48 protein-coding genes, 1 tRNA gene and 1 pseudogene are annotated in these 56,877 nt (G+C 67.2%); 29 read left to right on the top strand and 21 right to left on the bottom strand.

Translation table 11 applies throughout. The annotated features are described in order from the left end of the window. Nucleotides 1–155: 155 nt before the first annotated feature. Nucleotides 156–590 (bottom strand): CHRD domain-containing protein, encoded by a 435-nt coding sequence (locus COGEMETH_RS05665; RefSeq protein ID WP_238181631.1) that lies wholly within the window; start codon nt 588–590, stop codon nt 156–158. 212 nt (nt 591–802) lie between these two features. Here COGEMETH_RS05665 and COGEMETH_RS05660 point away from each other — a divergent pair, with 212 nt between their 5' ends. From COGEMETH_RS05660 to COGEMETH_RS25715, 3 genes are all read left to right on the top strand, one after another. Next, entirely contained in the window at nt 803–2,782 is a 1,980-nt protein-coding gene (locus tag COGEMETH_RS05660) for an OPT family oligopeptide transporter (RefSeq protein ID WP_238181630.1), read from the top strand. Nucleotides 2,783–2,905: 123 nt separating this feature from the next. After that, a tRNA-Gln gene (locus tag COGEMETH_RS05655) sits at nt 2,906–2,979 on the top strand. Nucleotides 2,980–3,094: 115 nt separating this feature from the next. Next, nucleotides 3,095–3,652, top strand: coding sequence for a DUF6538 domain-containing protein (locus COGEMETH_RS25715; protein WP_306421725.1), 558 nt, complete (start codon nt 3,095–3,097; stop codon nt 3,650–3,652). Between the two features lie 348 nt (nt 3,653–4,000). On the opposite strand, the gene COGEMETH_RS05650 is transcribed toward COGEMETH_RS25715, so the two are convergent. Next, entirely contained in the window at nt 4,001–4,393 is a 393-nt protein-coding gene (locus COGEMETH_RS05650; RefSeq protein WP_238181629.1) for a nuclear transport factor 2 family protein, read from the bottom strand. Between the two features lie 183 nt (nt 4,394–4,576). Next, nucleotides 4,577–9,427: a beta strand repeat-containing protein gene (locus COGEMETH_RS05645; protein WP_238181628.1), complete on the bottom strand. Its 4,851-nt coding sequence runs from the start codon at nt 9,425–9,427 to the stop codon at nt 4,577–4,579. Nucleotides 9,428–9,861: 434 nt separating this feature from the next. On the opposite strand from COGEMETH_RS05645, the gene COGEMETH_RS05640 reads away from it, so the two are divergent. Continuing rightward, on the top strand, nt 9,862–10,950 hold the full coding sequence (locus COGEMETH_RS05640) for a helix-turn-helix domain-containing protein (RefSeq protein ID WP_238181627.1): 1,089 nt from the start codon (nt 9,862–9,864) through the stop codon (nt 10,948–10,950). 474 nt (nt 10,951–11,424) lie between these two features. On the opposite strand, the gene COGEMETH_RS05635 is transcribed toward COGEMETH_RS05640, so the two are convergent. From COGEMETH_RS05635 to COGEMETH_RS05620, 4 genes are all read right to left on the bottom strand, one after another. Then, entirely contained in the window at nt 11,425–11,874 is a 450-nt protein-coding gene (locus COGEMETH_RS05635; protein ID WP_238181626.1) for a nuclear transport factor 2 family protein, read from the bottom strand. A gap of 60 nt (nt 11,875–11,934) precedes the next feature. Then, entirely contained in the window at nt 11,935–12,531 is a 597-nt protein-coding gene (locus tag COGEMETH_RS05630) for an NADPH-dependent F420 reductase (protein WP_238181625.1), read from the bottom strand. 70 nt (nt 12,532–12,601) lie between these two features. Continuing rightward, nucleotides 12,602–13,336, bottom strand: a complete 735-nt coding sequence (locus COGEMETH_RS05625) for an SDR family NAD(P)-dependent oxidoreductase (RefSeq protein WP_238181653.1) — start codon at nt 13,334–13,336, stop codon at nt 12,602–12,604. A 145-nt stretch (nt 13,337–13,481) separates the two neighbouring features. Beyond that, nucleotides 13,482–14,207 (bottom strand): SDR family NAD(P)-dependent oxidoreductase, encoded by a 726-nt coding sequence (locus COGEMETH_RS05620; RefSeq protein ID WP_238181624.1) that lies wholly within the window; start codon nt 14,205–14,207, stop codon nt 13,482–13,484. Nucleotides 14,208–14,473: 266 nt separating this feature from the next. On the opposite strand from COGEMETH_RS05620, the gene COGEMETH_RS05615 reads away from it, so the two are divergent. Then, entirely contained in the window at nt 14,474–15,370 is an 897-nt protein-coding gene (locus COGEMETH_RS05615) for a LysR family transcriptional regulator (RefSeq protein ID WP_238181623.1), read from the top strand. Nucleotides 15,371–15,612: 242 nt separating this feature from the next. On the opposite strand, the gene COGEMETH_RS05610 is transcribed toward COGEMETH_RS05615, so the two are convergent. Beyond that, on the bottom strand, nt 15,613–16,776 hold the full coding sequence (locus COGEMETH_RS05610) for a mandelate racemase/muconate lactonizing enzyme family protein (RefSeq protein ID WP_238181622.1): 1,164 nt from the start codon (nt 16,774–16,776) through the stop codon (nt 15,613–15,615). A 63-nt stretch (nt 16,777–16,839) separates the two neighbouring features. Continuing rightward, entirely contained in the window at nt 16,840–18,171 is a 1,332-nt protein-coding gene (gene dctA / locus COGEMETH_RS05605) for a C4-dicarboxylate transporter DctA (protein WP_238181621.1), read from the bottom strand. Between the two features lie 142 nt (nt 18,172–18,313). Between dctA and COGEMETH_RS05600 the strand changes: the two genes are divergently transcribed. Continuing rightward, the gene (locus COGEMETH_RS05600; protein WP_238181620.1) at nt 18,314–19,228 is read left to right on the top strand and encodes a LysR family transcriptional regulator; all 915 of its coding nucleotides are present in this window, start codon (nt 18,314–18,316) and stop codon (nt 19,226–19,228) included. A 343-nt stretch (nt 19,229–19,571) separates the two neighbouring features. Here the strand turns inward: COGEMETH_RS05600 and COGEMETH_RS05595 are convergent, their stop codons facing one another. Continuing rightward, nucleotides 19,572–20,045 carry an SRPBCC family protein gene (locus tag COGEMETH_RS05595; protein ID WP_238181619.1) on the bottom strand — a complete coding sequence of 158 codons (474 nt, stop codon included), beginning with the start codon at nt 20,043–20,045 and terminating at the stop codon, nt 19,572–19,574. A 148-nt stretch (nt 20,046–20,193) separates the two neighbouring features. Continuing rightward, nucleotides 20,194–21,063, bottom strand: coding sequence for an NmrA/HSCARG family protein (locus COGEMETH_RS05590; RefSeq protein ID WP_238181618.1), 870 nt, complete (start codon nt 21,061–21,063; stop codon nt 20,194–20,196). A gap of 103 nt (nt 21,064–21,166) precedes the next feature. Between COGEMETH_RS05590 and COGEMETH_RS05585 the strand changes: the two genes are divergently transcribed. The 5 genes from COGEMETH_RS05585 (at nt 21,167) to COGEMETH_RS05565 (ending at nt 26,975) form a co-directional block, all read left to right on the top strand. Next, on the top strand, nt 21,167–22,057 hold the full coding sequence (locus COGEMETH_RS05585; protein ID WP_238181617.1) for a LysR family transcriptional regulator: 891 nt from the start codon (nt 21,167–21,169) through the stop codon (nt 22,055–22,057). Between the two features lie 248 nt (nt 22,058–22,305). After that, on the top strand, nt 22,306–23,085 hold the full coding sequence (locus tag COGEMETH_RS05580) for a DUF4394 domain-containing protein (RefSeq protein ID WP_238181616.1): 780 nt from the start codon (nt 22,306–22,308) through the stop codon (nt 23,083–23,085). A 60-nt stretch (nt 23,086–23,145) separates the two neighbouring features. Beyond that, nucleotides 23,146–23,685: a sigma-70 family RNA polymerase sigma factor gene (locus COGEMETH_RS05575; protein ID WP_238181615.1), complete on the top strand. Its 540-nt coding sequence runs from the start codon at nt 23,146–23,148 to the stop codon at nt 23,683–23,685. After that, a complete protein-coding gene (locus COGEMETH_RS05570) occupies nt 23,682–24,449 on the top strand; it encodes an anti-sigma factor (protein ID WP_238181614.1) in 768 nt (255 codons plus the stop codon). Before COGEMETH_RS05575 ends, COGEMETH_RS05570 begins: the two co-directional genes overlap by 4 nt. 384 nt (nt 24,450–24,833) lie before the next feature. Beyond that, entirely contained in the window at nt 24,834–26,975 is a 2,142-nt protein-coding gene (locus tag COGEMETH_RS05565) for a helicase-related protein (protein WP_238181613.1), read from the top strand. A 153-nt stretch (nt 26,976–27,128) separates the two neighbouring features. Here the strand turns inward: COGEMETH_RS05565 and COGEMETH_RS05560 are convergent, their stop codons facing one another. Further along, on the bottom strand, nt 27,129–27,548 hold the full coding sequence (locus COGEMETH_RS05560; RefSeq protein ID WP_238181612.1) for a winged helix-turn-helix transcriptional regulator: 420 nt from the start codon (nt 27,546–27,548) through the stop codon (nt 27,129–27,131). Between the two features lie 136 nt (nt 27,549–27,684). Here COGEMETH_RS05560 and gstA point away from each other — a divergent pair, with 136 nt between their 5' ends. From gstA to COGEMETH_RS05540, 4 genes are all read left to right on the top strand, one after another. Continuing rightward, complete coding sequence (gene gstA / locus COGEMETH_RS05555) at nt 27,685–28,302, top strand: glutathione transferase GstA (RefSeq protein WP_238181611.1); 618 nt, start codon at nt 27,685–27,687, stop codon at nt 28,300–28,302. A gap of 189 nt (nt 28,303–28,491) precedes the next feature. Beyond that, entirely contained in the window at nt 28,492–29,103 is a 612-nt protein-coding gene (locus tag COGEMETH_RS05550; protein WP_238181610.1) for a YceI family protein, read from the top strand. 60 nt (nt 29,104–29,163) lie between these two features. Then, nucleotides 29,164–29,775 carry a cytochrome b gene (locus COGEMETH_RS05545; RefSeq protein ID WP_306421724.1) on the top strand — a complete coding sequence of 204 codons (612 nt, stop codon included), beginning with the start codon at nt 29,164–29,166 and terminating at the stop codon, nt 29,773–29,775. Between the two features lie 145 nt (nt 29,776–29,920). Then, a complete protein-coding gene (locus COGEMETH_RS05540) occupies nt 29,921–30,976 on the top strand; it encodes a hypothetical protein (protein WP_238181608.1) in 1,056 nt (351 codons plus the stop codon). Between the two features lie 603 nt (nt 30,977–31,579). Here COGEMETH_RS05540 and COGEMETH_RS05535 read toward each other — a convergent pair. The 5 genes from COGEMETH_RS05535 to COGEMETH_RS05515 form a co-directional block, all read right to left on the bottom strand. Continuing rightward, nucleotides 31,580–32,617, bottom strand: coding sequence for an ABC transporter ATP-binding protein (locus COGEMETH_RS05535; protein ID WP_238181607.1), 1,038 nt, complete (start codon nt 32,615–32,617; stop codon nt 31,580–31,582). Next, nucleotides 32,614–33,669: an ABC transporter ATP-binding protein gene (locus COGEMETH_RS05530; RefSeq protein WP_238181606.1), complete on the bottom strand. Its 1,056-nt coding sequence runs from the start codon at nt 33,667–33,669 to the stop codon at nt 32,614–32,616. The genes COGEMETH_RS05535 and COGEMETH_RS05530 overlap by 4 nt, the downstream gene beginning before the upstream one ends. Beyond that, the gene (locus COGEMETH_RS05525) at nt 33,666–34,598 is read right to left on the bottom strand and encodes an ABC transporter permease (protein WP_238181605.1); all 933 of its coding nucleotides are present in this window, start codon (nt 34,596–34,598) and stop codon (nt 33,666–33,668) included. Before COGEMETH_RS05525 ends, COGEMETH_RS05530 begins: the two co-directional genes overlap by 4 nt. Nucleotides 34,599–34,611: 13 nt before the next feature. Further along, nucleotides 34,612–35,565 (bottom strand): ABC transporter permease, encoded by a 954-nt coding sequence (locus COGEMETH_RS05520; protein WP_238181604.1) that lies wholly within the window; start codon nt 35,563–35,565, stop codon nt 34,612–34,614. Between the two features lie 79 nt (nt 35,566–35,644). After that, complete coding sequence (locus COGEMETH_RS05515; protein ID WP_238181652.1) at nt 35,645–37,267, bottom strand: ABC transporter substrate-binding protein; 1,623 nt, start codon at nt 37,265–37,267, stop codon at nt 35,645–35,647. A gap of 400 nt (nt 37,268–37,667) precedes the next feature. Between COGEMETH_RS05515 and COGEMETH_RS05510 the strand changes: the two genes are divergently transcribed. Both COGEMETH_RS05510 and COGEMETH_RS05505 read left to right on the top strand, forming a co-directional pair. Next, a complete protein-coding gene (locus COGEMETH_RS05510; protein ID WP_238181603.1) occupies nt 37,668–39,323 on the top strand; it encodes an ABC transporter substrate-binding protein in 1,656 nt (551 codons plus the stop codon). Between the two features lie 365 nt (nt 39,324–39,688). Continuing rightward, complete coding sequence (locus tag COGEMETH_RS05505; RefSeq protein ID WP_238181602.1) at nt 39,689–40,396, top strand: GntR family transcriptional regulator; 708 nt, start codon at nt 39,689–39,691, stop codon at nt 40,394–40,396. Between the two features lie 9 nt (nt 40,397–40,405). Here the strand turns inward: COGEMETH_RS05505 and COGEMETH_RS05500 are convergent, their stop codons facing one another. Then, a complete protein-coding gene (locus tag COGEMETH_RS05500) occupies nt 40,406–40,822 on the bottom strand; it encodes a nuclear transport factor 2-like protein (protein WP_238181601.1) in 417 nt (138 codons plus the stop codon). Nucleotides 40,823–41,019: 197 nt separating this feature from the next. Here COGEMETH_RS05500 and COGEMETH_RS05495 point away from each other — a divergent pair, with 197 nt between their 5' ends. The 3 genes from COGEMETH_RS05495 to COGEMETH_RS05485 are packed head-to-tail and all read left to right on the top strand — an operon-like array spanning nt 41,020 to nt 45,552. Next, nucleotides 41,020–42,201 (top strand): ABC transporter substrate-binding protein, encoded by a 1,182-nt coding sequence (locus tag COGEMETH_RS05495; protein WP_238181600.1) that lies wholly within the window; start codon nt 41,020–41,022, stop codon nt 42,199–42,201. Between the two features lie 8 nt (nt 42,202–42,209). After that, entirely contained in the window at nt 42,210–43,079 is an 870-nt protein-coding gene (locus COGEMETH_RS05490) for a branched-chain amino acid ABC transporter permease (protein WP_238181599.1), read from the top strand. 4 nt (nt 43,080–43,083) lie between these two features. After that, complete coding sequence (locus COGEMETH_RS05485) at nt 43,084–45,552, top strand: branched-chain amino acid ABC transporter ATP-binding protein/permease (protein WP_238181598.1); 2,469 nt, start codon at nt 43,084–43,086, stop codon at nt 45,550–45,552. A 241-nt stretch (nt 45,553–45,793) separates the two neighbouring features. On the opposite strand, the gene COGEMETH_RS25780 is transcribed toward COGEMETH_RS05485, so the two are convergent. Continuing rightward, entirely contained in the window at nt 45,794–45,916 is a 123-nt protein-coding gene (locus tag COGEMETH_RS25780) for a hypothetical protein (protein WP_373875319.1), read from the bottom strand. A 166-nt stretch (nt 45,917–46,082) separates the two neighbouring features. Then, nucleotides 46,083–46,935: pseudogene (locus COGEMETH_RS25775) on the bottom strand (ABC transporter ATP-binding protein); the annotation flags it as partial. Between the two features lie 320 nt (nt 46,936–47,255). Between COGEMETH_RS25775 and COGEMETH_RS05470 the strand changes: the two are divergent. The 6 genes from COGEMETH_RS05470 (at nt 47,256) to COGEMETH_RS05445 (ending at nt 53,374) form a co-directional block, all read left to right on the top strand. Further along, nucleotides 47,256–48,449 (top strand): alpha-hydroxy acid oxidase, encoded by a 1,194-nt coding sequence (locus COGEMETH_RS05470; RefSeq protein WP_238181597.1) that lies wholly within the window; start codon nt 47,256–47,258, stop codon nt 48,447–48,449. A 245-nt stretch (nt 48,450–48,694) separates the two neighbouring features. Beyond that, nucleotides 48,695–49,729: an ABC transporter substrate-binding protein gene (locus COGEMETH_RS05465; protein WP_238181596.1), complete on the top strand. Its 1,035-nt coding sequence runs from the start codon at nt 48,695–48,697 to the stop codon at nt 49,727–49,729. Nucleotides 49,730–49,912: 183 nt separating this feature from the next. Further along, nucleotides 49,913–50,776: an ABC transporter permease gene (locus tag COGEMETH_RS05460; protein WP_238181595.1), complete on the top strand. Its 864-nt coding sequence runs from the start codon at nt 49,913–49,915 to the stop codon at nt 50,774–50,776. Further along, on the top strand, nt 50,776–51,594 hold the full coding sequence (locus COGEMETH_RS05455; protein WP_238181594.1) for an ABC transporter permease: 819 nt from the start codon (nt 50,776–50,778) through the stop codon (nt 51,592–51,594). The genes COGEMETH_RS05460 and COGEMETH_RS05455 overlap by 1 nt, the downstream gene beginning before the upstream one ends. Further along, complete coding sequence (locus COGEMETH_RS05450; RefSeq protein ID WP_238181593.1) at nt 51,575–52,720, top strand: ABC transporter ATP-binding protein; 1,146 nt, start codon at nt 51,575–51,577, stop codon at nt 52,718–52,720. The genes COGEMETH_RS05455 and COGEMETH_RS05450 overlap by 20 nt, the downstream gene beginning before the upstream one ends. 45 nt (nt 52,721–52,765) lie before the next feature. Next, entirely contained in the window at nt 52,766–53,374 is a 609-nt protein-coding gene (locus tag COGEMETH_RS05445; protein WP_238181592.1) for a glutathione S-transferase, read from the top strand. Between the two features lie 9 nt (nt 53,375–53,383). On the opposite strand, the gene argE is transcribed toward COGEMETH_RS05445, so the two are convergent. Continuing rightward, complete coding sequence (gene argE, locus COGEMETH_RS05440) at nt 53,384–54,556, bottom strand: acetylornithine deacetylase (RefSeq protein WP_373875318.1); 1,173 nt, start codon at nt 54,554–54,556, stop codon at nt 53,384–53,386. Between the two features lie 376 nt (nt 54,557–54,932). Here argE and COGEMETH_RS05435 point away from each other — a divergent pair, with 376 nt between their 5' ends. The 3 genes from COGEMETH_RS05435 to COGEMETH_RS05425 all read left to right on the top strand — a co-directional run. Beyond that, a complete protein-coding gene (locus COGEMETH_RS05435; protein ID WP_238181591.1) occupies nt 54,933–55,355 on the top strand; it encodes a RidA family protein in 423 nt (140 codons plus the stop codon). Further along, nucleotides 55,352–56,026: a DUF1028 domain-containing protein gene (locus tag COGEMETH_RS05430; protein ID WP_238181590.1), complete on the top strand. Its 675-nt coding sequence runs from the start codon at nt 55,352–55,354 to the stop codon at nt 56,024–56,026. The genes COGEMETH_RS05435 and COGEMETH_RS05430 overlap by 4 nt, the downstream gene beginning before the upstream one ends. Nucleotides 56,027–56,085: 59 nt before the next feature. Next, a partial coding sequence (locus tag COGEMETH_RS05425) for a LysR family transcriptional regulator (protein ID WP_238181589.1) occupies nt 56,086–56,877 on the top strand: 792 nt, incomplete at its 3' end.

Here is a 56,877-nt window from a genome sequence, read left to right as displayed (position 1 = left end):
CCGGCAAGAGTGCGGATCTCGGGCAAGCCCGAGATCCGTGGGGGAGAAGAGGCCCGTGGTCGCGGCCGGAGCCTGTCCCGAAAGCGACGTGTGAACACGACAGCCTCTACGAAGGAGGGAAGCGCGCACCGACATTCGTTCGATGACGCGCTCCGTCACGGCGCCCGCATCACCTGCCCGCGGATCTCGCCCTTCGGGTTCGCGGCGGTGTGGATGTTGAAGTAGAGCTTGCCCGCAGCCAGATCGGCGGCCTTGGCCTCATCGAGGGCGGCCGTGCCGGTGAACGGGCTCGCCGGGGCGGGCGCCGGGATCAGCACGCCCGCATTGTCCCCGGCGGCCGCCGGTCCGTGGAAGTGGGCGGCGGTCGCCGGGCCGGTCAGGCCGCTGTAGCTGCCTGTCCAGGTCAGGGTCTTGCTCGCCGGGTCGTAGGTCGCCGTGACCTCGCCCGTGCCCTTGGTGTCGTTGGCGGGCACCTCGGAGGCGCCCTTGAGCTCGGCCTTGTAGGCCAGGCCCTCGGCCGCGGCAGACGCGCCGGACACGGTGGCGGCGAGGATGGCGGCGGCAAGGCCGTAGCGGACGGCGTGGATCATCGGGTCCTCCCGGGATACGCGGCCCCTCATGGGCCACTAAAGGTAGGTAGGCGCGCGGGGCGGCTCCGCCATCACGTCCGCGTGCGGCGGCGACGGGCGGCCATCGCTGTCACCCCTCGTCCCGGGGGCCGGGCGCATCGGCCGCCCTATCCAGCCCGCGCATTCGGCGCCATCAAGGGCGTCGGGGACCGTCCCGGTCCCGGGAGCACGCGATGGACGCCCGGAACCCGGTCTCGCGCCACGAAACCGAGATCACCCCGCGCGGCCTCGTGCTCGGGGCCGCCATCACCGTCGTGTTCATGGGCGCCAACGTCTACATGGGCCTGAAGACGGGGATGACCTTCTCCTCCTCGATTCCCGCGGCCATGATCTCCATGGCCTGCCTGCGCCTGATGGGCGGGGGCGGCATCCTCGAGAACAACATCGTGCAGACCCAGGCCTCGGCCGCGGGCACGCTGTGCAACGTCATCCTGGTCCTGCCCGGCCTGGTGCTGATCGGGCACTGGCACGGCTTCCCGTTCTGGCAGACCGGGGCCGTGTGCCTGCTCGGGGGCTGGCTCGGCGTCGCCTTCTCGATCCCCCTGCGCCGCGCCCTCGTCTCGGGCGCCGGCCTGCCCTACCCCGAGGGTGCCGCCGCCGCCGAGGTGCTGCGCACCGGCCAGGCGGACGCGAACGGGCAGGGCCTGCGCAACCTCCTCGGGGCGGCCGGCGGGGCCGGGCTCGTGGCGCTGGCCACCAACGGCTTCAAGCTCCTGGCCGAGGGCGTGCTGACCACGGTGGCCGTGGGGCAGGCCGCCTTCAGTATCGGCAGCGGCTTCTCCCTGGCGCTCGTCGGCGTCGGCTACCTCGTCGGCATCGGCGCGTGCCTGGCGCTGCTCACCGGCGTCGTCATCGCCTGGGGGGTGGCGGTGCCGCTGCTCACCGCCCTCGGGCCGCCCCAGGGCGCGAGCCCGCACGCGGCGGCCCAGGCCGTCTGGTCGGGCCAGGTGCGCCTGATCGGGGCCGGCATCATCGCGGTGGGCGGCCTCTGGACGGTGGGCTCGCTCATCCGTCCGATCCTGGCCAGCATCCGCTCAGGCCTGGCCGCGGCCCGGCCGAGCTTGCGCGACCTGCCGCGCCAGGAGCGCGACCTGCCGATCACCTGGGTGGCCGTGGGCGCCCTCGCCCTGGTCCTGCCGCTCGCCGGCCTGTTCGCGTGGTTTTCGGACGGGGCGGCGCTGGGCGGCCTGCTCCCGGTGCTGGTCGCCGCCGCGACGCTGTTCGCGGTCCTGTTCGGCTTCCTGATGGCGGCGGCCTGCGGCTACCTCGCGGGGCTGCTGGGCTCCTCGACGAGCCCGATCTCGGGGATCGGCATCCTCACCACCATGGTCGCCGCCCTGCTGCTGCCGCTGATCCTCGGCCGGGCCGCCGGGCCGGAGGGCGACCGGTTCGTGATCGCCATGGCGCTGCTCGTGGCCTCGGTGATCGTCACCACGGCCTCGATCGCCAACGACAACCTGCAGGACCTCAAGACCGGCCAGCTCGTGGACGCGACGCCCTGGCGCCAGCAGGTGGTGCTGATCGTCGGCGTCGCGGTGGGCAGCGCGGTGATCGCCCCCCTGCTCTCCCTGGTCTACCAGGCCTACGGCTTCGTCGGCGCCCTGCCCCGCCCCGGCATGGACCCGGAGGCCGCGATGAGCGTGCCCCAATCCGCCCTGGTGACGCAGATCGCTGGCGGCATCGTGCACGGCACCCTGCCCTGGGGCATGGTGCTGACCGGCTGCGTGCTCGGCGCCGCGATGGTCGCTCTGGAGGTCCGGTTCAAGCGGGCCGGCCTGAGCTTCCCGGCGCTCACCGTCGGGATCGGCATGTACCTGCCCCTCAGCGTCGAGATGACGATCGGGATCGGCGGCGTGCTGGGCTGGCTCGGCACGCGCGCCCTCGGGCGGCGCGCGCGCGGCGACGGCGCGGCGGTGGAGGCCAGCCGCCGCCGCGGCGTCCTGATCGCCTCCGGGTTCCTGGTGGGCGAGAGCTTCGTCGGCGTGGGGCTCGCCGCGGTCGATGCCGCCACCGGGCGCAGCTCCACCCTTGCCCTGGTCGGGCCGGATTTCTCCGGCGCCGCCCGGTGGCTGGGCCTTGCGGTCTTCGCCGCGGCCCTCGCCGCGTTCTACCGCCTCGTCTCCCGCGCGCCGGCCGCCGACGCACCCGCCTGAGGCGACCCTGTTGACCTGTGCCGAGGTTCGTCCTATCTGCGGCCCGCAACCCGAAAGCCTGAACTCACGTCCCGCCGGATCGACGACCGGGGCAGGACGATCAGGCTGGCTCGACGGGTTCGGTGGGGGATAGTTTAACGGTAGAACGGTGGACTCTGACTCCTCTGGTCCTGGTTCGAATCCAGGTCCCCCAGCCACCGAGTGTCCTAAGTCATTCTGATCGCTGAGTTTTAGGTCACACCGCAGCGCGGTGTCGGCCTCCTGCTACACACCGCTGCTACACGAGCCGTCCCGCGACGGCGAAGGAGCGGAGTGGATGCGATCGCAAACACCGTCCTGCGGGGGCGGATCTTCTACTTCCGGCGCCGCGTCCCCGCCGACCTCCGGGAGCGGCTGGGTCTGCGCGAACTTGTGCGCAGCCTCGCGACCACGGATCTCAGGGCTGCGCGAGTCTGCACCTGTCGGCTATACCTCGCCTCGGAGAGCTTGTTCACGGGTTTGCGCGCGACTCCGATGCTGACCGACGCCGAACTTTCCCGACTCGTGCAGGATTTCTACGCGACCGTGCTGCAGGGCGACGACGTGGTCAGGCTCGCGCGGTGCCGATCCACTGCCCCCGGAGTGTGGCCGCGGGACGCCAATTTTGAGGCCGCAAACCCCGATCGGAACTACTGCCGGTGGCCGGCCAGCGATAGGCCGTCAGGTCTCTTGAATGTCGTCACCGACTCAAGGATTGCCGACGCCATCTCTGCGATTCCTTGTTTGCAGAGCGCCTCCCACGAGCACCGACATCGACGAAAGCGAGCCTCTTCTTCCCACTACAGATCCTCAGAAAGTCAGGCGCAGGGCAAACCAATCACACGGGCCTGAACGATCGATGCTGGCCGAAATCTGTCGGCCCGCTTTCCGGCAATCAATGGTGCAAACTAGACGCTGCCGATCAAAAGAGCGTTTTACCGACGGTAGAAAAATCGACGCGTTTTCCGGACAAAATGGGAAGCACTTTCGGAGGCTATCCATAGTGCACGACGTATTGTTGGGAAACCGATCGTTTTCACGACATGATGATTCGTAGGAGGAAGGTCTCACGTGGGTGGCTTCGAGACCTTCGGCCAAAACCGACGGAATAGGTGCACGTACCCGACGGCTGCCGTGGCTACGGAACGGTCGGTTCAGCGGCGACAATAAATGATCACGTGAGGGCCCCGCATCACCAGCTCAGGCAGGCGGGTTGAGGAGCACCCAGAGACGCGCAATCCTGCCGTCCACGACATCCGCCACGTCCGTACCGGTGATTACGACCGGTCCACCTTCCGGGCCCGCCTGCCACGGCAGCGAACCCAAGCCGTGATGCCCGACAGCCTGGCCGATGGGCACGAACCGGAAGGTCGGTCCAAACTGGTCCAGGAGTTTGCCGGCGACCTCGGCGATGGCGGCCCGTCCCCGCACGACATGGGTCGGCTCGTACATGACTGGATCGGCCACGAAGAGGTCGTCCAGGGCCGCCGCGCGCTTGTTGGCGTCTCGCTCGCTAAAGACGCGCTCTAGGTTGGCGCGCAGCAGCTGGTCGTAATCCGGCTCCGCCGCCGTCGGCGCATTGGTGTCGGCCATCGAGCTTCTCCTCTGCAACCTAACCGGCGTCCGTCTCATGCCTCGAAGCGGACCTTCAAAGAGCTCGGGCTGAAGGTCCGAAAGGTCAAAAACTGCTTGTTACTTCAATGGAAAAACGGTTGTTTGCCGATCAATCCCAAGGATATATCAAACCCAATAGACGATCACCCAATCGCCTAATCCTCAATTTATTGAAAGATTTTGTGAAGATAGCAGTTGTTGTATAAGATCTGTATTAGCGCTTTGACTGGCCGGGCTGACGCCAAACTGCGTGTATAGATTTGTATTCTGAAAACTGATAATTTGATTAATATTAGCACCACCCGCGGTACCGTTTTGATCAATATTCAAAATTGTGCTGGATCCAGAGACAGTGAACCGAAGGTAATTATTGAGATCGGCGGCCGTAGCGTTGGGCGAAAGCCCCGTCAGCAGTTGGGACAATGCCAGGGTGTCGGAGTTGGCCCCCGCCCCGATCGTAAAGTCGGTAATCGTATCGGTCGCTGGGGATAAAGGCGTCAGATCAACAGCTGCAAACAGGAAGGTATCGCGAGCCGTCCCCCCCGTGAGCGCGTCGTTCCCAACACCTCCACGAACTACATCGTTGCCAGCACCTCCGTTCAATCTGTCGTTGCCCTCTCCTCCGTTCAATGTATCGCTCTGATTTCCACCTAAGAGATAATCGTTACCCGCATTGGCATTGATTGTCGTCGCGCGGGTCGGGTCGGCCACCAAAACATCACCAAGGCCAGTCCCGACAAGCGTCGTAGCGCCCGCCTGCGCCCGATTAATCGTGACGACACCGTCGTCGTTCAGGCTCGACGGGTTCGTTACGCCATAGCGGAAGCTCCCGCCATTTAAATTGTCGTCGATGAAGGCAAACTGATCGTTGCTGCGTGTTACCGCCGTGGCACTTTGGATGTTCGTCGGTCCCGTTACGATCGTACCATTCTCAGCAATCGTATCGTTGTACAGTAGCGCCGCATCCGGGATAAGTATCGTTGCGCCTGAACCTATCGAGTTGGTCAAGATGGTGTCGTTCCGCGCGATCGGCGGGTAGTCAGCGCTCGTAATGTTGAAGGTCAGGTTGGCTGTCGAGCGATCTTCGTCGGCATCGGCAACGGTAACGCCGATCGTTTGCGACACCGGCTGTGTCAGGTTTGAGCGAGGCTGGTAGGTGTAATTGCCGTTGTCGAAATCGATCGTGAATACGGAACCGAGCCCATCGGTCCGGGTGAGAATATGCGTGGTGGCGTCCGTATCCACCAGGGTGAAGGTCGTCCCGTCAAGAAGCACGGAGGCAATGCCCGCCGGCTGGTCGGCGCCCGGTATGCTGAACGATGTGCCCCCACTATTGATTGCAGTTCCCGTGATCGGCGATGCGATCGTTTGCGTCAGCGTCGCGTCGAGTTGGCTCAGGTCGGTGACCAAGATCGCGGGGATCTGGGTCGAAGTTGTTCCGTCGTAGGCAATGGGGTTCAGATTTGTGGCAGAGACGTCGCGTCCGACACCCAATGCATAAGACTTGATATCATTGTTATTTAGGAAATTCTCATAGATTGCCTGTTCGGTCGCATCTATGCCCAGAGATGCCGGATTAGGTTGCCCATCACTGAGAAAATACAATACGTTGTCGGCACCTACGATCCGACCCGGTGTATCGAAAGCCGTTTGTGCAGTCGCCAACGCGGCGTCGTAGTTCGTGCTGCCGCCCGCCACCAGGTTGGCGATGAACGTCTGTGCCTGGTCGGCCGTCAGCCACCCTCCACCGTTAGCCGTGGCGGACGTGGAGAACGTCACGATCCGCACCGCTACGGTCCCGAGCTGATTGTAGCGCTCGATCAGCTCGTTGAGGGCAGCCTGGACGACTTGAAGCCGCGTTAGGTTCGTCAGGCCCGAGGCGTCGGCTTGTGAGCCTGAAACATCGATGACGAGTTCGAGGTTCGTATTGGAAGTCGCAGCGCTCGATCCCGACACCGTCGTATTGCGTGCTACGGGCGCATCGTCGGTCACCGTGAGGCTGAGCCCTCCTTGTACGGTGTCGCCGCTGCCGTCCCGAACCGTGTAGGCAAAATCAAGGGCGATGGGGTCGGCATTGCCGGACTGGTTGACGTCCGGATGGTCGATCGGTCCGAGGAGGGTGAAGCGATAGGCGCCCGTATTCGGGTCGGTGAGTTCGAGCCGGGCGACGGCGGTACCATTGTATGGGCCGTTACCGGCCGCGGTCCCGATCAGGGTCTGTCCGTTCGAGCCGCTCTGCACCGACCATTGGACCGGGTCGCCGCCTGAAGTCAGTGCAGAGAGTGCCGGATCGCCGACCTCGGGGTCGCGCGCGGTCACGCTCGTGGACCACGCGAACGGCGTCGTGCCGTTCGCACCATCCCCACCGAAGTTATAGCTGAGGTTTCCTGTCGTAGCGTCAGGCACGCTGGTAGGCTGAGTGCCGGTCACAAGCCCACCCTGCGCTGTGTTGAGGTTGGCCTCGAGCAAGGTTCCGCCAGTGACGCTGGCTGCCGTAGGCAGTCCGCTGACCGCGATCGAGATCTGTGTCGGGTTTGAATTCAGCCCGCCGTCATAGGCTCTATAGGTAAACCTGTCTGTTCCCGAATAACCGGTATTCGGTGTGTACAGAAGATTACCATCTTGATTGATCGTAACCGTGCCATTCTGAGGCTGTGTGATGCTTGTGACGGAAAGCGTATCGCCATCGACGTCCGTATCGTTTGCCAGTAGCCCTGCTGGTGTGATGGAAAGCGACTGATTTGTATTCGTACTGAAATTATCCGGGTTTGCGATCGGCGCATCGTTGACCGGCGTGACGGTGATCGTGAGGGCGCTGGTATCTCCCCCGCCCCTGCCATCGCTGACCGAGTACGTGAATGTCTCTACGCCGTTTCGGTTCGGGTCGGCGGTGTAGGTGTAGCTTCCGTCCTGGTTCAGTTGGAATGTTCCAAACTGCCCGCGCACCGGTGTATTCAGCGCGACGTTCACGCTATTGATCTGCAGCCCATCGACTGCGAGCAGTCCTCCATCGACGTCGCTGTCGTTGTCAAGAACGTCGCCCGTGATCGGTCCTGCGTCTTCATCGATGATTATGAAATCGGGTCTGGCCACAGGGTTGTCATTGACCGCCGCGATGCTGACCGTGGCAACGTCGGAGCCCGTCAGGGCGGCCCCGCCCGTATTGCCGTTGTCGTTGATCGTGAGCGTCAGCGTGGCGCTGCCTGGCGGCGTGTCGCTGTCGGCATTGTAGGTGACCGTCGAGGTCGCGTCGCCGCCCAGCAGCGCGTTGAGTTGGGCGATCGTCCCGCTGATCGTCACGGAGTCGGTGCCCGAACCGGAGACCACGGTCGCACCACTGGTGCCGGATGTCACGGTCAGGATACCGGCCGTGACTGCGAGGGTCACGGTCTCCGGGCCGTTCCCGCCATCCACGTCGCCGACCGAGAGCTGACCCTTGAGCGAGAGGTCGGTCTGCTCCGTAGCGCTGTAGCTGGTTGCCGTGATCGTCGCCGTGGGCGCGTCGTTGACTGCGGCGACGTTGACCGTGACGGTGGCGCTGTTGCTCACCGCCGTGCCGTCGCTGGTCACGTAGCTGAAGCTGGCCGCGCCGTTGAAGTTGGCAACTGGCGTGAAGGTCACCGTGCCGTCGGGGTTGAGCACCACGCTGCCGCCCGTGCCGCTGGTCACCGAGGCGATACGCAAGGCGCTATTGGGGCTGTCGATGTCGGTGTCGTTGCCGAGCAGCTGCGCGGCCGTGAAGGTCACCGCCGTGTCCTCGGTCGCCGGCAGCGTGTCGGCGACCGCCACGGGTGGATCGTTGACCGGCGTGACGTCGAAGGTGAGCGTGTTGGGGCTCGGGTCGGTGTCCTGGCCGCCGTTGGCGCTGCCGCCGTCGTCCACGACCTGGAACGTGAGGCTGGCGTAGCCCGTGCCGTTGGCGTTGGCCGCTGGTTGGTATGAGAGCTGGCTGAGTTGACCGCCCGCGATGCTGGTACCGGCCGTGACCGGGTTGCCGTTGAAGCTCAGCGTCCCGGCCGTGGGCACGGTGGTGATGACTACTGCCTGCAGGGCGTTGGCACCGCTGGCCGAGGCCGCATCGACCGGATCGGTAAAGCCGAAGTCCGCCGCCGTGAACGTGCGTGCGGTGTCCTCGTCGAGGGTGATCGTCGCGTCGGCTCCGGCCGGGGCATCGTTGACGGACGCCACGTTGACGGTGACGCTGGCCGGGTCGCTGATGCCGCCGCGTCCGTCGCTGGCCGTGTAGCTGAAGCCGGCGGCCCCATTGAAGTTGGCGCTGGGCGTGAAGGTGACGGTGCCGTTCGGGTTCAGCACCGCCGTGCCGCCGGCGCCGTTCGTCACCGCGGCGATCCTGAGCGTGTCCCCGTCCGGATCGCGGTCGTTCCCGAGGAGCTGAGCCGCGGTGTAGGTCACCGCCGTATCCTCGACGGCCGCGAGCGTGTCGGCCACCGCTACAGGCCGGTTGTTGACCGGGACGGTTGGGGGGCGACCAACCAGGTCGGCTGCCGCGACCGTGCCGTCGCTGAACTGGAAGAACTCGATCGTCGTGGCCCGCGTCGTGCCGGTGGGCCCGACCAGCGTGAAGCTGCCGTCCTCGTTCTGGGTTGCGTCGTACTCGGCGCGCGCGCCCGTGAACACGGCGGTGTCGATGCCGAGGTCGCCGGAGAGGACGTTGTCGCCGAGATCCCCGTACAGGAGATCGTCGCCCTGGCCGCCGTAGAGGGTGTCGTTGCCCTGACCGCCGAAGAGCGTGTCGCTGCCCTGGTTGCCGAGGAGCAGGTCGTCACCGAGGTTGCCGAACAGGAGGTCGTCGCCGAGATCGCCCGAGAGCGTGTCCTGGCCCTGGCCCCCGTACAGCGTGTCGCTGTCCTGCCCACCGTAGACGCGGTCGTTGCCCTGGTTGCCGAGGATGAGGTCGCGACCCCGGTAGCCGAAGAGCACGTCGTCACTTGGCGTGCCCGACAGCGTGTCGGCCGTCTGCGTTCCCGGAACCGTGGCCATCGTGCTCTTCATCCCTCAAACGTGCCCGCACAGCAGGCCTTCAGCCGTTCCGGATACGACCAGCTTTGCTCCGTCCTCGGATCGAGGGTGAAGCTCCCGACGTCTGACCGCGCCGCTCATGGTCCGGTTGAGCGGCAGGAAAAACGCGCCATACGTCCGCATATTCAATTCAGACCTAACATGGACGTATCGTTTTTCGCCAGGGCTGGTGAGGACTGCAGCAACACAGAAACGCGAGACCCGATACAGGCCTGTGTACAGTTCTAGACCAATTGAGATACATGGTCGGTGAAGTTGAGATGGTTTGTCAGCGGGCGCAGGCTCTTCCCCGAGCGCCGTGTCGAACCGCGGCCGGCATCCGGGAGCGGCGACAAACGCCACTCCTGCCGATCGGAGAGGCTCGGTCTCGTGAGGACAGGCTCGCAGGAGCGTCGAGGGGTAGGCCGATGACGACCGAGACCGAACCGCGCGATCCGCAGCAGGCCAAGCTGCGCCGGCACGAGACCAAGCCCGAGGGGATCTCCAGCATCACCCTCTGGCAGGTCTACCGGAGCCGGCTCGCCCCTCTCTACGACGTCAGCCTGCCCGAGAAGGGTGCGGAAGCCGGCTTCGGCGTGACCAGCCTCGCCTACCAGACCACCCGCGCCTCGCTGATGCAGACCACCTCCGTCGCCCAGATCCTGCGACGGGGCCCGAAGCAGATCGTCAACGGCACCGACCAGATCCTGCTCTACCTGCAGGTCGCCGGCAGCCTCTCCGCCGACTGCGATGGGCGCCGCATCCAGGTGGAACCGGGCGACCTGGTGCTGTTCGACTACGCCCGGCCCCTCGTGAGCCGCGTCGGCGCCTTCACCAACCTCGTGCTCGCGGTCGATCGCGATACGGTGCCCGCGCCCCTGCTCGGCCTCGGATCGGCCCTGCACGGCTATGTCCTGCCAGGCGATAGCGGAGCCGGCCGCCTTCTCGGGGCGACGCTCACAGCCCTGCTCGCGGCGGCCGAGCACCTCTCGCTCGGCGAGGCCGAGGCGGCGGTCGAGAGTGTGTTGCACCTGGCTGCCGGGCTGGTGCGAAGTGCGCGATTGGCCGAGGCCGAGACGCCGGAGGCCGTCGGCATGATCCGCTACACGGCGGCCCTCGCCTACATCGATCGGCACCATGGCGATCTTGATCTCGGCCCGGACGAGATCGCCGAGCATGTCGGGGTCTCTCGGCCGACCCTGTACCGGGCCTTCGAGCACGCCGGCGGCGTGCACGCGGTCCTGCTCCGCCGGCGCCTCGACCACGTCATGCGCGAGCTTCTCACCAACCCGGTCGCACGTGAGAGCCCGGCCGTCCTGGCGACCCGCTTCGGCTTTGGGGGCCCGACGCAGCTGAGCCGGACGTTTCGCGCTCGCTTCGGCCTACCGCCGGGGAAGTACTGTGCCCTGATCGAGAAACAGGACGCAGCCTGGCATGCGGCGCAGCTCGCGCGCATCGGCTTTGGGCCTGAACCCATGGTAGCGTCGATCGCGGCTCACGCATCGGCTCTGGTTTAAAAGGCATCGCCGCATCAGCGGGTTCTCGGATGTGTAAACTTGAGGCGGGCACTGCGTGATGCCTAAGCCGCCGCGCTCTCACAGCTACATGTCGTGCCAATGGCTCGGAGGATAGGCCGGGAGATCATGGCACCGAAATCAAGGTGCTGCTCGATACCACGGCCAGCTGAGGCTGACCCGCCGACCCAAACGAGGTGGCCGTCAGACATTCCATAATGCCTGGACGGCGAATGGCCTTCCAGGCGGTCTCGTAACCCGCTGTTATGCGAACGCGTGCCCACCCAACCGCCGAGAAAACGATCGCTTCTCCGACATATGAGCCAATAGGACCGATTTTCGGGTTGGTTGGGGAGCGGACCCCGACCTGTCGCCCTGAAGCAGACGTTACTCCTCCGACCCAACTTGTTATAGAAGTGAGTTCGCGTTATGCCTGAAAGCAGCCAGTCAACATGCCAACTTGTCTACATCATGGGATTATGCCGACCATGACGCTAGAGATGGCCTGCACTGAACTGATTGGGACCGCTCCTCTTGAGCAGCTCGCGCCAGTGCCTGCGTATTGATATACTCACGGATGTTCGTCAGCTTGCCGTCCCGGACCGTGATGGCGAAGACCCAGTCATCCTCGAACGCCTTGTTCGTGGCTTTGATCTTCCCCTTAGCAAAGCCGACGACCACGACCCGGTCTCCCTGCACCACGAACTCCCGGGGTTCCGTGAGGGCCATCTCGATGGTCTCCGATGCGGTCTCGACCACGTTCGTCAGCCCCGCGTGACCGCGGTGGGTCCCGGCCAGCGGCCAGTCCTCGCCCGGAATGATCCACTCGATGTCCTCCGCGACCAGCGCCAGCAGGCCCTCCCTGTCGCCGCGTCCGACCGCGGCGAAGAAGTCCGTCACGACCTGGGTGTTCCTCTCGATGCTCATGTGATTGTCTCCGTTTCGGACGCGCCCGGATCGAGTTCAGTCCGAGCGCACCGGTATCCATCAGCCGAACTTGACGAGGTCCTTGAAGATCAGCCGGCCCCAGGTGTCACCGCGCGCCTGGACGAGTAACCCGCCCTCGGAAAGGGCGCCGAGCTCGACCGGTGCGTAACCGAGCCTTTCCGCGAGCCGTCCGATTTCCATTGCGGCCTCCTCGTCGTCGCTCGCCAAGAAGACGACCCTCCTGCCGCCTTGCACGGCCGGATCCTGACCGAGGACCGTAGCGCCCAGATGGTTGAAGCCCTTGACCAGCCTCCCACCGGTGAACGCCTGTGCGACGACCCTGGACGAGGGCTGCCCTCCCAGTTGCTCGGGGGGGACGCGGGTGTTGGTCACGTCAACGATGGTCTTCCCCTGCCAGGTGGCGAGCGCCCTCGCGACATCCGGGTGCGCCTCGAAACGGACGGCCAGGAAGAGGATGTCCGCCTTGACGGCCTCCGTCAGGTTTACGGGAACGACCTGCGGTCCGATGGCAGCTGCATCGGATGCGAAGCTCGCCGGATCGCGCGTGGTCGCGACGGAGACCTCGATGCTGTTGCGGGCGAACGCCTTGGCCAGGGCCTGGCCGATCTTGCCGAAGCCGATGATCGCGTAACTCATGTTTTTCTCCGTCGGTGTACGGAGCCCTGCGGGCTCCGAATGTCTCGATGAGGCCCATGGGGCTCCGGCGTCAGAGCTGCGCCAGGCCGCCGTCGACGGCGAGCTCGCTAGCGGTCATGAAGCTGCTGTCCGAAGAGGCGAGGAAGGCGGCCGCGGCCCCGATCTCTGCCGGGTCGGCCATGCGCTGGAGTGGTGTCATCGAGGCGAACACCTTCTGGCCCGCCTCGCCGAGCGCCGCCTTCGCGAGTTCGGTCGCCGTCGCCCCGGGCGACAGCACGTTCACCCGGATGCCCGTGCCCTTCAGGTCTTCCGCCCAGGTCCGCGCGAGATTGCGCACCGCCGCCTTGCTCGCGCTGTAGGCGGTCATCCCCGGCGCGCCCGTGGTGCCGGCGCTCGATCCGGTCAAGATGATCGAACCGCCCGGGCCCATCAGTGGCAGCGCCTTCTGGACCGTGAAGATCGTTCCCTTCACGTTGGTGTCGAAGGCTTCGTCGATGTGCGCGGCGGTGATCTCGCCAAGCCGAAGCTGGCTTCCCGCTCCGGCATTGGCGAACACGATGTCGAGGGTCCCGCGCTCGGCCTTCACCGCGGCGTAGAGCCGGTCGAGGTCGGCCTCGTCGGAGACCGAGCCCTTCACCGCGCGGGCATTGGGCCCGAGGTCGCCTAAAGCCGCATCGAGTGCGTCCTGACGGCGGCCGAAGATGAAGACGATGGCGCCGTCCTCGATGAAGCGCTTCGCGGCGGCGCGGCCGATGCCAGTCGCGCCGCCCGTGATGACGGCAACCCTGCCCTCAAGCTTTCCCATGACTCTTCCTTTCAGACCCAAATCCTGGTCGCGCGGGGGGAGTCCCGAGCCGGCCAGTCTCGCCGTTCAAAGTGATGTTCCGAATGGGGGCGCCATTTCAGGCTGTCTGGACGGATATCCTCGTCACAGGCCCGGCAGCGCCCATTCAGATGGCCGAAAGACCGCCGTCGACGGACAGCTCGATCCCGTTCACGAAGCTCGACTCGTCCGAGGCGAGAAACAGTGCGGCCGCCGCGATTTCCTCGGGACGACCCAGCTTCCCGCGAGGGATGTGGGATTCGAACAACCGCCGCGTGTCTGCGTCGATCGGCACCGATGTGTCCGTTGGGCCCGGGTGCAGGACGTTCACCCGGATATTCCGACCCTTCAGCTCATTGAGCCATCCGCGCGCAAACGCCCGCAGGGCCGCCTTGCTCGCGGAGTAAACGGTGAAAGCGGGATAGCCTTTCAGCGAGGCGACGGACCCGGTCATGAAGATCGACCCGCCATCGTTGAACAGCGGCAACGCTTTCTGCACCGTGAAAAGCGTGCCGCGCGTGTTCAGGCCGAAGGTCGCATCGAAATGCTGCTCGGTGATCTGGCCCAGTGGCGCTGGTTCTCCCATGCCGGCGCTCGCGAACAGGACATCGATCCTGCCCTTCTCCCGCTTGACCGTGTCGAACAAACGGTCGAGGTCGTCGAGGTTGGCCGCGTCGCCGCGCACGCCGGTCGCGTTGCGTCCGATCGACGTGACGGCCTCGTCCAGCGCCTCCTGCCTCCGGCCCGTGATGAAGACATAGGCGCCTTCCTCGACGAACCGCTTGGCGCTCGCCAGCCCCAAGCCACTCGACCCTCCGGTGATGACCGCGACCTTACCCGCAAGCTTTCCCATGTTCAGGTTCCGTCCTTGGCTGCTTCGGGAAGCCCCCGAGGACCGGAACATGTGTCCGCCGGCGTCAGGCGTTGAGTACGAAAGTGCGCACAGCGGTGGTGCGAAATCGATCCGGCGGGAACGCTGACGCCAAACGTGAGAGTTGGCATCCGCCGTTCGACCAGGCCTGCTTCCTATGAGTACGGCTTTGGCGAGCTCCTGCGCCCCTGTCCGACATGCTAGATGTGCGGCTCGTAAGTCAGCACCTTGCGGTGCGGGATTGCACCATGATCGACTGGGATGATGTTCGTTACTTTCTCGCCGTCGCGCGCGGAGGATCCGTGCGAGGCGCTGCTGCGCGCATGGGAGTGAACCACGCGACCGTGCTACGGCGCGTCGCCCAGCTTGAGGAGCGGCTCGGGGTGCAGATGTTCGAAAAGCTGCCTGCAGGCTACCGCCTGACGGCAGCGGGCGAGGAGGTCCTCGAACTCGCGGAGCAGATGGAGGCGTCGTCGCACCAACTGGAGGCACGGGTCTTCGGGCGCGACCAGGGTGTGCGCGGACTCCTACGGGTGACGTTGACGCCGGTCATCGCCACTCATCTGCTCATGCCGGACTTCGCCGAGTTCGCACGTCTGCATCCGGACATCGAGATGGATATCCTGTCGTCCGGCGAGCTGGCGAACCTGACCAATCGGGAAGCCGATGTCGCGATCCGCGTCGTCTACGACCGCAAGACCCTGCCGCTTAACCTCCACGGCCTAAAGGGACCGGAGCTATTCGGCGGCGTCTACATGTCCCAGGACCGCCTCACCGCGTGGCGCGCGGGCGCGCCTGATCCCCTCCGATGGATCGTCATCAGCGCTCACGACGTCCCGAACTGGGCCAGCGAGGGCGAGGTTCGCACGGCCGAGGTCCCATTCAGGGTCTCGGATGCCGAGGCGCAGCTCGCGGTTGTCCGGCAAGGTCTCGGGATCACGCCGCTGCCCTGCTTCGTCGGAGACGCCGATCCCCTCTTGGTCAGGGTGCCGGGCACCGCCCTTCACCTGTACGGAACGCTCTGGCTCCTCACACAGGGCGAGGCTCGCAAGACGAAGCGCGTGCGGCTCTTCACGGAGTTCGTATCCCGCAGGCTTGCCACGTACGCGCCTCTCCTCGCGGGGTTGTCGACATCGCGCGACTGATGCGCGGCAGTTCGCCAGGGTTGCTGGCAATGTTCAGACACCTGCAAGCAGACGTTCCGAGCGTCCTAGAAGGGTTGAAAGTGGCTGGCTACGACGTCGGGTAAACGGTCGTTTTATTTATGAATGCAAGCTGGTCGATTGGAACACCTTGCTAGGAGTTAAGATCCAGATTGGGCACTCTGTCGTTGCTACACGGAGCAGGTTGGAGCGGCATCAATCGAGCCGCCCCAACCCAGCGCTGCTTACTCGGCCAGTTCGCGCATGACCTTGATCAGGTCTGACTTGCCCTCGAAGCCGATGCCCGGCAGCTCCGGCATGACGATGTGGCCGTTCTCGACCGTCACCCCGTCCGGGAAGCCGCCGTAGGGCTGGAACAGGTCCGGGTAGCTCTCGTTGCCGCCGAGCCCGAGGCCGGCCGCGATGTTGAGCGACATCTGATGACCGCCGTGCGGGATGCAGCGGGAGGGCGACCAGCCGAACTGGGCGAGCACGTCGAGGGTGCGAAGGTACTCGACCAAGCCGTAGGACAGGGCGCAGTCGAACTGCAGGTAGTCCCGGTCCGGACGCATGCCGCCGTAGCGCAGGAGGTTGCGAGCGTCCTGGTGCGAGAACAGGTTCTCGCCGGTCGCCATCGGGCCAGGGTAGAACTCGGAGATCGCCGCCTGCAGGGCGTAGTCGAGCGGATCGCCGATCTCCTCGTACCAGAACAGCGGGTACTGCCGCAGCATCTTGGCGTAGGCGATGCCCTGCTCCAGGTCGAAGCGACCGTTCACGTCCACCGCGAGTTGCGCCTGGGAGCCGATCTCCTTCAGCACGGCCTCGATGCGGCGCTGATCCTCCTCGATCGGCACGCCGCCGATCTTCATCTTCACGACGTTGTAGCCGCGGTCGAGATAGCCGCGCATCTCGGCGCGCAGCTGGGTGTCGTCCTTGCCGGGATAGTAGTAGCCGCCGGCCGCGTAGACGAACACGCGGGGGTTGGCCTCGACGCCCTTCTGCTCGGCGAGCAGCCGGAACAGCGGCTTGCCGGCGATCTTGGCCGTCGCATCCCAGATCGCCATGTCGAGGGTGCCGACCGCCACCGAGCGCTCGCCGTGGCCGCCGGGCTTCTCGTTGGTCATCATCGCCGCCCACAACTTGTGCGGGTCGAGGTTGTCGCCGGCCTCGTTGAGGACGCTCTTCGGATCGGCCTCCAGGATGCGGTTCTTGAAGCGCTCGCGGATGAGGCCACCCTGACCGTAGCGGCCGTTCGAATTGAAGCCGTAGCCGACCACACGACGGCCGTCGCGCTCCACGTCCGTTACCACGGCCACGAGGCTGGCGGTCATCTTCGAGAAGTCGATGTAGGCGTTGCGGATGGGCGAGGAGATCGGCTTGGTGACCTCGCAGACGTCGACGATACGCATGGGTTCTCTCCTTGATGTGAGTGGGTCGAGGCGGGTGGAAAGGGATGGAGGAGGCCGGCAGGCTCAGTGCGCGACGGCCACGGGACGCGGCAGGGCGTGCCCGGCTTCCGTCTCGGGGATGATGTCCCCGGCCGCGACCGCCGCCCGGTTGCGATAGGCGTCCTCGGCCTTGGCTCGGTCGAAGGCACCTTCCCATTTCGCGACGGCGATGGTGGCGACCGCGTTGCCGATCAGGTTGGTGACCGCGCGTGCCTCGTTCATGAAGCGATCGACGCCGAGGAGCAGCACCAGGCCGGCGACCGGGACGGTGTGAATGCTCGACAGCGTCGCAGCCAGGGTGACGAACCCGGCACCGGCCACACCGGCCGAGCCCTTCGAGGTCAGGAGCAGCACGCCGAGGACGACGAGTTGGTCACCGATCCCGAGCGGCGTGTTGGTAGCCTGGGCGACGAAGATCGCCGCCATGGTCAGGTAGATGCAGGTGCCGTCGGCGTTGAAGGTGTAGCCGGTGGGAAGCACCAGGCCGACCACGGACTTTTCGCAGCCGAGCCGCTCCAGCTTGGCCATCATGCGCGGCATGACGGCCTCGGTGGAGCAGGTGCCGAACGTGATCAGGATCTCGTCCTTGAAGTAGCCGAGCACCTTGAGGAGGGAGAAGCCGGTCCAGGCGCAGACTGACCCGAGCACGACGCCGACGAAGAGGATCGAGGTCGCGTAGACACCGAGCATCAGGTAGGCGAGCGACCAGACCGTGCCGAAGCCGTACTTGCTGATGGTGAAGGCGACGCCGGCACCGGCACCGATCGGAGCGAGCCGCATGACCATGGCGACGATGCGGAACAGCGCATCGAGCAGGCTGTCGATGACCACGACCACCGGCTTGCTGCGCTCGCCGGCCTGGACCAGGGCGAGGCCGAGCAGCACCGAGATCAGGATGATCTGCAGCATGGCGCCCTTGGCGAACGCATCCACCATCGTCGAGGGGATGATGTCCATCAGGAAGCCGACGAAGCCGGGCTGCGCCTCCGCCCGCTTGGCATAGCCGGCGATGGCGCTGCCATCGATGTGCGAGGCGTCGATGTTCATGCCGACGCCGGGCTGCATGACGTTGACGACGACGAGGCCGATGACGAGGGCCAGCGTCGAGAGAACCTCGAAGTAGATCAGCGCCCGTACGCCGATGCGGCCGACCTCCTTGAGGTTGCCCATCTTGGCGATGCCGACGACGATCGTGCCGAAGATGACCGGCGCGAGCAGCATCTTGATCAGCTTGATGAAGCCGTCCGCCAGGGGCTGCAGCGTGATGCCGACATCAGGGAGGAAGTACCCGATGAGGCCGCCCAGAATGATGGCGATGAAAACCTGCACGTACAGGCGGCTGAGCCATGGTTTCACAACGTATCTCCTCCCTTACTTGCTCTTCGAGCATCGAAATAAGGTGCCCCTCTTGTGAGGGCTTGGAAGGTGCCATACGCCTGGACATAAGCGCTCGACCAATGCCATGTTCGGAACGCGCTATGCGTAAACGGCATCGGGCATGGAACTGGATTGGCTGAAAGACTTCCTGGCCTTGGCGGAGCAGAAGACCTTTTCGCGCGCTGCCGACACGCGGCACGTGTCGCAGCCGGCCTTCAGCCGACGTATCCGCGCCCTTGAGGACTGGATCGGTACGTCCCTGTTCGTGCGTGGGGCACAAGGCGCCACGCTCACGCCGGCCGGCGCTCACTTCCGACCGGCCGCCCAGGAACTTATGCGCGACCTGGAACGGGCTCGGCGTGACACACAGGCGATCGGCACGCGCGATACGGCAACGCTGTCGATCGCCGCGACCCACGCCCTGTCATTCACGTTTTTCCCGCACTGGGTGCGCCAGCTGATGCAGCAGCAGGCCTTCGGAGGGCTCAATCTCGTCTCGGACAGCATGCAAGCCTGCGAGGCCATCATGCTCTCTGGCGATGTGCATTTCCTGCTGTGCCACTATCACCCGGATGCACGGGCGCGCTTCGAGGCCGAGCGCTTCCCGAGCGTTCGTATCGGCGGCGACGTGCTGGTCCCGCTTTGCGCGCCCGACCCGGACGGCCAAGCGAAATGGTCGCTTCCGGGAACTTCAAATATGCCGGTCCCATACCTGGCTTACAGCCAGGCTTCGGGGCTAGGCCGCATCCTCGCCGCCTGCCAGAGGCGGGAACATACCCATACGGTTACGGCGCTCACGTCGCACCTTGCGGCGACCCTGATGACAATGGCGCGGAACGGGCATGGTATCGCTTGGCTGCCGCAGACCATCGCGTCCGAAGATCTAGCGCGCAGGCACCTTGTCCGAGCCGGTCCGGAGCAGTTCGACATCCCGATCGAAATCCGGCTGTTTCGATCTCTGGAGTGTCGCAACCGTGCGGCAGACGAGCTTTGGGATCATCTCACCGATCAGTCGCGCCTGGCGCAAGTGTCGTAGGTCGGGATGTGTGGCCGCAGGTTCCATAACGTCCAACGCGTGAACGGCCCCTTTTCGGGACGATAAGGAGTGGCTGCTACGATTGAGTTGGGCCGAGATCAGCCATCGCGCATGAAAGGAAAACTCTCTTTTTTCAGACATTTATGATGATAGGATAACAATCATATTTGATTAGTTTGCAGCACTATTGGCATTGCGACGTTATATAGCAGTAGCTGCCGTCGATGGCTGGCGTCAGTTCCTCAAACGAGAATCTCAAACGCTTCGAGCGAGGCAAGAGCCTCGCCCTCTTGGGACGGCCGCTTCGACAGAGGTGGCCCCGGTGTTTCGACCTCTCGCACTGTCAGAGGCGGTTCTCGGTGAGCAGCTCGCGGGTGCGTCTCAGCGTCGACAGCAGGGCGGCCTTGTAGCCATTGCCGCTGTCGAACTGGGCCTGCTCGGCCTGCTCCTCCGGTCCGCCCGGCGCCTTCCCTCGCAGGCCGAGGTAGCAGTAGAAGCGAAGCTGAAGCGTGCCGGCATCATCCTCGAACAGTTCGTTCACGATGGCCCCCTCCCGAGGGCCGGTGGCCTGGAAGAAGGTCACCTTGTCCTCGGGCTCGAAGGCGATGATCTCGCGCAAATCGACGCCCCCGATGGTGGCCTCGCGTACGATGTGCGTCGCGCTTTCTTCAACCACATCGCAGCGCGTGCAAAGCCCGGGCGGCAGGAACCGGCGGGCGTCGCGGGCCTTACGGACCAAGCCCTGCCATGCCTGGGCACGGGTCAGCGTGGTCTCGCCGTCCGAGTTCACCGGGACAGTCGCGGTCGAGTAGATCATGACAATAATACCAAGTCTCATAGGTGAGGACCTATGAGGTCCGGCGGACGGCCGCCGCCCCGCAGTCGCGGGGGCCAAGCCTCGATGAGTCATCCTCACCGAGGCTTGGTATAAGCCTTCCGAATGAGGGTTGCGTGGCGCCCGGCCGTCAGGCGGCGGCCGCGATCTCGGCGGCCAGATCGCGGTAGGTCCGCAGGGGACGGCCCAATAGGGCGGTAAGGCGCTCGACGTCGCCGTCCTCCGGGACCATACCGTCGGTCAGGAAGCGCTCGGCCATCAAGCGCATGTCGTACGCCATCCAGCCCGGCATGAACTGCCGGAGGTTCTGCTCGAACCCGGCAGTGTCGTCGCCGCCGTAGGCGACGGGGCGGCCCAGCACCTCCGACCAGATTGCGGCCACGTTTTCGCCGGTCAGGGTCTCGGGACCGACCACGTTGATCCAGTCGAGGGGAAGCGGCCCAGCAGCCTTCTCGCGGCGGATCAACTCGATGGCCGCGATCTCGCCGAGATCGCGTCCGTCGACCATGGCAAGCCCCTTGGCTCCAATGGGCATGGGGTAGACGCCGTGCTGGACGACGATGTCCTTGATCGTCAGCTCGTTGCTCATGAAGTAGGCGGGGCGAAGGATGGTGGCGTTGAGGCCCATCCGCTCGATCATGCGCTCCACGCCGAACTTACCCGCGAAGTGCGGCACGTTCACGTAGACGTCGCTGTGGATGACCGACAGGTAGACGACCCCCTTGACCCCGGCCTCCCGGGCGACATTGAGCGCGATCAGTGCCTGGGTGAATTCGTCGGGCACCACGGCGTTGAGCACGAAGAGCGTCGAAACGCCCGAGACGGCAGCGCGCACGGCGTCGACGTCTAGCAGGTCGCCCTTCACCACGGATACGCCCGCCGGCAAGTCGGCCTTGGCGGGATCGCGGACGAGGGCACGCACGTTGGCGCCTCGTTTCACGAGATGGTCGATGACGTGGCGGCCGATGGTGCCCGTGGCGCCGGTGACGAGGATGGTCATGGGATGGCTCCGGTTCGTGCCTTGTTGGCTTCCCGAAAATGAGCGATCCACATTCGATCCGATAGATGGCATATCTGGACATGCCGTCTCGCTGGTGGAACGCATGGACCTCCTTGCCCTCGCCGATTTCAACCTTGTCGCCCGGCACGGGGGCTTCGGCCGGGCGGCCCGTGCCGCCGGGCGCCCGAAGGCGACGCTTTCGCGCCGGGTCGCGGAGCTGGAGGCCGCGCTCGATCTGCGCTTGTTCGAGCGCGGCCCACGCACGTTGAAACTGACCGAGGAAGGAAGGGCCCTCCACGAGCGGACGGGGATGCTACTGGCCGAACTGGACGAGACCGCGGCGGTCATCGCCTCGGGCAGCGCGAAGCCGCGAGGCAGGCTGCGCATCAGCGCTCCGCTGCTGTTCTCGCAGGTCGCGATGGGGAAGCTGGCAGCTGAGTTCGCGGCCAGGCACCCGGAAGTCCGTCTTGAGGTGACGACGGAGGACCGGGCCGTCGACATGGTCGAGGAGGGCTACGATCTCGTGATCAGGGTGAACCCGGAAACCAATGAGAGCTTGGTCGGGCGCATCTTTATGCGTGACCGGCTGATCGTCGTGGCGAGCCCGGCCCTGGGTCGTCCCGTGGGCGAACGACCTGTGCCTGCCGTGGTGCGCGGTCCGGACGGCGGCGACGCCTGGCACGTAGGAGCCCCCGGCGGGAGGTCCCGCATCGTCTTCGAGCCAGTGCTGCACCTGTCGTCGCTCATCATGGTTCGTGACGCGATCCGGGCTGGTATCGGGGCCGGATGCCTGCCGATCTCGCTGGTCTGTCACGACCTGACTGCGGGCAGGCTGGTCCAATGGGGCGACATCGACGGTCCCGCCATCGCGCTCTGGACGCTTTATCCCTCTCGCCGGCTACTCAGCGCGCGCGTCTCAGCCTTCCTCGATCACTTGAAGCAAGCGTTTCCCAATGGGACGCCGGACGAGCTGGCTTCCTATGTCGCGGGATGACGCAGCCTCCCAGGTTTGTCTCCGTCCAAGTGGAAACCGCCCAGCCCGCCAGTGATTCAAAAAAGCGGTGGTTTTTCCGACGAGGGAGCCGGCAGCTTTCGACCCAACCTCGCCTTGAAGGCGCTTCGCCCAGTTCTCGAAAGCGGACGGTAAGCCGCTACGTCAAACAATCGGAGGTCGGCTGCATCCGATCGCCTGGCTTGTGGCTAGCCCTCTCGATGCCGCCTCCACGGCAGATGGAGAACGCCATGCGACTGAGCATCATCGCCACAACCCTGGTGGCCGGCACCTGTCTTGTCACCGCCGCTCGTGCCGACACCGTCGCAGCGCTCGTCGGCGACGCCACCCTGGCGCATGTCGACACGACCGCGAAGAAGGTCACGAAGTCGGTGACGATCACCGGGATCGGCGGAACCGTTCTCGGCATCGACGTGCGGCCGGCCGACGGCATGCTCTACGCCGTCATCTCGGACGGCAGCGTCGTCACGATCGATCCGATGTCAGGCAAGGCCACTGCCAAGTCGAAGCTCGACACGATGCTGCCGGCCGACACTGCGGCGACGGTCGACTTCAATCCGGTCGCCGATCGCCTGCGCATCATCGGCTCGGACGGCACCAACCTCCGCGCCAATGTCGATGACGGCAAGGTGACGAAGGACGGCCAGCTCAAATTCGCCGAGACCGACACCATGAAGGGCAAGGCCCCGAAGGTGACGGCTGGCGCCTACACCAATGCCTTCAAGGGCACCAAGGAGACGGCCTTGTTCGACATCGAGGCTTCCGGTGCACTGTTGAAGCAGGCTCCGCCGAACGACGGCATCCTGAACACAGTCGGCATGCTCGGAATGTCCGGCGAGGCCGTGGCCTTCGACATCCTCTCTGACGGCCAGGGCGGCAACCAAGCCTGGGCCATGGCCGGCGACACGCTTTACAAGGTGGATCTCGCCACCGGAAAGGGCGAGATGGCGGCCAAGATCGCCGGCGTCACCGGCAAGGTGCGCGACATCGCGATACTGCCCAAGATGTAGTCTCGCTCCAAAGGTGCAGGGCTGGCCCGACGGCCTGCCCTGTCGATCGCTGGGAGGATCATGGAGCCGTTCGATCACGCCTCCGCGCTGGAGGGCTGCGCTCGCGGGGACGTGGCGGCGCTACGTCGTCTGTACGACCACGAGGCCGGCTTCCTGCTCGCCGTCGCGCTTAGGATCGTGCGGCGGCGCGAGCTCGCCGCTGACGTGCTGCATGATGCGGTCATCGATATCTGGGAGCGCGCCGGCACCTTCGATCGCAGCCGGGGGGTGGGCCGTGCCTGGATCACCAGCATCGTGCGTCACCGCGCGCTCAAGCACGTTCGCGCTGCCGGCCGTGAAACGGATCTTGATCCGGCAGCCGGCGCGGAGATCGCGGATGATGCGCCCGATCCGTTCGCGGCGTTGGCGGCCTCGCAGGACGGCGTACGTTTGCACGGGTGCCTCGCGCTACTCGACCCCGACAGGCGGCGAGTGATCCTGCTCGCCTACGTCGATGGACTGTCGCAATCTGAGATCGCCGATCGGCTTGGGACACCGCTCGGGACCGTGAAGGCGTGGGTCCGCCGCAGCCTCATCGCCTTGAAGGATTGCCTGTCATGATCCCGAGCGAGCCGGAAGACCGCGACGTCCTGGCGGGCGAGTATGTGCTCGGTCTGCTCGATAGCGATGCGGCAGCGGAGGTGGAGCGCGCCCTCGGCTCGGATGCCGATCTCGCCCGCCGCGTCGCCTTCTGGGAAGAGCGATTGCTGCCGGCCTCCGCCGCTCTTGGAACGACCGCGGTCGATTCGGAACAATGGGTGCGGATCGAACGGGACCTCGCGACGCGGCGGCAGGTGCTCGGCCGCACGACGGCCTTGCCGCCCGCACGGCCGCGACACGCGATGGTGAGCGCGGCGTGGCGAAACCCCGCTCTCTGGCGGGCCACCACGGCTCTTGCCACGGCTGCTGCGATCTTGCTGGCAATCCTGCCGAACCGCGTGTCGGCTCCTGCCGAAAGCCAGACGCGCTACTTCGCGATCCTGCAGAGCCGCGACGCCACTGGGCAGGAGGGCGGCCCGGGCTGGCTGATCCAGATCGCTCAGAACGGTACCGTGCGGTCCCTGCCGCTATCTGACGTGCAGCCGGGAAGCGGGCGGTCGCTGCAGCTCTGGACCCTGTGGGATCAGGCGCGCGGCCCGGTCTCCCTAGGCGTGTTGCCGCCGGGCGGAGCAATCCGCCTGCCGCCGGAGAGGCTCGAAGCCATCGGAGACGGCCAGCTGTTCGAGATCACGCTGGAACCCGCGGCGGGCTCGCCGATCGGTCGCCCGACGGGCCGGATCCTGTTTATCGGCCGTGCGCAGGGTGCCGCGACGCAGGCTCTATGATGAGGCGAGCAGGGTACACGGAAGCGGTCATTCTACTTCCCCGCTCGGTTTCGTCAGATGGCGAACGTCTGCTGCTTCAATCTCCAGATAGAAAGCAGACCGGCAAAAGCCCACCAAGTGAGACCTTCATTCTATCGCCTGTTATGTCGGGTATCCGACCGTTTTCTCGACATTGCGCCATGCACTGTGGAAAGTGTCCGAAAGCGCCCGCCATTTTGTCTGGAAAACGTGTCGCCAATTCATGTGTCGATAAATCGGTCTTCATTCAAAACCAGGAATGCAATGAGGCAACGTCCGCTCTCTCTGATCGGCGTTTGGGAAGTTCGCCAAGGCGCGCCGCCCCCGCGTGCTTGATCTGCAGCCGCGCGACCGAAAAGGTGGGACATGGCTCGCAAGCGCAACCACCTGACGACCGACATCCTGGCAGATGCCCTGCATCGGCTCGGCATCGGAGCCGCTGCGATAGACCGCGAGGCTTTGCGCCTTCGCATGGACCTGCCCGAGCACAACGGATTCGTCGAGGATGAAGCGGTCGCCGCCGCTCTCCGGGACGGTGGAGCACGGCGCGCCTTCCTCGCGACGGGCGTCGCCGCCCTTCGTTCAACGATCCCGGCGCTGCGGTCCGAACCTGGGCGCGACGACGACCTCGTCTGGCGGCTTCGGGTGAGCATTCCGCTCCTGGACGACGGCCGCCTCGACCTCCGCCTTGACGCCCCGCCCGGCGAGTCGGCCGCAGAGATCCTGGAGGAGATGGCGTTGGGCAACGACCCGACCCGACGACTGGACGACCTGCGCGCGGCTCTTGCCGAGACCGCCGCCGAACTCGAAGGCACGTTGCGCCGGGCGGTCGCCCGGCTGCGCGACCAGATTCGCGACGACCTTCACGCAATCGGCGCGGATGCGCCGACCTACATCGCACATCTCGACCGATCGCTCCGCGCGCGGGTTTTTACGACGTCGCCGAACCTCGCACACGCCATCGGCGAGACGCTCAAGACCGTCCGCACTCGGGCGAAGGTGGTGGCGCGCGAGGAATCCGGCCGGCGGCGCCTGCGCGACCGGGTCGGATTCGGCGGCTACATCGACAAGTTCGTGCCCGCCCGCCGGCTGAACCGGCAGATCGTCTTCCACATGGGCCCGACCAACTCCGGCAAGACATACGCGGCGCTCGAAGCGCTGGCGAAGGCGCAGACCGGCACCTATCTCGCGCCGCTGCGCCTGCTCGCGCTGGAGAACTACGAGGCGCTGCTGGAGCGCGGGCTTCGTGCCGGCATGGTCACCGGGGAGGAGGTTCTGGGCGAGCCCGACCCCAGCCACACCGCACGCACCATCGAGACCGCGGATCTACGCCGCCCGGTCGATGTCGCGGTGATCGACGAGATCCAGATGCTGTCCGACCCGGACCGCGGCTGGGCCTGGACCAACGCGCTGTTCGGGATCCCTGCGAAGACCCTGATCGTCTGCGGCTCGGACGACGCGCTCTCGCACGTCCGCCGCGCGGCGGAGGCGGCCGGCGAATCTCTCGACGTCGTGACCTTCGAGCGAAAAACCCCGCTGGTGGCGCTGGATGCGCCCGTCCCGTTCGAATCCGTGCAGGCTGGGGACGGCGTCGTCGCCTTCTCGCGCCGCGCCGTGCACGAGATTCGCGAGATCCTGGTGGCGGCCGGGCGAAGCGTCGCGACGATCTACGGCGCTCTGTCCCCGGAGGTGCGCCGCGCCGAGGCGCGGCGGTTCCGCGACGGCGAGGCCGAGGTGCTGGTCACCACCGACGCGATCGGCATGGGCCTGAACCTCGGGCCGCTCAAGCGCGTGATCTTCTCGGCAGTCATGAAGTGGGACGGCACCGCGACACGCGCGCTCACCAACCCGGAGATCCGGCAGATCGCCGGCAGGGCCGGACGTTTCGGCCATCAGGACGAGGGCCACGTCTCGGCCACGGACGATGCGAGCCTCGGACCGATCCGCGACGCACTCGCCGGCGCCCCGACGGCACCCGCCGCCGACACCCGGTTCTACGTTAGGCCGGATCTGATCGCGATAGAGGCGGCAGCCCTGGAGCTTGGAACCGCGTCGCTGGCCGAGGTGCTGGCCCACTTCTCGCGAGCCACCTTCTACGACGGCTCGCCGTTCCAGCCCTCCGAGATGGAGGAGGCGCTGGAAGCTGCGCGCGCGGTCGACAAGGCGCAGCTACCGATCCGCGAGGCCTTCGTCTTTGCGGTCGCCCCGATCGACCGGCGTGACGCGGCCTCGAAAGCCGTGCTCGACCGTTGGGTCCAGGCCCGAGCCGCGGTAGCGTCCGTCCCCGCGTTGCGGGCCAACGTAGACGGCGAACTCGACGACCTCGAGCGCACGGTCAAACTCGCCGCCGCCTATCTCTGGCTGAGCCGGCGCTTCCCCGACACGTTCGACGAGGTCGAGGCGACGAAGGTGCTGCGCAGCCGTGCCAACGCAGCAATCGAGGCGCAACTTCGGAAAACCGCGTCGCACAAGGTCTCCGCGCGGGTCAGACCTCGCGCAATTGCCTGATGCGGTGATCGCGCCCGGAACTTTACAGCATATCCACCCAGTATCCGTCTGCCGGACCGAAATAAACTCAGCAGAGTGGACATGATCACGTAGGCTGGTTTCGACCCAACGTAGTCGTAGGAGTCGGTCCAAACGCTGCCCGGGAGCGGCCGCTCATTCCAACGCCGTTCTGACGGGATCTGCGTCCGAAGCGGCTATTCGCCCGCGCGAAGCCGCTCCGCTCGCCTTCTCCGACGTCGTCCGAAGATGCAGCTTCGTACCGACCTCAACGATCGCACGGATGGCCGGGATGAGCTCCTCGCCGAGATTGGTCAGGGCATATTCCACGCTCGGAGGGCTCGTCGGCAAGACGGTGCGGGAAAGTACGCCGCGTTCTTCAAGATCCTTCAGCCGCCCGCTGAGCACCTTGGCCGAGATCACCGGCATCGCGCGGCGCAGCTCGGAGAAGCGGCGCTGCCCCTCGCTCAGGTTCCAGATGATCTCCGGTGTCCAGACACCGCCGAGCAAGCTCATGCAGGCGGACATCGGGCAGCCTGGCGGCGGCGCGACCTTCTTTCGCAGCTTCAGAAACATGACATGCATCCAGGCACGAGACGGCGACTTGGTTTCCCGGGCGATACCGAAAAATGACGGTCACCGGAAGTTACCGGGTTTCACACGGTAACGATACCTTCTAGCTCTCCGATCACATCGAAACCGGAGAAACCCCATGAAGCTGTTCTACGCCCCCGGTGCCTGCTCGTTGTCGCCGCACATCGTGCTGCGTGAGCTCGACCTGCCCTTCGAACTCGAGGCCGTCGATCTCAAGACCAAGACGACCGCATCCGGCGCGGATTTCACGACCATCAACCCGAAGGGTTACGTCCCGGCGCTTCAGCTCAATGACGGCGAGGTCCTGACGGAGGGCGCGGCCATCGTGCAGTACTTGGCTGACAAGCACGCGCCTGGCACGCTCGCCCCCCTCGCCGGCACGGTCGAGCGCGCGCGGCTCAACGGACACCTGAACTTCATCTCGGCGGAACTGCACAAGGCGTTCGGACCGCTCTTCAACCCGGCACTTGCACCCGAGGCGCGCGAGGCGGCGTTGGCAAATCTCGGGCGCAAACTCGACGTGGTCGACAGGGCGCTCTCCGACAACCGCCCCTACCTCACCGGTCCGGACTTTACGGTCGCAGACGCCTATCTCTTCGTGGTGCTGAGCTGGACGCCGCACCTTGGCGTCGACCTCGCCCGCTGGCCACGCCTCGACGCGTTCAGCCGACGCGCTGTCGCGCGCACCGCCGTCCAGGCCGCGATGGCGGCGGAAGGGCTGCCGAAAGCGGCATAAAGCGCGAGGCGCACGACCGGACAGGCCTCATCCTGTGATCGACCGCGTCACTGCCTTTTCCCCAGCGGTCCCATCGCAAGCGTCACGGGCGAGCGCTTCGCCGGAGCGGCAGATCCGCCGGCCGGGCTCGCATGCGACACGACCCATCCTCCCCGGCGACACATCACCAACTCACCCAAGGAGATCCCTTTGAAAACGCTTATTGTCCCCACCGTCGCCCTGTCCCTCGCCCTGGCCGTTCCGGCCCTGGCGCAGACCCCGCCGACGCGCGACCCGGCCCAGATCCAGGCCGGCACCTACGCGGTCGACCCAGGTCACACCCAGGTCGGCTGGAAGGTCTCGCACATGGGCTTCTCGAACTATTCCGGCGGCTTCTCGGACGTCTCGGGCTCCCTGACCCTCGACCCGAAGAGCCCGGCGCAGTCGAAGCTCTCGATCAAGATCCCGGTCGCCTCCGTCGCGACCACCAGCGACAAGCTGACCGGCGAGCTCAAGGGCGACCAGTGGCTCGACGCGGGCAAGTTCCCCGACATGAGCTTCGTCTCGACCAAGGTGACGCCCGAGGGCAAGGACAAGGCGAAGGTGCTCGGCAACCTCACCCTGCACGGCGTCACGAAGCCCGTCACCCTCGACGTGACCCTGGTCGGCGCCGGCGCCAATCCGCTGAGCAAGAAGTACACGGTCGGCTTCGAGGCGACCGGCACGCTCAAGCGTACCGAGTTCGGGGTGAAGACCTACGTTCCGCTGATCGGCGACGACCTACACCTCACCATCGCCGGCGCCTTCGAGCGTCAGGACTGACACCTGCCGACAGGACGATGGGGAGCGATCATGTCCGAGGGAACGCGGCGATACACCCGCGTGGCGATCCTGCTGCATTGGCTCAGCGCGCTGTGCGTACTGGGCCTGCTCGGGATCGGCCTGCTGATGGTGCACGCGGACTTGGCGCCGCTTCGCCGGTTCCAGCTCTACCAGTGGCACAAGTCGGTCGGCATCACCGTCCTCCTGCTGACCGGGTTGCGCCTCGTCTGGCGCTTCGGCCACGCGCCTCCGCCCCATCCGGACGGCATGCCGGCGCGGGAGCGCCGCGCGGCTTCGGCGGCCCACCTGACCCTCTACGGGTTGCTGGTCGGACTGCCGCTCGCGGGCTGGGCCGTGGTCTCGCTTTCGCCCTTCAACATCCCGACGGTGCTGTACGGACTGATCCCGTGGCCGCACCTGCCCCTCTCCACCCGCATCGCCGATCCTGCAGCCGGCGAGGCCGTGATGAAGCGCGTTCACGCCTACGGTGCGTGGATCCTCGGCCTGCTCGTCCTGCTCCATGTGGCGGCAGCGCTCCGTCATCATTGGGTCCTTCGCGACGACGTGCTCCGTCGGATGTTGCCAGGATGGCGCGGTGGAGAGCCGGGCGACGGCGGTCATGGCCGCGGGACGCCGATTTTGAGGCCGCAGACCCTTATTCGGAACCGCTGACGGTGAGAGTTGGGCAGCAACCTTCAGGGTAGTCGTGAACTTCTCGATCGCGGGCGGAATAGGAGGCGCCTTTCCAACAAACCCATGGGCGATCGCTATCATGCCGAAACGCCCAAACCCGCCAGCCAGCATCGGGAGAGGTCAGGTGGATTGGTTCGAGCGGCTCGCCGGGTTCCGCGAAGGCCCATATGCGCAGACGCAGGCCGCGCTCAGCGTGGTCGACGGCCGGCTGCGGTGCCGGGGTACCGATCGACGCTTCGCCATCGGCACGCTGACGCTGCCGTCCCTGGCGGAGCTGCGGGCCGAGGCCGGCACCGTGCGCCGAACGGGCCGGCTGCGGCTGTCCCTCGTCGAGGGCGACGTGCGGGCCATGCACCGGCAGCCGGAGAATGCCGGCGCGCTGTTCCAGGTCGCCTCGCAGTTCAACATGCTGGAGATGACCAGCCCGAATGTCACGCCGGAGGATGGCGTCGCGGGCTATGCCGACGACCGGACGCAGGGGCCGGCCTGCGCCATGGCGGCGGGTGCGGCCACGATCTACCGCAACTACCTCGTCCCGGTCGCCGGCGGCATCGGCCAGACGGCGGATCGGCAGCTCGACGGCCTTGCCGATCTCGGCGCGGCCCTGGCGCAGCGCCTGGGCATCGGCACCGAGGCGTTGTGGACGATGCGCAACGGCTACGCGCTCGCCACCCGGGAGGGGCTCGACGCCATCGCCGCCGAGCTGCAGGCCGCCGATGCGGACACCCTGGACGACCTGCGCGGCCGGCTGCGGCTCGGCCTGCACAGGGATGTCGAGGTCACGGACGGACCGGCCCCGGGGCCGCGCGTCAGCCAGATCTTCTGCTCGGCGCTGCCGGTGGCCTATTCCGAGCATCCGGCCCCGGCCTGGGCCCTCTTCGCCCGCCTCGTGCTGGAGGCGGCCTACGAGGCCACGCTGCTGGCCGGATCGCTGAACGCCGCCCGTGGGTCCTCGAAGCGGATGTTGCTGACCCGGCTCGGCGGCGGCGCCTTCGGCAACGCGGACGATTGGATCGATGCCGCCCTGCTGCGGGCCCTGCGGCTCGTCGGCGACCAGGATCTCGACGTGGCCATCGTGAGCTACGGCCGGCCGTCCCCTGCCCTCACGGACTTCGTCAGAGCGTCCGGCTTCGGTCCAGTCCGGGATTCGGGCGACGGCGCGCACGGCGTGTCGACGTGAGCCTCGCCCTGGCCCCGACCACTCTGCCTCGGCTCCGACGACGCCGGCCGTAGGCATGGTCTGGCGGATGCGGGACTGCCTGATCGTGGCGCGTACCGTGCTCGCGGTGGCCGAGCCCTACGGCGACTGCTTGACCCATGCCGATGGCCACTACGAGCGCTGGGAAGCATGGCAGGCGCTGAGAGCTACCGGCCTTCGGAGTGCCGGATTGCCAGCCGAGAACGGGGTGAGCGAGTAAGACGACTGGCCGCGCGGACGGGTGGTGTACGAGGTCCCGCCCCGCCGCCTTGTCATCTATGCCGACCGGCGGCTGCAGCGTCCGGAGGTCGTCGCTCATCTGAGGCAAGGCTTCGGCCTCAATGATGCCGAGGTGACGGCACGTGGCGACCCACACGATCGCTGAGGGACGAGAGTTCAGCCGATACCGTTCAGGTCAAATGACTCTTGCCAATGCAATCGTGCCGAATAACAGCTCTCCTTGACGTATAACCGAAGCGAAATTCCTCATCTTTTCCGTCGCCACGCGGGCGATACACAATGTCGCTGATGCATGGGACGACGTGAGGCGGGACGCCCGTCGCATCCATTGGCCGACGGCTCTGGTCAGGCCGGCAGCGGCTCTATCGCACGCACCGGCGTTGGTCCGGCGCGGTAGGCGGACGCAGCCTCGTCCGTATGCCAGCAAGCGACCCGATGCCCGGGTGCGATCTCGCCGACCGGCGGCATCTCCGTCTGGCACCGTTCCTCGGCAAGGAAGCAACGTGGGGCGAAGGGGCAGCCCGCAGGGCGGTTGGCGAGGTCCGGCGGGCTGCCGGGGATGGTCTGGAGCCGCGCGCCCTTCTCGAGGGCGCCCTCCGCGCGGCTGCGCAGCAGGCCGATCGTGTAGGGATGGTGGGGATCGAGCACCACCTGATGCGCCGTACCCGTCTCGACGATCTTGCCGGCATACATCACGGCGATACGGTCGGCGACCTCGACGGCCGCGCCGAGATCGTGCGTGACGATGACGATCGACAGCCCGAGATCGCGCTGCAATTCGCGCAGCAGCAGCAGGACCTGGATCTGCACCGTGGCATCGAGCGCCGTCGTCGGCTCGTCGGCCAGCAGAACCTGTGGGTGACAGGCCAGCGCCAGCGCGATCATCGCCCGCTGGCGCATGCCGCCGGACATCTCGTGCGGGTAGTTGTCGAGCCTCCGCTCCGGGCTCGGGATGCGCACCCGCTCGAACAGGGCGAGCGCGCGCTTGCGGGCATCCGCCTTGGTGATCGTCTCATGGCGATGGATCGCCTCGGTGATTTGCTGGCCGACCGTATAGACCGGGTCGAACGCCAGCAGCGGCTCCTGGAAGATCATGGAGACGTCGCCGCCACGGAAATCGGCGAGCGCCCTTTTGCCGAGGGCCTGGACGTCCTTGCCGGCTGCGAAGATGCCGCCCTCGATCCGACTTCGGCTTTCCGGGAAGAGCCGCAGGATCGCGCGAAGGGTCACGCTTTTTCCGGAACCGGACTCGCCGATCAGCGCCAGCGCCTGGCCGCGCTCGACCGTGAGATCGACGCCGTCGACGACCTGAACCTTGCCGAAGGCGACGCGCAGATTGGATAGTACGACGGCCGGACCTGCGGCGGAGACGAGGGCGCTCATGCCGCCAGGGCCCCGGCGGGGGCCGCGGAATGACCGGAACCGGGCTGCCGCGCGAGACAGGCGACCCGGTGCAGGGGCGCGATGGTTTCCAACGGCGGTTCGATCTGCGAGCAGACCGGTTCCGCGAGGCTGCAGCGCGGGTGGAAGCGACAGCCCGAGGGTGGGTCGATCGGGTTCGGCGGATCGCCGGCGAGCAGGGCGGCCTGCGTCCGGTTGTTCGGGTCCAGGGACGGCATCGAGGCGAGCAGCGCCCGGGTGTAGGGATGCATCGGCGCCGCGAGCACCGCGTCCGACGGTCCGATCTCGGAAACGCGGCCGAGATACATCACCATGACCCGGTCGGAGATGAAGCGCACGACGTTCAGGTCGTGGCTGATGAAGATGTAGGTGAGCCCGAATTCCTGCTTCAGGTCGAGCAGCAGGTTGAGCACCTGCGCTTCCACGGACTTGTCGAGCGCCGACACCGCCTCGTCCAGGAGGACGAGCCGCGGCTCGAGGGCCAGGGACCGGGCGATGTTCACGCGCTGGCGCTGGCCGCCGGAGATTTCGTGCGGGTAGCGCCCCGCGAAGCGCTTCGGCTCCAGGCCGACGCGGGCGAGCAGCGCACGGGCTCGTTCGACCGCCTGCCGACCCGGCACGCCGTTGACCTTCGGGCCGAACGCGATCGACTGCTCCACCGTCATACGCGGGTTGAGCGAGGCGTAGCTGTCCTGGAACACCATCTGGACCTGGCGGCGATAGGCGCGCCACGGCATCGAGCGCTCGCCGACGGGCTGGCCGTCGTAGAGGAGGGTGCCGGTATCCCGCTCGATCAGCCCCATCAGAAGCTTGGCGGTCGTCGACTTGCCGCAGCCGGACTCGCCGACGATGCCGAGGGTCTCGCCCTTGAGCACCTCGAAATCGACGCCGTCGACGGCGCGGACGACCTGCTTCTTGCCGCCGCTCTTGCGCACCGGGAAGTGCTTGAACAGGCCGGAGACCGACAGGAGCGGCTGTGCGGGACCGCCGCGGTCGCGAATGAACGGGTCCGGGGTGTCGGGGATCACGCTCACTGGCGAATCTCCATGGCGTTCCGCAGCCCATCGGAGAAGATGTTGAACGAGATCGAGACGATGAAGATGCAGAGACCCGGCAGTGCCGCGACCACCGGATTGACGTAGATCGCGGTCCGCAACGTGTTGAGCATCAAGCCCCATTCGGGTTCGGGCGGTCGCACGCCGAGTCCCAGGAACGAGAGGCCCGACGCCAGGATCATCGAGACCGAGATCAGGCTGGTCGAATAGACGAAGATCGGCCCGAGCACGTTGCCGAGCACCTGAACGCGCATGATCGTCAGGGGCGACGCGCCCGAGAGCTTGGCCGCGTCGATGTAGTCGCGCTTGCGGATACCCGTCGTCACGCTCTCGGCCACGCGTGCGATCTGGGGGACGAACACGCAGGTCAGCGAGACGATCGAGTTGAAGATGCCGGCGCCGAGCGCACCGGACAGGGCGATGGCCAGCAGCACCGACGGGAAGGCGAAGAACACGTCGATGGTCCGCATCAGGATCGTATTGGTCCAGCCGCCGACATAGCCGGCCAGAATCCCGATCGCCGAGCCGATCACGAAGGCGATCACCACCGGCGTGACGCCGATGAACAGGGAGAGCCGCGAGCCCAGCATCAGCCGGCTGATCATGTCGCGGCCGAGCTCGTCCGAGCCGAGCCAGTAGGTGGCGTCGGCCACCGGCTTGAGGCGGCGCAGCATCGAGCCCTTGTAAGGGTCCATCGGCGTGATCCACGGCGACAGGCATGCGATGACGATCACGATCAGGATCACCGCGCCGGCGGCCACGGCGACGGGATCGCGCACCAGCCGGTGGACGACATGACCCCAGAAGCCGCGAGAGGCGACGAAGGCGCCGGATTCCGGCAGGGCCTCGGGGGCGGTGACGACGCCGCCATCGAGGGCGACCGAGGCGGCGGTGACGGGGACGCTCATCATCGTCTCCGGATCATGCGCGTTCGATGCGAGGGTCGAGGGCGGTCTGCATCACGTCGACGACGAGATTGAGCAGCACGAAGAACATGGCCAGGACGAGGATCGAGCCTTGCAACAACGGCAGGTCCCGCTGGAAGATCGCCGCGTTGAGGAGAAAGCCGGTGCCCGGCCACGCGAACACGGTCTCGATCAGGATCGAGCCGCCGAGGAGATAACCGAGCTGCAGACCCATGATCGCGAGCGCGGTGGGCGCGGCGTTGCGCACCACGTGCTTGAAGACGCCAAGCTCGTCCATGCCCTTGGCCCGCAGGGCCTCCACGAAGTCCTGTGCGAGGATGTCGGCGACGAGGGCGCGCACGGTGCGGGCGATGATGCCGGTGGGGATCACCGACATCGTCACCGCCGGCAGGATCAGGTAGCGCAGGTGGTCGAAATCCGGACGCCAGTTGCCCGAGCCGTCGGGGCCGGCCCCGGTCGGCGGAAGCCAGCCGAGCGTCGCCGAGAAGACGATCACCATCACCATGCCGAGCCAGTAATGCGGCACGCTCACCCCGAAGACGGAGAGCGCGGACGCGACCCGGTCGGCCAGGGAGTTTCGACGGTAGCCGGCGACGAAGCCGAACAGGACGCCGAAGGTGAAGCCGAGCGCGGTCGCCACCGATGCCAGGATCAGAGAATTGACGACGGCGCGGCTGACCTCGCCGAGTACCGGGCGGCCCGTGGCGATCGAGACACCGAGGTCGCCGTGAAGCACGTGCCAGAGCCAGATGAGGTACTGGACCGGCAACGGCTTATCGAAGCCGTAGGCCGCGCGCATGTCGTCGATGGTCTGCTGCGTCGCGTCGGCCGGCAGGATCGCACTGAGCGGATCGCCGGGTGCGAGGTGCACGAGCAGGAAGCAGACGATGCTCACGCCGAACGCGACCGGCGTGACGGCGACGAGGCGCTTCAGGATGTAGAGGAGCATCGGCTAGCCTCTGTCAATGATCCGGCGCCGTTCCAGGAGCGATCCGCTCCGCACGGGAGGACGATGAGAACGTCGTGGTTCACCGTCCCGCGGTCGCCATGGTGATCTTCGAGAAATCCTGAAACCAGTTCTGGGCCTGGACGAAGCCTTTGACCTTTGGACTCATCGCGCGCGGGTTCACGTCATGCGTGATCATGATGAACAGCGCATCGTCGACGAATTTCTCCTGGACTTTCTCCAAGACCTTGATCTGTTCGGCCTTGTCGAACGTGTTTCGAATCCCGTCGAACAGCCTGTCCATCGCCGGGTCGCTGTAGAAGCCCCAGTTCGTGCCGTTCGGCGGGGCGAAGTTGCTTTGAAGGTGGCGAATGAAGCCGGTGAACGGGTCCTGGATGAAGTACGAGTAGTTGATGGCGGAGACGCCCCGGGAAATGTCGGCCTTCGCCCCGGCGCGCCAGATGTTGATCAGCGTGTTCCACTCGACCACCTCGTAGTCGACCTGGACGCCGACCTCGGCGAGGCTCTGCTGGACGAACTCGTTCATCGGCAGGGGTTGCATCTGGCCCGAACCCGACGCCGAGATGGCGACCTTGAACGTCAGCGGCTTGGCCTTGCTGTAGCCCGCCTCCGCCAGAAGCTTCTTGGCAGCCTCGGGATCGTACTTCACGTCGAAGGTCGGATGCCCGAACCATTGATGGCCCGGGGGCATGAAGCCCTTCGCCGGTATCGCGAGGCCGCCGAGCAGTTCCTTCAGGCCGTCGCGGTCGATGGCGAGGTTGACGGCCTTGCGTACGCGGATGTCGTTCCAGGGCGAGCCCTCGACCCGGGACAGATGCCAGGTCCAGTTGTGTGGGTAGGCGTTGGTGACGATGGTGAAGCCGGCGCCCTTCAGGGACGCCACCGCGTCGGGCGCGGGCGCCTCGATCCAGTCGACCTGACCCGAGCGGAGCGCGGCCACCCGAGCATTGGCCTCGGGCAGCGGCACGAGCACCAGTTTGTCGAGCTTGGGCACGCGATCCTTGTCCCAATACGCCTTGAACGGCACCATCTCGGCGCGCTCGCGCGGCGCGAACAAGGTCAGCTTCCAGGGCCCGGTGCCGGACGGCTGCCTCGCAAAGGCGTCCCAGGACTTGCCGAGCGTCTCCCACTGCGCGGGGGAGGACATCATGATCCAGGCGATCTGGTACGGCAGCGTGGCGTCCGGCGCCTTGGTGACGATCTCGACCGTCATCGGATCGACGGCCTTGTAGCTCGCCACGGCGGGGATGCGGGTCTTGCCCTGCGCCGACTGGCGGGGGTCGTATTGCGGCGCGTCGGCCTTCAGGAGCTTGTCGAGGTTCCACACAACCGCGTCGGCGGTGAAGTCGGAGCCGTCGTGGAATTTCACGCCGGAGCGAAGCTTGAAGGTCCACTTGGTCTTGTCGCTCGGGTCGGTGGTCCAACGCGTTGCGAGGCCTGGGACAAGGTCGGAGGCGAGTTCGGCGCTCGACAGGTCCCAATTGATGAGCCCGTCATAGACCGTGTAACCCATGAACCGCATGCCCTCGCCGCCGTTGTCGGTCTGGCCGGTGGTCAGCGGGATGTCCGATGCGGTCATGCCGATCCGCAACGTGCCCTGCGCGAACGACGGCACGCTCGCGCAGAGAGCCAGCACGCCGGCCAGTGTCGCTCGGACACCGAACGCTTTCAGACGAGGCAGCATCAGAATTGGGTACTCGCTCGTGGCCGGGCCGAGGCGCCTCGATGACGCCAGCCTCATGCAAGCCACCGGCCAACGCTCCGTGGGCCTACGGATCGAACGATGCGGACGATTTGGGGAACGCCGGGCACTCCAGGCTGGCAGGTCGACAAAATGCCAAAGCAATAGGCAGAAAGCCCACAATCCGCTGCGCAGGGCCTATCATTGTTGCTCAACGGTCGTGCGCGGGCCGTTATACCAGGCCTCATTGAGGCATCATCATCCAGGCTTGGTGGCCGCGACTGTGGGGCGGCTGTCGTCCGCCGTAACGCATAGGTCCTGACCTATGGACCCGGTGTTCGAACGGAGTCTGCCGACAGGGCCTGGCAGACGATAGGTCTCCTCTCGCTAGGGATCGATTTCCATGGATCGCCAAAACCAGACCCGGCGCGGCGTCCTGCTGGGCAGTGCCGTTCTCGCCGCGCTCGGCGCCACGGGGACATCCGCGACCGAGGCACTGGCGCAGGCCGGCGGCACGCCGGTGCCGGGCAAGCCGCGGTCCGGCTCTTTGACCTACGGCATCTCGATGAGCGACCTGCCGCTCACCACCGGCCAGCCGGACAAGGGCGCCGGCGGCTATCAATTCACCGGGCTCACCCTCTACGATCCGCTGGTCGCCTGGGAACTCGATATCGCCGACAAGCCGGGCAAGATGGTCCCGGGTCTGGCGACCTCCTGGGAGAACGACCCGGCCGACCGTAAGAACTGGACGTTCCGCCTACGCGAGGGCGTGACGTTCCACGACGGCTCGGCCTTCGATGCCGATGCGGTGATCTGGAACTTCGACAAGGTCCTGAACAAGGAGGCGCCGCATTTCGACCAGCGACAGGCGGCGCAGGTGCGCCCACGCCTCCCCGGCGTCGCGTCGTACAAGAAGCTCGACGCCATGACCGTGCAGGTCACGACCAAGGCGGCCGACAGCCTGTTTCCCTACCAGATGCTGTGGTTCCTGATCTCGTCCCCCGCCCAGTTCGAGGCCGTGGGCCGAGACTGGGCGAAGTTCGCCTTCCAGCCTGCGGGCACGGGCCCGTACAAGATGGGCCAGTTGCAACCGCGGGTGCGCCTCGAACTCCTGGCTAACGAGGCCTACTGGAACCCGAAGCGGATGCCGAAGCTCGGCAAGCTGACCTTGTCTTGCGTGCCGGAGGACCTGTCCCGCGTGAACGCGCTTCTCTCGGGCAACGTCGATTTGATCGAGCTGCCGGCCCCCGATGCGGTACCGCGGTTGAAGGCGGCTGGAATGCGGATCGTCGGCAACGACACGCCGCATGTCTGGAACTACCATCTGTCGATGCTGGAGGGCAGCCCGTGGCGGGACCTGCGGTTGCGCAAGGCTGCCAATCTGGCGATCGACCGGGACGGTGTCGTGCAGCTGATGGGTGGGCTCGCCACCCCGGCGACAGGGCAGGTGCAACCCTCGAGCCCATGGTTCGGCAAGCCGACGTTCGCGATCAAGACCGACGTCGCGGCGGCCAGGAAGCTCGTCGAGGAGGCCGGCTACTCGGTGAAGAACCCGGTCAAGGCGACGATCCTGATCCCGACCGGCGGCACCGGGCAGATGTTGTCGCTGCCCATCAACGAATTCATTCAGCAGAGCTGGGCCGAGGTCGGAATCCAGGTCGCGTTCAAGACCGTCGAGTTGGAGGTGGCCTATACGGCGTGGCGTCAGGGGGCGGCCGATCCGAGCCTGAAGGGCGTATCGGCGGAGAATATCGCGTACGTCACCTCCGACCCGTTCTACGCGATCCTGCGCTTCTACGACTCCAAGCAGATCGCGCCCAACGGCGTGAACTGGAGCCACTACAAGAACCCCGAGGTCGATGCCCTATGCGATCAGGTCAAGGCCAGCCTCGACCTCGCCGAACAGGACAGGCTCCTCGCCCGTATCCACGAAATCGTAGTCGATGACGCAGTCCAGGTCTGGGTCGTGCACGATACCAATCCGCACGCGCTCTCACCGCGGGTAAAGAGCTATACGCAGGCTCAACACTGGTTCCAGGATCTCTCGACCCTGGCCTGAAATCGAAGTCCCAGCCCGATGCGGTGGATCGGGGTCTCTTCGACGCCGGTTTTATTCGGGCCTTGCCCTTTCGCGGAACGGCGAACGGGGATCGCGGCGGACCGAGAGACCCGGAGCCCGTCGTCACGTGATTGAACCGACGTCGGCGAGACAGAGGGCGCCGATGAAGCGGACGGTACGCCTTCCTCGTGCATGCGGGAGACCTTCGTTGCCGGCGCATCGCCATGACCGTTGCACCCGGAGGTCCGCTTCGGCAGATAGCGCACGGGACATCCGTCCGAGCCCGTCGGACTGGATCACGACCCAGAGAAGATCATGACGGATCAATCCGCAGAGGCATTGGTACCCAATCCCAGACGTCGTCGATGAAGGCTACGGACGATGGGGATCGCGTGGGCGCGATCTGCCTAGCCTTGCGGCGGGCCATTGTGGAACGGGCGCTAACCCCCGGAGACCGCCTGCCGGAGGATGCCCTGGGCGAGCGGTTCGGGGTCAGCCGCACCATCGCGCGGCAAGCCCTCGTCCGCCTGGCCGGCGAAGGTCTGGTCGACCTCCGCCGCAATCGGATCGCCGTCGTCGCGACGCCGAGCTGGGAGGAGGCGCGCGACACGTTCGACGTGCGCCTCGGCCTGGAGCGGCTCGTGGTGTGCCGCCTTGCCGGACGGCTGAGCGCGGTGCAGCGTCAGACGCTGCTGGACCAGATCACGCGTGAGGAGGCGGCGCGAAGCGGGCCGGACGCCGTCTCGATCCGCCTCGCCACCGAGTTCCACCTGATGCTCGCCGAGATGACCGGCAGTGCCGTGCTCACCCGGTACGTCGCCGAACTCGGCTATCGCTGCGCCCTGATCCTGTCGCTCTACAGCCGCCCGCATTCCTCGGACTGTGCCGTCAGCGAGCATCGCGACATCGTCGCCGCCCTGGTCGCGGGCGATGCCGAGCGTGCCTCCGCCCTGATGGACCACCACCTCGACGCGGTGGCAGAGCGCGCGCGCATCGTCCCACCGGCCCCGCGCGAGCGCGATCTTGGCCGCCTGCTCGCGCCCTATGTCGTCGGCGCGGAGGGCGGAGCCTGAACCTGACCGTCAGGCCGTAATGCCGTGCCGGGTCAGCAGGCGCTCGGCGCTGTCGTTCCAGACCTCCATGCCGACGATCAGACCATCGCGCACGGTGAAGCGGTCGACGTAGCGGTTGCCCTCGAAGGGCGTGCCGTCCGGCCACGCACCGTACAGGGTGCCGAGGCTGTAGACCGTGGTGACGCCGTCCCCCGGCACGACGTCCAGCCGCTCCATCCGCTTCTTCACCCAGGCGTACCGGCCGGCGTTGAAGGCCGTGACTTCCGAGGGATGCGCGAACTCCCGCGCCCCTGTGAACACGATCCTGGTGCCCGGCGCCATGTAGCGCGCGGCCGTCTCCGGGTCCGGAACCATCGAGGCCTCGAGATAGGCGGTGACGTTGGCGGCGTCGCGCGCGGTCGTCGCGTCGTAGGTCGCATTGAGCATGGGAAGACTCCTGTCCGCCCAGAGTGCCGCAAACGCCAATAAAGTGCATGCAACAAGTGTATGCACTTTGGCACGAGTTTGCGCACAGGGTGCCTTCGCGTGTGCATGCGACCGTCCCCGGTCCCGCCGAAGCCGCGAGGGTCGGGTGGCATGGAGGTTGCGCTCGTGAAGCCGCGCCACACCCTCGGAGACATGCTATGGCCTCCCGCCTGCCCCTCGCCCTGCGCCGCATCGCGATGACGACGAGCGCCCTGCTCGGCCTCGCCGTCTCGGCCGCCCAGGCGGCTGACACCGTCAAGATCGGCCTCGTGACCGCCCTGAGCGGTCAATCCGCGAAGTCTGGCGAGGCGATCTCGCGCGGGATCGGTCTCGCCGTCGACGAGATCAATGCCAAAGGCGGTGTGCTCGGGCGGCCCCTCGAACTCGTGGCGCGTGACGACGAGGCCAACCCGTCGAAGGGCGTGCTGGCGGCGCGCGAGCTGATCCAGCGGGTCGGCGTCGTCGCGGTCGTCGGCGGTCTGGATACGCCGGTCTCGATGGCGATCGTGCCCATCGCCAACCAGATGAAAGTGCCCTTCATCGGCCCCTGGGCGGCCGGCACCGGCATCACCCGCAACGGCGCCGCGGACAACTACGCCTTCCGCGTCTCCGCGGTCGACGCCCTCGTCGACGAGGCGCTGGTCGCCTACGCGGTGAAGACCTACGGGGCGAAGAAGCCCGGGATGATCCTCGTCAACAACGCCTGGGGCGAGTCGAACCAGAAGGGCCTCAAGGAGGCCCTGCAGGCGGCCAACCTCCCGGCGGCCGGCATCGAGAAGTACGAGGCCAACGACGTCGACATGGTGCCCCAGCTCTCTCGTCTGAAGGAGGCCGGGGCCGACACCCTGTTCCTCGTCGGCAATGTCGGGCCCTCGGCACAGGTGGTGAAGTCCCTCGATCGGATGAGCTGGTCGGTGCCGGTCGTCTCGCACTGGGGGCCCGCGGGCGGCCGCTTCGACGAGCTCGCCGGCCCGAGCGCCGCCAGGGTGCACTTCATCCAGACCTTCACCTTCGCGGGCAACACCTCGCCAAAGGCGACCGCCGTTCTCGACGCCCTCAAGGCCAAGTATCCGGCGATCAAGTCGATGGCCGACGTCACGCCTGCCGTCGGCATCGCCAACGCCTACGACGCGACGCACCTTCTGGCGCTGGCCATTCAGGCCGCCGGCTCCACGGAGGGGCCGAAGGTGCGCGACGGCTTCTACAAGATCGGCACCTATCCGGGCCTGATAAAAACCTACGACAAGCCCTTCACGCCCGGCCAGCACGACGCCTTGGGCCCGTCGGATTACGTATTCACGCGCTTCAAGGACGGTGAGATCGTCGCGGTGTCCAACTGAGCCCGGCGATGCTGACCTCCATCCTCGTCAGCGGTCTCGGCCTCGGCAGCATGTACGGGCTCGTGGCGCTGGGCTTCCACGTGACCTACGCAGTGTCCGGGACCGTGAACTTCGCGCAGGGGAGCGTCGTCACCCTCGGCGCCGTCCTGGCCTACGGGCTCGGCGTCACCCTGGGCTGGCCGATGTCGGCGGCGATCGTCCTGGCGCTCGCCGGCTGCGCCCTGTTCGGCCTCGTGGTCGAGCGGGCGCTGGTCCGCCCCTTCGTGGCGCGCGGATCGGATGCGTGGCTGCTGGCGACGGTGGCGGGCGGCATCGTCCTCGACAACACCGTGCTGTTCACCTTCGGCAAGGAGCCGCGCAGCCTGCCGTCGCCGCTCGCGACGAAGCCGGTGGAGATCCTCGGGACCGGGATCTACCCGCTGCAGCTCGTCATCCCGGTGGTCGGGCTCGCCCTGGCCTTCGCGATCCGCACGGTGTTCCGCCGGACCGATCTCGGCCGCGTCCTGCTCGCCGTCGCGCAGAACGCAGACGCCGCCCGGCTCATGGGGATCGACGTGCGCCGCACGGTGGCCTGCGCCTACGCCCTCTCGGCGACCCTCGCCGGCATCGCCGGCCTGCTGATCGCGCCGCTCTTCTCGGTCTCGGCCGAGCTCGGCACGCTGTTCGGCATCAAGGCCTTCGCGGTGGCGATCCTCGGGGGCATCGGCTCAGCGACCGGCGTGATCCTGGCGGGGCTCCTCTACGGCCTCGTCGAGGCCGGCGTCACCGCGACCCTCGGCTCGACCTACACGCAGCTCGTGGTGTTCTCGGTGATCATCCTGGCCCTCACCCTGCGCCCCGATGGCCTGCTCGGCCGCGCTGCGGTCAACAAGGTCTGACGCGATGCACCGCCTGCGCTCGGCCCCGGCGATGCGGCTCGCCATCGCGGGCCTCATCGCCGCCGCGCTCGGCCTCGTCGCGCTGACGGCCGGCTACAGCCACTTCGTGATCGCCCTCGTCGCGCTGACGACGGTGGCGGGGGTCGGCCTCAACGTGCTCCTCGGCCTGACCGGGCTGATCTCCTTCGGCCATGCGGGCTTCTACGCGATCGGCGCTTATGTCAGCGCGATCCTGACGCTCCGCGACGTCAGCTTCTGGCTGGCGCTCCCGGCGGCGGCGCTGATCGCCGCTTGCGTCGGCAGCCTCGTGGCGGTGCCGGCCATGCGGGTGAAGGGCCCCTACCTCGCCATGCTGACGATCGCCTTCGGCTTCATCGTCGAGCACGGCCTGATCGAGGGCGGCGACCTCACAGGCGGCCAGAACGGCCTCGTTGTCACCAAGGCGCCGGACCTCCTCGGCGAACCGGTGACCGCAGCCGGCCTCGCGGTGCTGGCGGTGCTCGCAGCCGGCGCGAGCCTCGTCGGGTTCGACATCCTCGCCCGCAGCCGCCTCGGCAAGGCGATGCGTGCCGTGCGCGACGCCGACGTCGCCGCCGCGGCCCTTGGCTTCGACCCGGTTCGGATCAAGACCCTGGCCTTCGCGATCTCCGCCGCCCTGACCGGCCTCGCGGGGGCGGTCCTGCCGCCGCTGATGCTGTTCATCGCGCCGAGCTCCTTCCCGTTCTCGCAGTCGATCCTGTTCGTCCTGTCGGTGATCGTCGGCGGTGCCGGCACGGTGCTGGGTCCGCTCTTCGGCGCCCTCGTCACCGTGCTTCTGCCGGAGGCACTGTCGGGGCTCGCCGAGTACCGTCTGCTGTTCTTCGGGATCGGGACACTGGCGGTGCTCTGGCTGGTGCCCTCAGGGCTGGTCGGCAGCCTCGCCTGCCTGCTGCCCCGCGGCCGCGACGTACCGATCACGGAGGGTGGCCGGGATGCGCCGCTGCCCGCGGCGACGGCGAGCGAGGCGCTCGTCCTCGACGGGATCGGCATCCGTTTCGGTGGCATCACGGCGGCGGAGGGCGTCGGCCTCAGCGCGCGGACCGGGGCGGTCACCAGCGTGATCGGGCCGAACGGGGCCGGGAAGACCACCGTGCTCAACATGATCTCGGGCTTCTACCGCCCGAGCGCCGGGATGATCCGGCTCGGCGGGCGCGACCTCGCAGGCCGGCCGGCGCACGTCGTCGCCCGCGCCGGAATCGCGCGCACCTACCAGACCACGCGCCTGTTCGGCTCGCTCCCGGTGGTCGACAACGTCGCCCTCGGCTTTGCGCCGGGACGCCTCTGGCGCCGTGACCGCGCGGACGACCGCCGGATCGCTGCATCGCTCCTCACATTCGTCGGATACAAAGGGGCCCTCGACCGCCCGGCCGCCGAGCTGCCCCATGTCGACCGGCGGCTCGTCGAGATCGCCCGAGCGCTGGCTGGAGCTCCCACGGTCCTGCTCCTCGACGAGCCCGCCGCAGGCTTGTCGCGGGCCGACACCGACCGGCTGGCCCGGCTGATCCGCCGGATCGCCGACCGCGGCGTCGCGGTGGTCCTGGTCGAACACGACATGCCGCTCGTGATGGGGATCTCCGATCACGTCCTCGTCATGGATGCCGGGCGTCCGATCGCGCAGGGGACACCCGCCGAGATCCGGCGCGACCCGGCGGTACTGCGCGCCTATCTCGGCGGCGCGGATACGCCGGCGCGGCCGCGCGACATCCCATGGCAGGGGCCGGCGGACGCCATCCTATCCGCCCTCGACCTGACGGCAGACTACGGGGCGGCGCCGGTCCTCGACGGCATCCATCTCGACGTGCGGCCGGGAGAGACCGTCGCCCTGCTGGGCGCCAACGGGGCCGGCAAGTCCACGGCCATGCGGGCACTCGCGGGGCTGCTTCGCCCGGTCGCGGGGTCGATCGTGTTCGACGACCGGCGCGTGGAGGCGCTGCCCGCGCACCGGATCGCCCGCTGCGGCCTCGTCCTGGTGCCGGAGGGCCGGCAGGTCTTCCCGGAACTCAGCGTCGTCGAGAACATCCGCCTTGGCGCCTTCGGGCGCGGAACGCCGATCGACCCGGCCGAGGTGGAGCGTCTGCTCGACCGCTTCCCGCGGTTGCGCGACCGCGCCGGGAGCCGGGCGGGCCTGCTCTCCGGCGGCGAGCAGCAGATGCTGGCGATCGCTCGCGGGTTGATGGCGCATCCGCGCGTCCTGCTCCTCGATGAGCCGTCGCTCGGCCTCGCCCCGGCGATGATCAATGCCCTCTACGCCACCGTGGCCGAGCTGCGCGACGAGGGGGTCACCATCCTCATCGTCGACCAGATGGCGGCGCTCGCCCTCACGGTCGCCGATCGTGGCTACGTGCTGGAGCAGGGGCGGGTCGTCGCGCGCGGGACGGCCGCGGAGCTGTCGGCGGACAAAGGGCTGGAAGCGGCCTATCTCGGCGCTGCGTAACAGGACACGTCATGGATACGGCCGCTGCGCCTGCTGGATAGGCTGGGGCAGGTATGGTCATCGAGGCCTCCTGACCAAGCGGTCTCGGATCGTCGGACGAACCCGGCCGTGGGTCACGGCATAAATTCCTCTTGGCAGAAATTCGATCGCGGCGAGCAGCCCGACTGCGCGCTCCGGCCCTGTCGCGAAATCCCATCGTGCCTGTCGGCCACCGATCCGTCTTGGCATGCGGACCGGGCTCTCAGCGTTCCGCGGCGACCCAGTGGCCGGGCGCGGCCTCGACGAGGTCGCCGGGCTGCCCCTCCTCCGGAACCTGGGGTTCAGCGGCGGCAAGGCGGGCCCGTTCCGCGATCGGGTCGGGCACTTGCCGGAGCCAGATTCGCCGACGAGCCCGAGCGTCTCGCCTGGCGCGATGTCGAAGCTGACATCGCGGACCGCCCGGAACACGCTGCTCTTCCCGCCCCACCACGCGCGCAGGGGGTAGGTCTTCGAGAGGTTGCGCACCGACAGGATGGGGGCGGGCGAAGCGCTCATCGGGCACCCTCCTCGGCGAGGCGGGCCGGCAGGTCGTACCAAGCGGCCACGAGATGGCCGGGCGCGGCGCCCGCCGCCTTGGAGAAGCGGCGGCATCTCGGCACGGCAGCGGGGGGTGGCGAAGGCGTTGCGCGGTGCGAAGGGATCGCCCTGCGGCGGGCAGCGCATGTCCGGCGGGCTGCCGTCGATCTGGTGCAGGCGACGGCGCCCGGTGCGGCCTCTGCTCAGGTCCGGCAGGGAGCGCAGCAGCTCGAGCGTGTAGGCGTTACGCGGGTCGCCGAAGATGTCGTCGACGGGGCCGCGCTCCAGGATGCGTCCGGCATACATGACTTGCACCGTGTCGCTGATGCCGGCGACCACGCCGAGGTCGTGGGTGATCCAGATGATCGCCATGCCGAGCTCGCGCTTCAACTCCTGCACCAGGGCAATGATCTCGGCCTGCACGGTCACGTCCAGCGCGGTGGTCGCCTCGTCGGCGATGAGCAGCTTTGGCCGGCAGGCGAGCCCGATCGCGATCATCCCGCGCTGGCGCTGCCCGCCGGAAAACTCGTGCGGATACCGGTCGAGGCGCCCCGCCGCGTTCGGGATGCGCACGAGGTCGAGGAGCTCGCGCGCCCGGGCGCGCGCCGCGCGCCGGTCGAGGCCGAGATGGATGCGCAACGGCTCGACGATCTGCTGGGCGACCGTCATGCCGGGGTTGAGCGAGCTCATCGGGTCTTGGAAAACGAAGCCGATCTCGCCCCCGCGGACCTTGCGCAGGGAGCGCTCGGGCAGCGCCAGGAGATCGCGCCCGCGGAACAGCACCTGCCCGCCCGTGATGCGGCCGGGAGGACGCGGGATCAGGCCCAGCTCGGATTACAATGATAATTTTGCTTGCCGCGACAGTGCTATACGGCGGCGACAGGTGACGATGCAGTCACGAGCATCCCGGCATCTGTCCTGCGTCGAGATGTTGTTCGGCTGGTGGTCTCTCGGTTTCCCACGAGCCGTTGACCGCTTGGCAAAGGCGATCGACGGGTTCGCAGACGTGATAAGTGGAAGGCTGGGGTGGATGTCCGAGCTCCGCTCACCCTGATGTGAATCCCGCCCTCGGGCCACGAGAGAGGGCGGGCTCGATCCCGCTTCTCCCGCGAACCGTCCCGTCATCCGATCGCGAGGTCAGACATCCCATGGCGCCCATCATCACGACGGTCGAGGACCTGCGGCGGGTTGCCAAGCGGCGGGTGCCGCGGATGTTCTACGATTACTGCGATTCCGGATCGTGGACCGAGTCGACCTACCGCGCGAACGAGGCCGATTTCGCCGGGATCAAGCTCCGCCAGCGCGTGGCGGTCGACATGACCGACCGCTCGCTCGCCACGACGATGGCCGGCCAGACCGTCGCGATGCCCGTTGCCCTGGCGCCCACGGGATTGACGGGCATGCAGCACGCCGACGGCGAGATCCTGGCGGCGCGGGCGGCGGAGGAGGCCGGCGTGCCGTTCACCCTGTCGACGATGAGCATCTGCAGCATCGAGGACGTGGCGGAGACCGTGAGCAAGCCGTTCTGGTTTCAGCTGTACTTCATGCGCGACCGCACCTTCAACGACCGGCTCATCGACCGCGCGAAGGCGGCGGGCTGCTCGGCCCTGGTCCTGACGCTGGACCTTCAGATCCTCGGGCAGCGCCACAAGGACATCCGCAACGGCCTGTCGGCGCCACCGAAGCTGACGCCGGGCACCGTCCTCGATCTCCTGACCAAGCCGCGCTGGTGCTGGTCCATGCTTCGCACGAAGCGCCGGACGTTCCGCAACATCGTGGGGCATGTGGAGGGCGTGCGGGACACCCGTTCCATCTCCGCCTGGGCGGCGGACCAGTTCGACCCGCGCCTCGATTGGGACGACGTGCGCAGGATTCGCGACCGCTGGAAGGGTCCCCTGATCCTGAAGGGCATCCTCGATGCGGAGGACGCCGAGAAGGCGGCTGCGACCGGGGCGGAGGCGCTGATCGTCTCGAATCACGGCGGGCGGCAGCTCGACGGCGCACGCTCGTCCATCACGGCGCTCCCCGGGATCGCGGATGCGGTCGGCTCGCGCATCGAGGTGCTGATGGACGGCGGAATCCGCTCGGGCCAGGACGTGCTGAAGGCCGTCGCCCTGGGGGCGAAGGGGGTCTTCATCGGACGCGCGTTCCTCTACGGTCTCGGTGCCTACGGCCAAATGGGCGTTGCCAAATCCCTGGAGATCATCCGCACGGAACTCGATACGACGATGGCCCTGTGCGGCCATCGCGACATCCGCGATGTCGACCGGTCGATCCTCCTGACGCCCCCCGCGCAGGACGCCCGGATCGAGACGGCGGGCGCCCGGCGCATCGCCTCCTGACGACGTGCGCGACGACCGTCGCCGTGCATGGGCGCCCTGCATCAAAATTTCCGATCCAGACGCCTCCGCAAATCGTACTTTATGGGGCCGCCCAGCCATCTAGTTTTTCGTGCCGAGCCGAGACCGAACAATGAAACTGGCCGCATGTATAGTGGGTGACGTTGCCGTCCAGCCTTCGGCTTGAGCAATTGGCACTTTGCTTGCGAGGTTTCATCAGTCGATCCTATCGATAAGGAACAACTGACGTGACATCATTGCGGGCCTCCTTCTTCGCCGTCTCGGCCCTGATCGCGTCGATCATACCGGTGCAGGCGGCCGAGAAACTCGTCGTCAGCACCTGGGGCGGCAGCTTCCGCGATCTGATCGACGAGGCCATCGCCGCGAAGTTCAAGGCCGAGACCGGCGCCGAGGTCGAGTACATCACCGGCGGCACGATCGACAGGTTGAACAAGGCCAAGCTCGCCAAGGGTTCGCCCGAGAGCGACGTCACCTTCACGACCGCGCATGTCGGCTGGCTCTACGTCAACGACGGATTGTTCGAGACCCTCGACTTCTCGAAGATCCCGAATGCGCGCAACCTCGTCGACCAGGCCAGGATCAGCCCCGCACATATCGGCACCTGGGGCTATGTCTACACGATCGGCTACCGGGCCGACCTGTTGCCGAAGGGGATGACCTTCGGCTCCTGGGCCGATCTCTGGGACCCGAGGCTCAAGAACAGCCTCGCCGCTCCCGATTTCGATCCGAGCCACATCATCGCCGTCTCGGCGCTGCTCTCGGGCGGCGACCCGGCCACCTGGGAGAAGGGGCAGGCCAAGCTCGAGGCGCTGAAGCCCAACTTCCGGGCCTTCTACACCAACGACGCCAACAGCCAGCAGCTCATCGCCACCGGCGAGACGCCCGTCCAGGTCGTGCTGACCATGAACGCCTATTACATGAAGGGACAGGACGTGCCGATCACCGTGGTGATCCCGAAGGAAGGCGGGGTGCTGGGCATCGACACGGTGGCGATCAACACGGGCTCCAGGAAGGCGGAGCTGGCCTACAAGTTCATCAACATCGCCCTCGATCCCACGGTGCAGGCCAAGATCGCGGAGCTCAAGAAGGGCAGCCCCACCGTCACGAACGCCAAGGTCGATCCCGAGACCGCCAAGCTGCCGGGCGTGTTCACGACGCCCGAGCAGTGGAAGACCCAGGCCATCAACATCGACCCGAAGCTCAGGGCCGAGAAGACCGCCCTCTGGCGCAAGTGGTTCACTGAGAACATCATGGCGCGCTGAGCGCGATGCCCGGGTCCGCCAGTCCCGCCCTGGCCCCATGCTGAGAGGCGGAGCGCGGGCCGCGCCGCGAAGGAGACGGCCGACAGGGGCGGGAAAGCGGCTCGGAAGGGCCGCGAAATCCGCTCGGTTCCTTACGGGGACGGGCATCCGGCGCCTACCGCGTCCGACGATCCCGAAGGCATCATGAGACCCGCGATCCGCCGACGACCCTTCCTTCCCCTGTTCGTGACCCCGGCCGTGCTGGTGGCCGCCGCGATCGTCGCCGCCATGGCCGCGATCCTGCGCTACAGCCTTCAAGCCTACGTGCCGGGCTCCCTCGACGTCGGCGGGTTCACTCTGGAGAACTTCGCGGACCTCGGCCGCCCGATCGTGCTGCGCGCGCTGCGCGACACGGTGCTCATCTGCTTCGAGACGGCGCTGATCACCCTGGTCGTCGGCTACCCCGTCGCCTACGCGCTGGTGCGCACCCGCTCGATCCTGCTGAAGTCCATCATCCTCGTGACAGCGGTGACGCCACTCTTCCTCGGCGAGGTGGTGCGCACCTATGCCTGGACCGTGGTGCTCGGCAATACCGGCTTCGTCAACGCAACCTTACGCCAGATCGGAGTGATCGAGCGGCCGATCCAGCTCATGTTCACCGAGTTCGGGGTCATCATCGCCCTCGTCCACGTGACGCTGCCGGTGATGGTCATCATGCTGGCGGCAGCGCTCGCCCATATCGACCGTGACTACGAGCGCGCCGCCCAGAGCCTCGGGGCCGGGCCGGTGCGCGCCTTCCTCACCGTGACCCTGCCGCTCTCGATGCCGGGTGTGGTGGCGGGCTTCACCACCGCCTTCGCCTGGACCTTCAGCGCCTTCGCCACGCCCCAGGTGATCGGCGGCGGCAAGGTCAGCGTGGTCTCGACGCTGGTCTACCAGCTGGGCCTCTCCTCCTTCAACTTCCCGGTCGCGGCGTCCCTGAGCCTCGCCGGCCTCGTCCTGGCGCTGGGCACGATGTGGGTCGTGCGCCGCGCCGCCCGGCCCCTCGAAGCCCTGGGAGGCCATTGATGCGCCGCGGCCTCCGCAGCCGGGTCCTCGGGATCTCGGGCAAGCTCCTCGTCGGGCTGATCCTCGCCTTCATCGTGCTGCCGGCCTTCGTGGTGACGCTCGCCGCCTTCAACGACCGGGCGATCCTGAGCTTCCCGCCGGCCAAATACTCGACGCGCTGGTTCACTCGGGCGCTGACCTACCGCGACTTCCAGACGGGCCTGTGGAACAGCCTCGTCGTCACCGCCTGGGCCTCCACCATCGCGCTGGCCGTCGGCACCGGCTTCGCGATCGCCCTGAAGCGCTACGCCTTCCGCTTCAAGGCGGGTCTGGAGGGCGTGCTGCTCTCGCCGCTGATCGTGCCGCACTTCACCATCGGCCTGGGCCTGCTGGTTCTGGCCACCGGAATCGGCGCGGCGCGGGGCTTTCCCGTGGTGGTGGTCACCCACGTCATCGTGGTGCTGCCCTTCGTGATCCGGAGCGTCTACATCTCGCTGCAGAACATCGACGAGCGGCTGGAGCTCGCCGCGGCGAGCCTCGGCGCCCGGCCGGGCCGCGTGCTCGGGACGATCACCCTGCCGCTCCTCGCGCCCGGCCTCGTCAGCGGCTGGCTGTTTGCCGCGATCCTGTCCTTCAACGAGTTCACGGCCTCGCTCTTCGTGACGGGCCAGGCGACCCAGACCCTGCCGGTGGCGATGTACGGCTACGTCCGCGAGTTCGCGGACCCGACGCTGGCGGCGGTCTCGGTGATCTACATCGCGGTGACGGCCGCGCTCCTGACCGTCGCCAACACGTTCCTCGGGCTCGGCAAGGTGCTGAATGTTGAGCAAGGCCGCTGACCTCTCCCTGCCGGCGCGCCCGCCCGGCACCTCCGCGAGCCCACGGGGCACCCCGGCGGTGCGGCTCGACGGCGTGGTGAAGCGCTTCGGCGCCGTGACCGCGCTGGAGGAGACCTGGCTGCAGGTGGAGCAGGGCGAGTTCCTGACTCTGCTCGGGCCCTCCGGCTGCGGCAAGACCACCCTGCTCAACCTGATGGCGGGCTTCCTGGAGGCGGATGCGGGCGAGATCTTCATTGGCGGCGACCTCGTCACCGCCACGCCCCCCTACGAGCGCGAGATCGGCATCGTCTTCCAGAACTACGCCCTGTTCCCGCACATGAACGTCGCCAAGAACGTCGGCTACGGCTTGCGCATGCGCGGCGTCCCGAAGCGGGAGATCGCCCGACGCGTGGACGAGGCCCTCGCCCTCGTGAAGCTGTCGGGTTTCGCCGACCGCTCCCCGCGCCAGCTCTCCGGGGGGCAGCAGCAGCGCGTGGCCCTCGCCCGCGCCCTCGTCATCCAGCCGAAGGTGCTGCTGCTCGACGAGCCGTTCTCGGCGCTGGACAAGAACCTGCGTGGGTCGATGCAGGTCGAGTTGAAGGAGATCCAGCGCCGGCTCGGAGTGACGACGGTCTTCGTCACCCACGACCAGGGCGAGGCGCTGAGCATGTCGGACCGGATCGTGGTGATGTCGGCCGGCCGGGTCCGTCAGGTCGGCACGCCGGACCAAGTCTATCGTCATCCGCAGGACCGCTTCGTGGCGGGGTTCATCGGCGACGTGAACCGCCTGCCCGGCCGCCTCGAGGCCTGTGCGGGCGAGCGCGCCACGGTCGCCATTCGCGACCTGCGCCGCGACGTCGAGGCGACGGCCTTGCGCGACTGCGCGGCGGGCGCCGAGGTCGACGTGTTCGTGCGGCCGGATCATCTCGGCGTGCGTCCCGCCGGCGAGGCGGGAAGCCTGCCGGCCTGCGTCGCGGCCCTCGTCTACCAGGGCTCCCACATCGACCTGTATGCCGACCTCGCAGACGGCGGGCGCGTCCTCGTGCGAATGCCGGGACAAGGGGCTCTGGCCACCTACGCACCCGGGACTCCGGTCGGCATCCTCGTGCCGCAAGGGGGGCTCGTCGCCTTCCCGCCCGAGCCGTGATGCGGATTGCCGGGTCGTTCGGACCCGTGACAGGACCATGCCCCCATGAAGCTCCTCTACGCGCGAACCTCGCCTTACGTCCGGAAGGTCCTGGTCGTCGCCCACGAGACCGGTCAGGCCGCGGCGATCGAGACGGTGCCGGTCGCCGCCACGCCGACCGAGCGCAACCCGGAGACGGTTCGCCACAACCCGCTCGGCAAGGTCCCGACCCTCGTCATCGCGGATGGAACCGCGTTGTTCGACAGCCGGGTGATCTGCGAATATCTCGATGCGCGCGCCTCCGGCCCTCGCCTGTTCCCGGAGGGCGATGCCCGCTGGGACGCGCTCGCCCGCCAGGCTCTGGCGGACGGACTGCTCGATGCCGCGCTGCTGCTTCGCTACGAGCGCGTGCTACGGCCGGCGGCCGCGCGCTGGGACCTTTGGGAGGCGGGCCAGATCGCGAAGATCACCGCCGCCCTCGACCGGATCGAGGCGACGCTCGCCGAGCCTGTAGGTGGGCTCGACATCGGCGCGGTCGCGACGGGCTGCGCCCTCGGCTACCTCGATTTCCGCTTCCCCGATCTCGGCTGGCGCGCCGGCCGGCCCGCGGCGGCCGCGTGGTACGAGACGTTCAGCCAGCGTCCGTCGATGCAGCGCACGACGCCGCAGGATTGAGCGGTCGTTTCAGCACGACTCGGCGACCAACCGCCGGATGAAGCCGGCGCACGTTTCCAGCTCGTCCGGCATCACGTACTCGTCCGCCTTGTGGGCGCGCGCCATCGCGCCTGGGCCGATCACCACGGCCGGCACCTCGCCTGACGTCTGAAACAGACCCGCCTCGGTCCCGTAGGAAACCTTGGCGTGCCCGTCGCGGCCGGCCAGTCGCTTGGCCAGCTTCGCGAGGTCCGCGTGCGGGTCGAGGTCGAGCCCCGGATAATCGACGAGCGGCTCGACCGTGACGCCGCATGCGGGGTCGCGTGCGGCCATCTCGGCGCCCAATACCTCGGTCGCGTACGTGGTCGCAGCCGCGACCAGTCCACCCGCATCGTCCGCCGCGATGGCGCGATACTCGAATTCCACGGTGCAGGTATCCGGCACGATGTTGAGCGCCGTACCGCCGCCGACGACGCTGCAGAGTCCTGTGGTGTGCGGCACGTCGTAGAGCGGATCGCGGGCGCCCTCGCGGGCAAGCCGCTCGGCGCTCAAGCGGACATGGTCGATGAAGCGGGCGGCGAACTCGACGGCGTTGACCCCACGCGGTGCCAGCGCCGAGTGGCAGGCACGTCCGCGGAAGGTGAGGCGCGCAGCGCATTTGCCCTTGTGGCCGAGGACGACACCCATCTCGGTCGGTTCACCCACGAAGCATCCGAGAGGGCGCACGCCCCGTTCGCGCATCCGCGCGATCAGTGGGCGCACGCCGCGGCAGCCGACCTCCTCGTCGTAGGAGAGGGCGATGTGGATGGGACGCCTCAGTCGGGCCGCCGCCATCTCGGGCATCAACGCCACGCAGACGGCGACGAACCCTTTCATGTCCGAGGTGCCGCGTCCGTAGAGGCGCCCGTCTCGCAGGGTCAGCCGGAACGGGTCGCTCGACCAGGCCTGACCGTCGACCGGCACCACGTCGCTATGCCCGGATAGAACGTAACCTGGCACGTCGCGCGGACCGATGGTGATCCAGAGGGCCGCCTTGTCGCCGGTTTCCGAGGGCACCCGGTCAGTCTCCGCCCCGTTCGCGCGGGCGAGATCCTCGACGTAGTCGACAAGCGCAAGGTTGCTTCGGGCGCTGACGGTATCGAAGGCGACGAGTCTCTCCAACGTCTCGGCGAGTGCCTGTGGTACTGTAACAGCCATGACCATCGGCGGATTCCGCGTGCATCTGATTGGATCGGATCGTTACGGTCGGCTCTCACCGGAGACAACACGAACACCGGTGTCCGCGGCCGGCACGGCGCGGTCGGTGGCTTCGGATTTTCCGAACCACGACCCCGGCAAGTGCTTGTTGTTGTGAACGATTGGAACGATATCCTCGGTGTTCTCAAGCCTCGACACCGGCGTATCGGTCTGGTCGGTTCGAATGTATCGAATGATAGAACGCATCCTTCGCCCGGACGGCTGTTCTGGTGGCAGCCGAGGTTTTCGACGAATGGTCAACGTCTCGGTCAGTCACCCCGCGCCGTCCGTGGCGCATCGCTAATCCTCGTCCGCCGTTCTCGCAGGAGGTAGGAACGACCCGATGACCATCCACAAGCGGATCCGACCTTTCAACACGCGCGACACCTATCCGGAGCAGCAGCTCGACAACGACCTCTGCCAGACCGTGGTGGCTCGGGGTCAGATGGTCTTCGTGCGCGGGCAGATCGGCCAGGACCTCGACACTTCCGAGAGCGTCGCGCTCGGCGACGCGGCCGGTCAAGCCGAAAAGGCGATGGCCAATATCGCGATGCTGCTGGACGAGGCCGGCTCGAAGCTTGAGCATGTCTGCAAGATCACGATCTACCTCGTCGACCCGCGCTATCGCGAGCCGGTCTACCGTGCGGTCGGACGCTGGCTGAAGGGTGTCCATCCGGTCTCGACCGGGATCGTGGTCTCCGCGCTCGCCCGGCCCGAATGGCTCGTCGAGATCGACGCCATCGCGGTCATCCCGGAGGACGCATGACCTTCTCGATCGTGGCGCGCTGTGCGTCGACCGGCATGTTCGGGGTCGCCGTCTCGTCCTCCTCGCCCGCGGTGGCGGCGCGCTGTGCCCATGCCCGGGCGGGGATCGGCGCGGTCGCGAGCCAGAACGTGACCGACCCGGCGCTGGGTCGCCGCGCCCTCGACCTGATGGCGCTCGGCGCCGACGCCGCCGAAGCCATCGCCGTGCTGCGGCGGACCGGCGGGCCGATGGAGTACCGCCAGGTGCTCGCCGTGGACGCCGGCGGCGGCGCGGCGATCCATTCGGGCCCCAAAGCGCTCGGCATCTGGGGGGAGGCGCGCGCCGCCGACGTCGCCTGCGGCGGCAATCTCCTCGCGGATGCGGGCGTCCCCCGGGCGATGGTCGACGCCTTCCTCGGCGCATCCGGCCATCTCGGCGACCGCCTGCTCACCGCCATGCGGGCGGCACTGGCGGCCGGCGGCGAGGCCGGCCCGGTCCATTCGGCCGGGTTGATGCTGGTGCGCGAGGTCGCGTGGCCCGTGGCGGACCTGCGCGTCGACTGGACGGAGGATTGCCCGATCGCGGCGCTCGCCACGCTGTGGGATCTCTATCGGCCGCAGCTGGACGCCTACGTCACCCGCGCCCTCGACCCGACCGCCGCGCCGAGCTATGGCGTGCCGGGCGACCTATGAACGAGGACGGGACGCGCGGCCGCCTTCGAGTCGGCCTGGCTGCTCGCTGAGGGCGGCGGATGCGGTTCACCCTGCGCCAACTCGAGTATTTCATCGCCGCCGGCCAGACCGGCAGCATTACGCTCGCCTCCGAGCGCATCCACATCTCGCAGCCCTCGATCTCGACGGCCATCGCCCACTTGGAGCGGGAGCTCTCGGTGCAGCTCTTCGTCCGCCACCACGCGCAGGGGCTCTCGCTGACGCCCATCGGGCGCGAGGTGCTGCGCGAGGCCAAAGCCGTCGTGGAACAGGCCGAGAGCCTCTACACCCTGGCCTCCGAAACCGGCGGGCAGGTGCGGGGGCCTCTCTCGCTCGGCTGCATGGTGACGCTCGCGCCGATGCTGGTGCCCGAACTCGCCCACGCCTTCACCACGGCCTTCCCCGCCGCGCAGATCCGTTACGTCGAGGGCGACCAGGAACAGCTCATCACGGGCTTGCGCCGCTCCGAGACCGAGGTCGCGCTGACCTACGACCTTTACGTGCCCGAGGACATTCACTTCACCCCGCTCGTCGATCTGCCGCCGCACGTGCTGGTGGCGGAGGGGCATCCGATCGCGGACCACGCGGCGGTGGCGTTGGCCGACCTCGTCGACGAGCCGATGATCCTGCTCGACCTGCCGCTGAGCCGCGAATACTTCCTCGCCCTCTTCATGGCCGAGGGCCTGCAGCCCAAGGTCGTGGCACGCTCCGCCCATCAGGAGGTGGTGCGCACGATGGTCGCCAACGCCCACGGCTACACCCTGTTCAACGTCCGCCCGCGTTCCGACCTCGCCCTCGACGGGAAGAGGCTCAAGCGGGTTCGGCTCGCCGGC

It is taken from the genome of Methylobacterium trifolii (genome assembly GCF_022179685.1).
Lineage (GTDB): Bacteria > Pseudomonadota > Alphaproteobacteria > Rhizobiales > Beijerinckiaceae > Methylobacterium > Methylobacterium trifolii.
Note: the sequence above shows the minus strand (reverse complement) of the source record. Positions and strands in the feature narration are given on the sequence as shown.

Bases quoted from the DNA above. Each gene is read 5' to 3' on its own strand.
- COGEMETH_RS05665 (WP_238181631.1), bottom strand. From the start codon at position 590: ATGATCCACGCCGTCCGCTACGGCCTTGCCGCCGCCATCCTCGCCGCC.
- COGEMETH_RS05660 (WP_238181630.1), top strand. From the start codon at position 803: ATGGACGCCCGGAACCCGGTCTCGCGCCACGAAACCGAGATCACCCCG.
- COGEMETH_RS05650 (WP_238181629.1), bottom strand. From the start codon at position 4,393: ATGGCCGACACCAATGCGCCGACGGCGGCGGAGCCGGATTACGACCAG.
- COGEMETH_RS05645 (WP_238181628.1), bottom strand. From the start codon at position 9,427: ATGAAGAGCACGATGGCCACGGTTCCGGGAACGCAGACGGCCGACACG.
- COGEMETH_RS05640 (WP_238181627.1), top strand. From the start codon at position 9,862: ATGACGACCGAGACCGAACCGCGCGATCCGCAGCAGGCCAAGCTGCGC.
- COGEMETH_RS05635 (WP_238181626.1), bottom strand. From the start codon at position 11,874: ATGAGCATCGAGAGGAACACCCAGGTCGTGACGGACTTCTTCGCCGCG.
- COGEMETH_RS05630 (WP_238181625.1), bottom strand. From the start codon at position 12,531: ATGAGTTACGCGATCATCGGCTTCGGCAAGATCGGCCAGGCCCTGGCC.
- COGEMETH_RS05625 (WP_238181653.1), bottom strand. From the start codon at position 13,336: ATGGGAAAGCTTGAGGGCAGGGTTGCCGTCATCACGGGCGGCGCGACT.
- COGEMETH_RS05620 (WP_238181624.1), bottom strand. From the start codon at position 14,207: ATGGGAAAGCTTGCGGGTAAGGTCGCGGTCATCACCGGAGGGTCGAGT.
- COGEMETH_RS05615 (WP_238181623.1), top strand. From the start codon at position 14,474: ATGATCGACTGGGATGATGTTCGTTACTTTCTCGCCGTCGCGCGCGGA.
- COGEMETH_RS05610 (WP_238181622.1), bottom strand. From the start codon at position 16,776: ATGCGTATCGTCGACGTCTGCGAGGTCACCAAGCCGATCTCCTCGCCC.
- COGEMETH_RS05600 (WP_238181620.1), top strand. From the start codon at position 18,314: ATGGAACTGGATTGGCTGAAAGACTTCCTGGCCTTGGCGGAGCAGAAG.
- COGEMETH_RS05595 (WP_238181619.1), bottom strand. From the start codon at position 20,045: ATGATCTACTCGACCGCGACTGTCCCGGTGAACTCGGACGGCGAGACC.
- COGEMETH_RS05590 (WP_238181618.1), bottom strand. From the start codon at position 21,063: ATGACCATCCTCGTCACCGGCGCCACGGGCACCATCGGCCGCCACGTC.
- COGEMETH_RS05585 (WP_238181617.1), top strand. From the start codon at position 21,167: ATGGACCTCCTTGCCCTCGCCGATTTCAACCTTGTCGCCCGGCACGGG.
- COGEMETH_RS05580 (WP_238181616.1), top strand. From the start codon at position 22,306: ATGCGACTGAGCATCATCGCCACAACCCTGGTGGCCGGCACCTGTCTT.
- COGEMETH_RS05575 (WP_238181615.1), top strand. From the start codon at position 23,146: ATGGAGCCGTTCGATCACGCCTCCGCGCTGGAGGGCTGCGCTCGCGGG.
- COGEMETH_RS05570 (WP_238181614.1), top strand. From the start codon at position 23,682: ATGATCCCGAGCGAGCCGGAAGACCGCGACGTCCTGGCGGGCGAGTAT.
- COGEMETH_RS05565 (WP_238181613.1), top strand. From the start codon at position 24,834: ATGGCTCGCAAGCGCAACCACCTGACGACCGACATCCTGGCAGATGCC.
- COGEMETH_RS05560 (WP_238181612.1), bottom strand. From the start codon at position 27,548: ATGTTTCTGAAGCTGCGAAAGAAGGTCGCGCCGCCGCCAGGCTGCCCG.
- gstA (WP_238181611.1), top strand. From the start codon at position 27,685: ATGAAGCTGTTCTACGCCCCCGGTGCCTGCTCGTTGTCGCCGCACATC.
- COGEMETH_RS05535 (WP_238181607.1), bottom strand. From the start codon at position 32,617: ATGAGCGCCCTCGTCTCCGCCGCAGGTCCGGCCGTCGTACTATCCAAT.
- COGEMETH_RS05525 (WP_238181605.1), bottom strand. From the start codon at position 34,598: ATGAGCGTCCCCGTCACCGCCGCCTCGGTCGCCCTCGATGGCGGCGTC.
- COGEMETH_RS05520 (WP_238181604.1), bottom strand. From the start codon at position 35,565: ATGCTCCTCTACATCCTGAAGCGCCTCGTCGCCGTCACGCCGGTCGCG.
- COGEMETH_RS05515 (WP_238181652.1), bottom strand. From the start codon at position 37,267: ATGCTGCCTCGTCTGAAAGCGTTCGGTGTCCGAGCGACACTGGCCGGC.
- COGEMETH_RS05510 (WP_238181603.1), top strand. From the start codon at position 37,668: ATGGATCGCCAAAACCAGACCCGGCGCGGCGTCCTGCTGGGCAGTGCC.
- COGEMETH_RS05505 (WP_238181602.1), top strand. From the start codon at position 39,689: ATGAAGGCTACGGACGATGGGGATCGCGTGGGCGCGATCTGCCTAGCC.
- COGEMETH_RS05500 (WP_238181601.1), bottom strand. From the start codon at position 40,822: ATGCTCAATGCGACCTACGACGCGACGACCGCGCGCGACGCCGCCAAC.
- COGEMETH_RS05495 (WP_238181600.1), top strand. From the start codon at position 41,020: ATGGCCTCCCGCCTGCCCCTCGCCCTGCGCCGCATCGCGATGACGACG.
- COGEMETH_RS05490 (WP_238181599.1), top strand. From the start codon at position 42,210: ATGCTGACCTCCATCCTCGTCAGCGGTCTCGGCCTCGGCAGCATGTAC.
- COGEMETH_RS05485 (WP_238181598.1), top strand. From the start codon at position 43,084: ATGCACCGCCTGCGCTCGGCCCCGGCGATGCGGCTCGCCATCGCGGGC.
- COGEMETH_RS05470 (WP_238181597.1), top strand. From the start codon at position 47,256: ATGGCGCCCATCATCACGACGGTCGAGGACCTGCGGCGGGTTGCCAAG.
- COGEMETH_RS05460 (WP_238181595.1), top strand. From the start codon at position 49,913: ATGAGACCCGCGATCCGCCGACGACCCTTCCTTCCCCTGTTCGTGACC.
- COGEMETH_RS05455 (WP_238181594.1), top strand. From the start codon at position 50,776: ATGCGCCGCGGCCTCCGCAGCCGGGTCCTCGGGATCTCGGGCAAGCTC.
- COGEMETH_RS05450 (WP_238181593.1), top strand. From the start codon at position 51,575: ATGTTGAGCAAGGCCGCTGACCTCTCCCTGCCGGCGCGCCCGCCCGGC.
- COGEMETH_RS05445 (WP_238181592.1), top strand. From the start codon at position 52,766: ATGAAGCTCCTCTACGCGCGAACCTCGCCTTACGTCCGGAAGGTCCTG.
- argE (WP_373875318.1), bottom strand. From the start codon at position 54,556: ATGGTCATGGCTGTTACAGTACCACAGGCACTCGCCGAGACGTTGGAG.
- COGEMETH_RS05435 (WP_238181591.1), top strand. From the start codon at position 54,933: ATGACCATCCACAAGCGGATCCGACCTTTCAACACGCGCGACACCTAT.
- COGEMETH_RS05430 (WP_238181590.1), top strand. From the start codon at position 55,352: ATGACCTTCTCGATCGTGGCGCGCTGTGCGTCGACCGGCATGTTCGGG.